This window comes from Erwinia sp. CGal63 (assembly GCF_037026505.1).
Taxonomy (GTDB): Bacteria; Pseudomonadota; Gammaproteobacteria; order Enterobacterales; family Enterobacteriaceae; genus Erwinia.
Map to the genome: position 1 here is coordinate 573397 of NZ_JAKUMN010000001.1, position 57671 is coordinate 631067.

Here is a 57671-nt window from a genome sequence, read left to right on the forward strand (position 1 = left end):
ACGCACCGCCTCGGTGAGAATGCCGCCCTGGCCGTAACCGACATAGCCCGGCGGCGAGCCCTTGAGCTGCGAGACGGTGTGCGGCTCCTGATATTCCGACAGGTTGATGGTAATCAGCGATTTCTCGCCGCCGTACAGCGCGTCGGCCAGCGCCAGCGCGGTTTCTGTCTTACCGGTGCCGCTGGGGCCGGTCAGCAGAAAGACGCCCTGCGGGCCATTCTCCGGCGTCAGGCCGGTTTTGGCGGCGCGCAGGCGTTGGGCAATGGCGCTGAGCGCCGCATCCTGACCGACCACCCGCTTGCCCAGTTCACTTTCCAGCGTCAGCAGCTCGGTCTGTTCGTCTTTCATTAATGAAGAGAGCGGCACGCCGGTCCAGTCGGCAATCACTTCCGCCACCGTGCGGGTATCCACGTCCGGCTGGATAAGCGCGCCATCCTGCTGCAGACAATCCAGCTGCCGCTGTAGGGCAGCGAGATCCGCGTGACGAGCGCTGTCCTGACGGCACGCCATCAGCTGCTCTACCAGCTGTCGTTCTTCTTCCAGCCGGGCTTGCTGCGTCTCCAGCTCCGCCTCAAGCCCGGTTCGCAGGGTTTCAATGGCGCCCAGTCGTTCATTTTGGGGTTTGCCGCCCAGCGCGATGTCTTCCAGCAGCGCCTGGGCTTCCATGTCGAGCGCCGCCAGCTGTGCTTTCAGGCGAGTGAGATTTTCCGGTACGGTATCAAGGCCCATGCGGATGCGGGCGCTCGCCGTATCCAGCAGGTCGACGGCCTTGTCGGGCAGCTGTCGACCGGTCAGATAGCGACGGGAAAGGGCGACGGCCGCTTTCACCGCGTTGTCGGTGATATGCACGCCATGGTGCTGCGCGTAGCGCGACTTCAGGCCTCTGAGCATCAGGCAGGCGGTTTCGTCGTCTGGTTCATCCACCAAAACCCGCTGAAAGCGCCGCTCCAGCGCCGCATCGCGCTCGAAATATTGCTTGTATTCGCTCCAGGTGGTGGCCGCGATGGTGCGCAGTTCGCCCCGCGCCAGCGCCGGCTTCAGCAGGTTGGCGGCATCCGCGCCGCCTGCCTGATTACCTGCGCCGATAATCGTATGCGCCTCGTCGATAAACAGCAGCACAGGAGAAGGGGATTGCTGCACGGCATCGATAACGTTCTTCAGGCGCTGTTCAAATTCGCCTTTCACGCCTGCGCCCGCCTGCAGCAGGCCCAGATCCAGCGTCCGCACGCTAACCGGCTTCAGGCTTTCCGGCACGTTGCCCTCGGCAATACGCAGCGCCAGGCCTTCCACCAGCGCGGTTTTGCCAACGCCCGGTTCGCCAATCAGAATCGGGTTGTTTTTGCGGCGGCGGGAGAGAATATCCACCATCTGGCGGATTTCGTTATCGCGGCCAAAAATCGGGTCGATGCTGCCTGCGCGCGCTTTCGCCGTGATATCAAGGGTGAACCTCTCCAGCGCGTTCTGCTGCGCCGGGGAGAGGTCGCCTTCGCGAACGTCGGCCTCGCCGGAACGCTCCGCAAGATTTACCTGATGCACCGGCTCCTCATTGAGCTGCGCATCGGGCCGCTCTTCGGAGTGTGCATCCAGCAAGGGGCGCAGGCGTGCCAGCTGGCTCTGGCCAAGCGTCAGCAGCGGCCACAGGCCATCGCAATGCAGCAGCTTTTGCTGCTCAACCAGCGCCGTCAGCAGATGTACGCTGCGGATCTGCTTTTCATCGGCCAGCGAAGCCTGCAGCCAGGCCTCCTGCATCAACGTCTGGAGATTCGCAGAGAGCTGAGGCCGCTGGCGGACGGAGCGGGGAAGGGTATCCAGCCAGGCCAACAGATCCTGCCAGAGGGTATCCATATCCCATTCGTAGCGGCGCGCCAGCACCGTTAAATCGCCTTCGCCCTGTTCCAGCAGCTTCAGCAGCCAGTGCTCAGGCATAATTTCCGCATGCGCCCGCGTCTGGCAAAGAACGGCGGCATTCTCAAGGGCGCGTGCGCAGTAGGGATTAAGACGACGTAATAAAACGGCCGGATTTTCCATGTCGGTGAACTCGTAGTCAGGGACCTTCAGGCACGCTACCGCCCATCGCTATTCCTGCAGCTAAGGAGCCAGAGCGCATCAGGTCAGATTTCCAGAATTGTGAGGTTTTACTCAGCGCCCGTCAGACCGACGCTCAGGAAAACTGCGGGCAGGAAAACCTGCCCGCATCAGGCTTACGCGGTGGCGCGTTCATTCCAGGAATCAGAATGAATGATGTTGCCGTCCTTGTAGGTCCAGGTGATTTTTTCGTAGCGCAGCTCGATCTCTTCGAGATGGTTGTGCTTCTCTTTGGCCGGATCTTTGATGTCGTGCATCAGCGGGGCCACTTTCACCACCTTCACGTTCTCCAGTTTGGTGTTGAAATACTCCACTTCCTGACCCGCGTCGTTGATTTTGTACCACTTGAACTCGGCGGATTTCAGGGTCTGACCTGTGGTCACGGCCTTGAACAGGTAAGGGCTGGAGGAGTCAATTTCTTTGGTGAATTTGAACGGCGTGTGGATACGAGTTCCGGTCAGTTTGCCGGTGTTGTTATCGGTCGGGATATACAGGTTATGTGCCTGCGCCACCACTTCGATGCTGCCCTCGCGGTCCTGCACGTCCACCGATCCTTTGATGTCCGCGCCGCCGTCGTCTTTCAGCCAAAGATAAACAGGAATTGCCATGTCAGTTCTCCATTTCAGTTGTTAACGCGCCACCATTATCCGGCGATGGCACGGGGGTTGCGTCCGGGCGACAGGCATCGGCCTGCGGCACCAGACTGATTTCGACACGCCGGTTGAGCGCGCGCCCCTCCGGCGTGTCGTTAGTGGCAACAGGGCGGCTTGCGCCATAGCCCTGCACCGCAAAACAGCTTTCCGGCACGTCGCCGGTATCCCGCATCCAGTCGCGTACTGCTTCCGCGCGCTGCTGCGACAGCATCTGATTACGCTGCGGATTGCCGGTATTGTCGGTATGGCCGCTGACCACAATCAGCCAGCCCGGTTTCGCTTTGATGCCCATCAGGGCGGTGATCAGCACTTTGGTGGAGCCGGCTTTGAGCTGCGCTTTCCCGGAGTCAAACAGCGCCAGGCTGTCAAGCCGTACCGACTTCGGCGCCTCAACCACCTGCGTAATTACCGGTGGAGGAGGCGGCGGCGGCGCCCAGTCGCTGAGCGCGGCTTCGACCGGCGGGATCAGCCGCAGTCCCTGGTACAGCCCCAGCCGGTAACGCAGCGGCGTTCCGCGACGCAGCCAGTCGTCCAGCAGATTGCTGTCGGCTCGCAGGCGTTGTTGCGCCTGCACTTTCGGCGCGGGCGGATGACCGTCCAGGCGGTGATAGAGCGCCAGATGATCGCCAACGCTGCGAACCAGCCGCTGGTTATTAAGAAAGGAAGCCAGCATCGCCAGCAGCAGAAACAGGCCGACGATAGTGCCCGCCTGCCACCAGTGCCGCTGAGCGCGGCTGAGTCCCCGACGACGCGGCAGGCTCTCCAGCAGGATATCCGGCAGCGGCAGCCTCTCCTGGATGTCATTCGACGGCGGCAGAGCGGTAAGCGCGGCGATATGCTGTTGCCAAAGGTTGTCGGCAGAAGCCATAACCGGCGTCAGACAAAAACCCAACGCGTTAGGGCGCATTGCCGGCAAGTCTCCCTCGCGAGTATTTAAGAACGCCCCTACGTTTTGGTCGAACCATCCCTGTAGCGCCTCCAGCCAGAAAGCTTCGCTGTGGCGCGAAAGCCGGACGCTGGCGGGGCTTTCCCGCAGCCATTGCGCTACGGGCGGCGTGTCCAGACCGGGCAGCCGTACCCGAACGCCCGTCAGCGCAGGCGTGATGGTAAACCAGCGTGCAGGCTCCGGGCCGTCAGGGGACTCCGCCTGCGTCGGGCCTGAAACCATCAGCGCAACCGCTAACGGAGGCTGGCCGTTCAGCCAATGGCGACACTGCATCACCGCGCGTTGCCAGCTACGTAAATGCTGCCCAAACGCCTCATTCGAGGTATGCCGCTCGGGCAGCAGAACCAGCATCACCGCTACCTGAGGCAGCAGAGCCGGGCGCAGGGTCGCCAGCTGTTCCGCCAGCATCGGCAGCTGCTCCGGGCTTTCCGCCTGCAGATACCAGCCCTGACGGGATTCGCAGAATGGCTGTCCGGGAAGAAAGCAGGATGCGGCGTCGCCAATCGCCAGCAGCACGCTTCCCTGAAAATCTTCCGGCGGAAGGTGGTCAGCGCTGAAACGGCTCAGCGCATCGCGGCGCGACAGCTGGTGACGCCGCTGACACCACGCTATTCCGCCAGCGGCGACAACGGCCAGCAGGCAGAGCACCCATTGGCTTGTGACCGATAGCGGCCAGAAGCCGAGGATCAGCCACAGCGCCAGCAGCAGGGCCAGTATCGTCAGCAGAAAACGGGAACTTTCGCGCATGTTCATCCCAGCCCCGTAATTTGCGCTACCATGCCAGCCAGCATCGATGAGAGTGCAAACCAGAGTCCCGCCAGTGCTGCAACGCCTGCGGCCCACCATAGCCAGTACATCCTTCGCAGAGTACGCCGTCCGCTAGCCTGAACGACAATCGGCGTGCTCTGATCGAGAGTAAACGGCGGCATACGCTCGCTAAGCGCGCGCACCACATCTTCGCGCCGCTCATCGTCCTGTGTGCGGTACTCGCCGGTGAAACCAAGCTGCAGGGTACGATACAGGCACATCAGCACCGCCCTGTCCGGCGCCGGAGATTTCAGCTGTTCGCGGATGCGCTGCCACAGCTCCTCGCCGGCGTTCAGCGTGCCGAAAAAATGCGCCTGCAGCGGGTCCTGCTGCCAGCTCCGCCAGCCATCATCCTCTATGCCGCGGTTCAGGACGCTTTCATCCGCCAGCGCGCAAAAGGCGTACAGCATGGCGTCGCTGCTCGCCTGACTGAAGCCCGCTTCCGCCAGCTGCACTTTCGCCTGCGCCACCAGCTGACGCGCCCGGCGGTAAAGCGCTTTGCCGTCCTGAATCTCCTGGCCGCTGCGCAGCTGGCTTACCATTAACCAGCCGGGGAAAAAGATCTGCTCTGCCTGAGCTATTCCGGAATCATTCATGTTCGCAGCACCGCAAAGAGTTCCAGTTTTACCTCGCCCAGCGAAGCTGGCGTGTAGAAAGTGCAGCTTCCCGCATCCAGCATCGAACGGGCGGCATCCGTGCTTAAATCCAGCGCGAAATATTGATTTTCCAGGCGCAGCGGAATCGCTGCCGGAACATGGGCGACCGGCCGGATGACTATCCCGCTCAGCGCCACATTGACCACTTCCGACACGTCATCCGGGCTGCCAGCCTTGCACAGCTGCGGAAATTTCGCCTGCAGCTCATGGGCCGGCATGGAAGAGCGTACCGAGAGCCAGAAATCGGCGCCTTCGCGCAGGCGGGCGTCGTGCAGCTTGCCTTTCCACATCACGCCATCCTGCTCCAGCTCGATGGCGACGACCCGTGACGGCAGGCTGGCCTCCAGCAGTTTGTCCAGCAGAGAGAGCAGCGGCGGAAAGACCTGCTCAGGTTCCGCATGGCGATAGGTCGGAATATCACTGGCTCCGTGTTCGAGGGAGAAGGTCAACAGGCTGCCGGCAAGCCTGACCAGCTCGCGGTAAATCAGTTCCGGATGACGGTTCGGAACCTCAAGCAGCTCGCTCAACACCGGCTCCGCGCTGTTCAGGGCGTTAAGCAGCCAGAACAGCGACACGTCGGCCACGGCGAAATCGGCAAGGCGCGCGTTGCTTTCCCGCCTCATCGCCATTAGCCGCTGGCGGCGGGCCTGCAGGCGATGCAGTAAATCCCGGAGGCTGGAAAGCAGCGCCGGGCAGGCGGAGAGGGCGAGCATGGGCGGGATAAAACTGGCGTCACGACGCCACTGTCCCTGCACATCGCGCACCAGACGAGCGACCGGGCAGGTCAGATAAGCCGTATTCTCCTGATGAGCCAGGCGTAGCGTTAAGCTGTGGCGCAACACCGCCAGCTCGCTGCGTTCGTGCCCGGCGAGCTCCTGCACGGTTACCCGTTCCGCTTTCCAGCGGCGGGGACGCTCGCTGTCGCTGCCGTCGTCAAGGTTGCCGCCGCTGGCGCTGAGCAGCGGCAGAGCCAGCACGATATCCACCGCTGTGCGATCGGCAACTGTCGACAGATCGCAGGCTGGCGGCAGATTGTCAGAGAGATCGGTGTCGATAAGCGTGCCATCGGCGAACCGGACTATCAGACGGCTGGCGTTGAGGCGGGAGAGCGCCAGCAGACTATCGTCAAACTCGGCGGCCACCACGCCCCAGGGATGCGCTAAACCCATACGGGCAAGGGTATCAACCGTATGAGCATCCCATCTGGCCTGTTGCTGAAACTGTTGTGGGGCCAAAAAGGCCCCGTCTTCCCATAACGGGCGAAAGATCTTCATCCCTGAGGCTCCGCGTTACGCTTTGGCTTTCGGCATCTGTGAAACCAGAGAGAGATTTACGTCCATCCCTTCCACCTGGAAATGAGGCACGGCGAACAGCTGCACGCGGAAAAAGCCCGGATTGTCCTCAATATCTTCCACCACCACTTTGGCGTCGCGCAGCGGATGGGATGCCTGCAGCGCATCACCCGGATCGGTCATTTCCGTCACCAGCCCTTTCACCCAGTTATTGAGCTCCAGCTCCAGCAGACGACGATCTTTGGTGGTGCCGATGTTTTCGCGCTGAATGATTTTCAGGTAGTGCGCAATGCGCGACAGCAGGAAGATATAGGGCAGTCGGGCGTTGATACGGCTGTTGGCGGTCGCGTCCGGGGTATCAAACACGGCAGGCTTCTGCGCGGAGTTAGCCGAAAAGAAGCAGGCGTAATCGCGGTTTTTATAATAAGAGAGCGGAATAAAGCCCAGGTTTGAGAACTCGAATTCACGGGTTTCAGGGATCATGACTTCCGACGGGATTTTCACCTGATTGCCGGTACCCAGATCGTAGAGATGAATAGGCAGATCTTTTACGGCGCCGCCAGCCTGCGGACCGCGGATCTGCACGCACCAGCCATTGTTGATAAAGCTGCGAACCATATTCGCGGCAAAAGCGAAAGAGGCGTTGGTCCACAGATATTTCTCGTGATCCGGGCCTTTAACTTCCTCGATATAGTTAAAGCTGCGCACCGGCACGGTATCCGGGCCGTATGGCAGCCGACCCAGCACGCGTGGCATCACCAGGCCGATATAGCGGGCGTCGTCGGTTTCACGGAAGGATTTCCATTTAATATATTCCGCGCGGTCAAAGTAGTTGCCGATATCGCGGATAGCGGCGACCTGCTCCATATTATCTTTCAGAAAGAATTTCGGGCCGGCGGAGCCGATAAAGGGCATATGGGCGGAGGCGGAAACTTTGGAGATATTGCGCAGCAGCGTGACATCCTGCGGGCTGGCGTCAAACTCATAGGCTGAAATCACCGCGCCAATAGGTTCTCCGCCCGGCGTGTCATATTCTGCGATATAGGTTTGCGTATAGAGCCCGCTCTGAATAATTTCCGGCGCGTCTTCAAAATCCTGACGCAAATCATCTTTCGACACGTCCAGGATTTCGGTTTTAACGTTTTGACGGTAATCGGTGTTGTCCACCAGGTGCTTCAGCCCACGCCACAGGCCTTCAGTACGCTGAAAGCTCGGATGATGCATTACCGCGTCCAGCTGGCGGCTAATCTGATAATCCAGCTCGGCGATATGATGATCGATTAGCGTTTTGTCGATTTTCTCTACTTTTTGCCCTGATTTAAGCAGGCAGTCGATAAAGACCTGTACGCCGGCCGTCACGCGTTCGTTTGTGCCGGCTTCGGCCATTACGGTTTCGTCTTGCCAGGTACTGACCTCACGCAAAGCGGCAACGGGTTCAAGGTTGATTTTACTGAACAGGGAAGCGTATACGCTCTCAGCAGTAGTTTGTTCCCGGACGAGGGTTTCGCCGGAAGGAGAAGTCGTGTTTTGTACAGACATCAGCATTATCTCGTGTTAATCCGTGAAAAAATCAGTCGTCTTTAGGCGCCAGAGCAGAAAGCTCAGCGCGTAGTTCATCGCTGAGCGCCGGATCGCGTAATATCGCTTCCAGTGATTTTCTGAAGGTGGCGTTGTCAAGGAGATTGGATTTGAGATCCCGCAGAAGATTACGCATGGCGAGCATAGCTTTTAACTGGGGAATTTGACGGGCGACCTGTTCCGGCTCAAAATCTTTCATATTCCGAAAAATAAGATTAACATCTTCTTCGGAGCCATCGCCGGCCAATGTATTTTCAACGGTTAACTTCACGGCTGGTGAATATTCGGAAAGAACGCTGTTAAAATTATTTTTATTAACGTCGATCTTTTCCCGTTCTGCTAAAGGACGCTGCTCTGCGCCATTGCTGAAATCACCTACCACCAGGAGTTTTAACGGTAATTCTACTTTCTTTTTGGCGCCGCCGGTGTGTAAATCAAGCCGAAGATTAACGCGCGCTTTCGGCACTTCATTCTGGAAGCTTTCGCTCATAATTCCCTCTTTATATCGGTGTTAATAGTTTTCCAAACTACTTTTACTGGCGGGCAATGATAATACTCACTTCAGAATGAAAGCAACAAAATGTATTAATCGACATGCAATAGGAATACTCTTTATTTACCTCCTCGATTAACTTTTGTTAATGCGCTGATCGCTGTAAAAGGCTTTATTGCCGGTCTGGCTGCGCCTCAGGTGGGTAATGGTAAAATATTTGTAATATTCGTTAAGTGTTGGCGAGATAAAATAATTAAATTCAATTGATTTAAATCAAATCAGAGTAGGTTTTAAATTTGTTAAAAGTGTTTGGTTTTTATAATTGCGCGGATGAAAAAGCGCAGGGGAGGGTTAAGGATTTAACCTGGAGAGCAAATATAGCCTGAGGTAAGCTTCCTCTTCACTTTCAACGTGGCGGCAGGAAATCGGCGGTATAGAGAAAAATTGCCTGATGATTAACCGCGTACTTTTATGAAACAGGGTAGTGAGAGGGGAACAGGCTTTCTCCTGGAATAGGGCGGTGAGGAGAGGATTGACTCGCTGCGCTCGCCCTGCGGGCAGTTCGTCCGCGAGCGTTCGGCCTGTCCAGGCGGCTAAAGCCGGTTGTCGAACCCTGGTCAAGGCTTCTCACCCTTCCTCGTGGGGAATATGCATAAAAAAAAGCCTGAACGTGAGTTCAGGCTTTCTCTTGAAATATGGCGGTGAGGAAGGGATTCGAACCCTTGATACGTTGCCGTATACACACTTTCCAGGCGTGCTCCTTCAGCCACTCGGACACCTCACCATATTGTTACGCAGGTTGCTGCGTGGCCGGTAATGTAGGGAAAAGCGGGCCGCCGGTCAACTCTCTTTCTGCACTTTTCCATCTGTTTACTCATTTTTGCAGCAGCCTGCTGGTAAATTCGGCAAAAACATCGCGCCATTAAGTAAAACTCATCGAGATCAGCGCAATCGCCCGGACATTGTGCATAATAATGCGCTTTATCGGGCTAAAAAATCATGAGGTCACAGTGACGAACCAGACCAATTACGGCGCGGCGTCAGAGCCGCAAGGCACGCGCGCGCTCTTCTTTATCCAGATTTTTGCCACGCTTGGCTTTGCCGTGCTCTATTCCACGCTGGTGCTTTACGCCACCAAAAGACTCGGCTTCAGCGAGGCGCAGGCCAACGCCATGATGGGTGTATTTGGCGCTTTCAACTATGGTCTGCACCTGTTCGGCGGCTATCTTGGCGGCCGCTACCTCAGTAACCGCAACCTCTTTGTGCTCGGCATGGTTCTGCAGGTGATCGGCTGTTGGATCCTCTCAGGGCAGAGCGCGGACGGCCTCTACTGGGGACTGGCGATGTTCCTGACCGGCAGCGGACTGAACGTCACCTGTATCAATATGATGCTGACCCAGCGCTTTACGCCGGAAGACAGCCGACGCGAAAGCGCCTTTCTCTGGAACTATGCCGGAATGAACCTGGGCTTTTTTATCGGTTTTACCGGCGCGGGCTATTTCCAGCTGCAGGAGCATTATCAGGCGCTGTTCCTGTTCGCCACGCTGGGTAACGCCGTCGCTATTGTGATTTCGCTGCTGCGCTGGAAAACGCTGGCGGATCTCGATACGCCGCTGCTGCACGTCAGTAAAAGCCTGTTCCGGTTACGGATGCTGGTAGGGCTACTGATTCTGGTGGCGCTGGTGCCGGTTATTCGCGTCATGCTGACCCACGCCGATTTTACCGGCGCTTTTGTACTGGTTCTCGGCGCGATTGTCTTTCTGCTGCTGGCTTTTACCACCCTGCGGCACCGGCCGCGAGACGAACAGCGCAGGATGGCCGCTTACCTGATCCTGGCACTGGGCGCGCTGGTGTTCTGGACGCTCTATCAGCTGGCGCCGATGGGACTGATGCTGTTTACCGAACACAATATTATGCTCAACGTCTGGGGCGTGCAGGTGGCGCCTCAGTGGGTGCAAAACATCAATACGCTGGTGATTGTTTTTGGCGGCCCGCTGCTGGCGATAGGTTTTCGTAATCTGCGTGAGCGCGGCTGGCGCGTCGACATCCCTTTGCAGTTCGCCTCCTCGCTGTTCTGTATCGGGCTGGGCATGTTGGTTTTGCCTGTAGGCATTATGCTGGCAGGCGGCGACGGCATGGTGGCGTTTAAATGGATTGTGATCAGCTATATCCTGCAGAGTCTCGCCGAGCTGCTGATCTCGCCGGTCGGCTACGCCATGATCGGCAAACTGGCGCCGCTACGCTATCAGGGCGTGATGATGGGCTGCTGGATGATGGTAACCGGCGTCGCTTCGGTGCTTTCCGGCTACGTTTCCGGCCTGATGCCGGAAAATAGCGGTAGCTCGCCCACGCTGACTAATCCGGGCTACAGCCATATTTTCCTGCTGCTGGGCTGCGGCAGCGCCGCCACCGGGCTGATCCTGCTGCTGCTGATGCCGCTGTTGCGCAGACTGATCCAAACGGCGCGCTAGTTTCTTATTGGGGTCGTAAAGACCCCACTATTTTTCGCTTGCCACAAGACGTGTTTTCCCCGAGCCTGAAAGAAAAACAGGAGAACTTGCGTGGATATCATCTTTTACCATCCCTCTTTTAATGCGGAAAAATGGATAACGGGATTGCAGCAGCGGCTGCCGCAGGCCCGCGTGCGCGCCTGGACGCCGGACGATCGGGCTCATGCGGACTACGCCCTGGTGCGCCAGCCGCCGGTAGCGATGCTGCAGGGACGCCGTGAGCTGAAGGGCGTTTTTGCGCTTGGCGCGGGCGTCGATGATATTCTCGGTCAGCTTCGCGAGCATCCGCAGATGCTGGCCGAAGGCGTTCCGCTGTTTCGGCTGGAGGATACCGGTATGGGCCGCCAGATGCAGGAGTATGCGGTGTGGCACGTATTGGGCTGGTTCCGCCGTTTTAATGACTACCGGCAGCAAAAAAGCCAGGCGCTCTGGCAGCCGCTGCGTAACCTCTCGCGTGAGGATTTCACCATCGGGATTTTAGGCGCGGGCGTGCTGGGTCGCAGCGTGGCCGAGAGCCTGCGTTTCTGGGGTTTTCCGGTGCGCTGCTGGAGCCGTTCGCCGAAAACGCTGCCTGATGTGGCCAGCTTCCACGGCCAGGCGCAGCTGGGAGCGTTTCTTTCCGGCACGAAGGTATTGATTAATCTGTTGCCGAATACGCCGCAGACCGTGGGCATTCTGAATCGCGCTTTGCTAAGCCAGCTGCAGCCGGAAGCCTGTTTGATTAACCTGGCGCGCGGCGCGCATCTGGTCGAAGAGGATCTGCTGGCCGCGCTGGCGGCGGGCGAAATCAAAGCGGCGGCGCTGGACGTTTTCGCCCGCGAGCCGCTGGCGCAGGATCATCCTTTCTGGACGCATCCGGACATTGCCATCACGCCGCATAATGCCGCTGTCACTTTGCCGGGCGAAGCTATGGATTACATCGCCGAGGCTATCCGTCAGCGCGAAGCGGGCGAGATGCCAGCAGGCCAGGTAGATCTGTCGCGAGGCTATTAACCCTTTCGGGCGGCGTCGCCCGATAACAAGGAGAAGAACGATGTACCCTGTGGATCTTCATATGCACACTGTCGCCAGCACGCACGCTTACAGCACGCTGCGCGACTACACTCAGCAGGCGCAGACCTGTGGCGTCAAACTGTTAGCCATTACCGATCATGGCCCTGATATGGCCGACGCGCCGCATCACTGGCACTTTATCAATATGCGCATCTGGCCGCGCATGGTGGATGGCGTAGGGATCCTGCGCGGCATTGAAGCCAATATCAAAAACCTGGCGGGCGAAATTGACTGTACGGGCCCGATGCTGGAGGTGATGGATATCGTGGTAGCGGGCTTCCACGAGCCGGTTTTCGCGCCGCGCGATAAGGCCACCAACACGCAGGCGATGATCGCCGCGATGGCCAGCGGCAACGTGCATATCATCAGCCATCCGGGCAACCCGAAATACCCGGTTGATATTCCCGCTATCGCAGCGGCCGCCGCGAAATATGAGGTGGCGCTGGAGCTGAACAACTCCTCATTTACCCACTCCCGTAAAGGCAGCGAACCCAACTGTCGCGCGATTGCGGCGGCGGTGCGCGACGCGGGCGGCTGGATCGCCTGCGGCTCCGATTCCCATACCGCTTTTACCCTGGGTAACTTTGAACACTGCCTGCGGATCCTCAAGGAAGTGGATTTTCCCGAAGAACGCGTATTAAATGTCACGCCGCGTCGCCTGCTCGATTTCCTGCAGCGCAGAACCGGCGTAGCCATTACCGAATTCGCTACGCTGTGACGTTGTCACGTCTACTATTACGGATCTATTTTTATGAATGAGTTTTCGATTATCTGCCGCGTTCTGGGCTCGCTGTTTAACCGTCAGCCGCAGGACCCGCTGCTGGTGCCGCTGTTTACCCTGTTGCGTGAGGGCAAACTGCAGCAGCAGTGGCCGCTGGAACAGGACGAGCTGCTGACGCGTCTGCAGCAGAACAGCGAGCCGCAGTCGCTGGCCGCCGACTATAACGCGCTGTTTGTCGGCAGCGACTGCAAGGTGCCGCCGGAAGGTTCGCAGTGGGAAAACGGCCCGCAGGAGAGCGAAGTTCGCGCCTTTTTGCAGAGTCGCGGCATGCCGCTTGGCGAAGCGCCAGCCGATCGTTTTGGCTCGCTGCTGCTGGCCGCTTCCTGGCTGGAAGATCAGTCGCAGGAGGATGAAATCCAGGCGCAAATTACGCTGTTTGATGACTATCTGCTGCCGTGGTGCGGCCAGTTTTTGGGTAAAGTGGAAGCCTGGGCCGATACGCCGTTTTACCGTACCCTGGCCGCGCTGAGCCGCGAAGCGATTCAGGCGATGCGCGACGAGCTGGCGGAAGAAGGGGAAGCCTGATACCGCTGCGCGCTACTGCCGCCACGCTGTCGCCGCTGAACCCAGCGGCACAGCGGAAGAGGACCAGACCAACGGCGTACCGGGCAGGCGTACCGGCGGCTTCAGGCGCAGGCCGATACCCCAGGCGGTGATCTCCGTTTCCACATTGGTGTCGTGCGGGTCTGCCGGCCCCAGCCCCGAACATGGCGTGGGTTGCGGCCAGGGCGAGTCGGTCAGCAGGCAGGCGGTACGAGCCAGCGAGAGCCTGGCGGTAAAGCCGGTGCCGTTTTGCAGCCTGAGCCGCATGCCTTCCAGCGCGGCGGCGGCCATCAGATAGCCGGTAGCATGATCGAGCGCCTGAACCGGCAACGGCACAGGTTCGTCGCTCCGCTTCCAGCTGCGTCCGGCGTCCGCGATGCCGCAGCCCATCTGCACCAGGCTGTCGAAGCCGCGTCGGTCGCGCCACGGCCCGCTCCAGCCCCAGGCGTTCAGGCTGACATCCACCAGGCCGGGAGAAAGTTTTTGCCGCGTTTCGCTGTCATAACCCAGCTTGCTTAGCGCGTCGGCGCGATAGCCGTGGATTAAAATATCCGCTTGGCTCAGCAGCCGCTCAAATATCTCTCTTCCCGCCGCCGTGGTTAAATCCACTTGCGCGCAGCGCTTGCCCAGCGTGACTTCCTCCTCCAGCGTCGGCTCCTGCCAGTGCGGCGGATCGAGGCGCAGCACCTCTGCGCCCAGACCGGCCAGAAAACGCGTGGCGACCGGGCCGGCGATAATACGAGTCAAATCCAGCACCTTTACGCCGTGCAGCGGACGCAGCGTCGGCAGCCTCCAGCCGGGCGCAGCGGCTTCCGGCTGCAGGCTTTGCGCTATCAAAGGCTCGCGCCGCACGCGCTCTCCCTGCGGATGCTGTTGCCAGGCCGCCACGCTGCGCATCTCTGCGGCGCAGCCCGCGGCGTCAACGATCGCCTGCTCAAGCGCGGTTTTTTGCCAGCGGCCGACGGTGTCTGCCAGCGCAGCGCGACTGGCGTGGGCGCCCAGCACTTTTTCCATGGCCGCGCGGTGGTGCGGCGCGTTGGTATGCAGGCGGATCCAGCCGTCTGCGGCGGCGTAATCTCCGGCGAAGGCGTCCCACAGCGCGGGCGCGCTGCGGTTAACCGGCAGGAAACTGTGCTGAAACCAGCGGGAAGCCAGACGCATATCAACGCATTGACGGCGGGAATTGCCGATCAGGGTAGCGGCTGCCTGCATCGCCAGCGCGATGCTGGTGGCGGCCAGCTCCGTAACCGGATAAGCGGAACTAAGGCGCTGCGAGCCGATAAAGTCGATGTCAGGGACAGGAACGCTGCTGTTGCGCAGTGCCTGCCAGAGCTGCTGCCAAAAAAGTGCGGTTAGCCTGGTCGTCATTGCTCTCTCCTTTGGATTAACCATAGCAATGAAGATCGGCTGTCGCTAGCGCAGCCGCTTCAGCTTCGGCAGCCTGGCGTGCATACGCAGATTGCGCAGATTAATCACCGCAATCGCCGTCCCGACAATCACCAGCAGCGAGCCGGCCACCTTAAAAACGTTCATGCTGTCGCCCAGCACCAGCACGCCCATTATTACCGACAGCACCGGCGTCAGCAGGGAATAGGGCATAATCAGGTTGACGTTATAGGTGCGCAGCAGACCGTACCATAAAGAGTAGGCGACGATGGAAGAGCAAATAGCGCTGTACAAAATGGCGAACCAGCCGCGCCACGAGGCGTGCGCCAGGCTGGCAAGCTGGCCGCTTTCCATCACAAAAGAGGAGAGCCCAACGACAGGGATCGCCAGAAAAGAGAGCCAGCCGGTCATGGTAAGCGGCTTGATCGCCGGAGACTTTTTCACGATCAGGTTGCTGACGGCCCAGCCTACGGCGCTGCACAGCAGCAGGCAAAGCACCCACCATGACGGAATGGTCGGGCTGCCCGCCAGCACCACCACGCCGCTTAGCGAAATAGCTATGCCCAGCATCTGCACCAGCGACAGTTTGTCACCCAGAAAAATCATCGCCAGGATCATCGCAAAGGGCGTGCCGAGCTGCACCACAATGGCGCCGGTGCCCGCGTCGGTAAATTTCAGGCCGAGAAACAGCAGCGAAAAGTGCATAAAGCCGAAAGTGAACGCCAGCGGCAGCAGATAGCGCAGCTGCGCGCGGGTAACGCGGGTAAACGGCACCAGAATTATTGCCACCACCACAAAGCGCATCATGGTCAGAAACAGCGGCGGCACTTCGCCCAGCCCCCATTTCACCGCCACATTATTAAAAGCCCAGGTCGTTACCACCAGCAAAATCAGGAAAAAATGACGTACGGCCACAACGTAATCCTTTAGTGTGTTTAATCACTCGCTTATCATGACATGAATTGCCGCGATTTTAAGCGCGGCGACGTTTTTTGTTGCGATTGCCGCATTAACCGGCGCCTTTATAAGGATAGTTCCGACAATGACCACGCTTCCTGTAGCCATTATTCAGTTTGAAACGCCGCCCGCGAACGTCATGTCGCAGGTAGGCGAGCAGCATCACTGGTTTATCGCCGCCACGGGATTGCAGCCGCATGAATACCTTGTGATACGTCCCGACCTGGGCGAAACGCTGCCCGATCCCGCTTCGCTCTCGGCCGCTATCCTCTCCGGCTCCTGGGCAATGGTCACCGATCACGCGGAGTGGAGCGAGCGTTCAGCGGCCTGGATACGCAGCGCCATGGATCACCAGCTGCCGCTGCTGGGCGTTTGCTATGGCCACCAGCTAATGGCTTATGCGTTGGGCGGCAAGGTCGGCGACAATCCGCGCGGCTGGGAAGGCGGCGCGCAGCAGATTACCCGTCGCGCGGAATGCGCTGGCGACATGCTGCCCTGTGCGCTGCCGGAAACTTTTACCGCGTGGCTCTCTCATCAGCAATCGGTGCTGCAGCCGCCGGCCGGTGCGCAGGTACTGGCTTCTTCCGCTATGGATCCGTGTCAGATTATTCGCTATAGCCCGCAGGCGTTCTCGGTGCAGTTTCATCCAGAATTCACCGCGACCATTATGGCCGCCGGTCAGCATAGCAGCCAGCGTCCCTTAGCGAGCGAAGTCTCTCCTGAACCTGTCTGGCCGCTGCGGCTGCTGCAGGCTTTTTGTCAGCAGCATCGCGACGCCGAACGTCAGGCCTGACGACAGTTTCGTCTTCTCCGCTTCACGCCGCGCCGCTTTCCTTTCGGCGCGGTCACACTTTCCATCCTGCCGGGCGGTGAATTTCTCCTGTTCTGTTAGTGTTAATTTCAAGTTGTTTAATTGTTAATTAACGGGGCAATGACCATGCGCTACACCTATCCGGGCAGTCAGGATTCTTTAATCGTACTGAAGTCGCACTACGGCAATTTTATCAACGGCGAGTTCGTGGCGCCGGTGAACGGCAACTATTTCACCAATACCTCGCCGGTTAACGGCTCCACTATTGGCGAATTTCCACGCTCTGATAAGGCTGATATTGAAAAGGCGCTGGACGCGGCGCACGCGGCGGCGGAAGCCTGGGGTAAAACCTCGGTGCAGTCGCGTTCGCTGGCGTTGCTGAAGATTGCCGATCGGCTGGAGGAGAAGCTGGAGTACCTGGCGGTCAACGAAAGCTGGGACAACGGCAAACCGGTTCGCGAGACGCTGGCCGCCGATCTGCCGCTGGCGGTCGACCATTTCCGCTATTTCGCCGGCTGCCTGCGCGCTCAGGAAGGGACGGCGGCAGAGATCGACGAGTTCACCGCCGCTTACCATTTCCACGAGCCGCTGGGCGTGGTCGGGCAGATTATCCCGTGGAACTTTCCGCTGCTGATGGCGGCCTGGAAGCTGGCGCCGGCGCTTGGCGCGGGCAACTGCGTGGTGCTGAAGCCCGCCGAGCAGACGCCGCTGTCGATTACGCTGTTTGTCGAGCTGATCGCCGATCTGCTGCCGAAAGGCGTGCTGAACGTGGTGCACGGTTTTGGCCGGGAAGCGGGCGAAGCGCTGGCGGGCAATCCGCGTATCGCCAAAATCGCCTTTACCGGCTCAACCGCGACCGGCGGCCATATTCTGGAGCTGGCAGCGAAGAATCTGATCCCTTCGACGGTGGAGCTGGGCGGCAAGTCGCCCAACATTTTCTTCGAAGACATCATGCAGGCCGAGCCTTCCTTTATTGAGAAGGCGGCGGAAGGCGTGGTGCTGGGCTTTCTGAACCAGGGCGAGGTCTGTACCTGTCCGTCGCGCGCGCTGGTGCAGGAATCCATCTACGAGCCCTTTATGGCGGCGGTGCTGAAAAGGATAAAAACTATCAAGCGTGGCGATCCGCTGGATACCGACACCATGATCGGCGCGCAGGCTTCGCAGCAGCAGTTCGATAAAATTCTCTCTTATCTGGATATCGCGCAGCAGGAAGGCGCCGAAGTGCTGACCGGCGGCGGCGTGGAGAAGCTCGGCGACGATCTCTCTGGCGGCTACTATATTCAGCCGACGCTGCTGAAAGGCAATAACAGTATGCGCGTGTTTCAGGAGGAAATTTTCGGGCCGGTGGTCGGCATTACCACCTTTAAAGATGAGGCGGAAGCGATCGCTATCGCCAACGACTCCATCTACGGGCTGGGCGCGGGCGTCTGGACGCGGGATATCAACCGTGCTTATCGGGTTGGCAGGGCGATCAAGGCGGGACGCGTCTGGACCAACTGCTACCACCTCTATCCGGCGCACGCCGCTTTTGGCGGCTACAAGAAGTCGGGGATTGGCCGTGAAACCCACAAAATGATGCTCGATCACTATCAGCAGACCAAAAACCTGCTGGTCAGCTATAGCACCGAGCCGCTGGGCTTTTTCTGAGAAGCGGCGTCACGTAGCGGCAGCACTAAACGCTACGTGACACTGTCACAGATTATTAACTCGCTTTACGCTGCTTTAGCAGGCTGGCTATCTCTTCTTTCGCTACGGCGTGTGAGAAGAGATAGCCCTGCAGCTGGTTGCAGCCCGCCTCCGCCAGCGCCGCCATCTGGCTGTTTGTCTCCACACCCTCTGCGGTCACGGTCAGTCCCATTGCCTGACCCAGCTTGACCACGGATTCGATAATCGCCGTCGAGTTCTCCGTCACGCCCAGCGACTGAGTGAAGGAGCGATCGATTTTGATCTTATCCACCGAGAAATGGCTAAGGTAGTTAAGGCTGGAGTAGCCGGTGCCGAAATCATCCAGCGCGATACGGAAACCCGCTTCCCGCAGCGTGCTCATAATTTCCTGCGCGCCTTTTTCATCCTCAATCAGCACGCCTTCGGTAATTTCCAGCTCAATGCGGGAAGGCGGCGTGTTTTCCTGGGCAACGATGCTCTTAAAGCGCTCCACAAAGCCCGCCGAGCGGAACTGCAGCGGGGACACGTTGATCGCCATCGCCAAATCGGGCCAGGCCTGCGAAACGCGGCAGGCTTCACGCAGCACCCACTCGCCGATCTGGATAATCAATCCCATCTCTTCCGCCAGCGGAATAAACTCGCCGGGAGAGATCACGCCGCGCGTGGGATGATGCCAGCGCATCAGCGCCTCCAGGCCAACCACGGACTGCCCGGAAATATCCATCAGCGGCTGATAGTAAACGGCAAGATCGCGCTTGTTTTGCAGCGCGACGCGCAGGTCGGCGGCAATCTGCTGGCGAGTTTTAACCTGTTCGTCCATGGAATCGTCAAATACCCTGAACTGACCGCGCCCCTGACTTTTGGCTTCATAGAGCGCGATATCCGCTTTGCGCATCATCTCCTGGCGATCGCCCGCGTCCCGAGGCGCCGTCGCCACGCCGATGCTGACGCCTATCCAGGTTTCGCTACCCAGCAGCGTAAAAGGCTGCGCCAGCGAGGTGATAATGCGCTCGCACAGCTGCTGGATAGCCTGTGGTGCAGTGACGCCTTCGACAATCACCACAAACTCATCGCCGCCCAGCCTGCCAACCGTATCTTTCTCTCTGACCAGTTCGCTGAGACGATGGCCTACGTCGATAATCAGCTCGTCGCCTGCATGATGACCGTAGGTATCATTGACCTGCTTGAAGCGATCGAGATCCAGCAGCAGCAGAGCGATGTTCTCTTCGCTGCGGTTCAGCTTGCCCAGCGCCTGGGTCAGCCGCTCCTCCACCAGCGCGCGATTGGGCAGGCCGGTCAAGACGTCGTGAAAGGCCAGATGCTGCGCCTGGGCTTCGCTGGCGCTGAGCTGCAGCAGCGACTGCGACAGCCTGAGCGACGACAGCCACAGACGGCGCATCATCATTGCGCAGATAAGCGTAATAATCAGCACCATCGCCAGGCCGACCGGGCCAATTACCTGAAACATCTGCGAGCCGGGCGCGGCAGGCCGCCAGCTGATATAGCCGAGTCCTTCGCCCGCACGGTTGCTCAGCAGATAGTTTGCGCCTTTTTTCACCGGCTTGCCGTCGGCGTAATGCAGGTCGCGCAGCAGGCTGCGCTGCGCAAGGGAGTTGAGATAGCTGTCGTCCAGGAATTTAACGCTGACCAGCCGGAAGCGGCCATCTCCGCCTTGACCATCGTCGATAACGCTGATTGCCAGCGCAACGGGACGGTTATCGAGAAGCGTAAAATCGACGGCGCCAATCCGCTCATCATCGCTGGCAAAAGGCGCTTTAAGCTGCGCCGACAGCTCGCTGACCCGGCGGCGCAGGCGCTCAAACCGCGCAGGCGGTGCATTTTTATCCCATTCCCAGCGGTAAACCGGCCGATCCTGCTCATCAACAATATAAATAAGCTGATGACCGAACATCGCCGATAGCCAGCTACCGACATTCTGGTTCAGCCAGAGCGTATCCTGCGGCGCGCTCGTCAGGTGTCGCCCAAGTGGCTGCCACAGCGCCAGGCTACGGTTCTGTTTGATCATTTCCGCCAGGCTCTGCGTCAGCGAGGTGGCAAGCATCTGCTGCTGCTGCGCCGCCGCATCGCGGTTAGTTTTCGCTGTCGCCCACCAGACGGTAAAAGTTGCTGCGCTAAAAATAATTAATAAAACCAGCACCAAAGGAATAAGCACTTCGCGGATAAAATGACTGCGAAAACTGTCTGATATTTTCATGTTTTTTATCAACCCACTTTGGATAACCGCAATACTCCTTCTCTTTGAGGCTAGCATAAATCCTGGCTGGAGTAGGGCGGCGCACCAGGGTTGCGGGTTGAGGCATTGCGGCGGCTCAGCCGATTAAATGTGATCCCGGTCACGACGTTAAAGCAGAAAGGGCCGAGGAGCGGTTGAGCGGCTGGATGCTGCAAGTTAAAAAGCCGCCGGGATAACGCGGCGGCGCAGGGTGGCTGCTTGCCGGGAGATCTTTGCTAACTCTTTAAAAATTATAAAGTTAATTTTAAAATCGGTCAGGACTAAAGCGTAACCCGCTTTTTTATGCCGCCGTTCAGGCAAAAAAAGAGTAATCCGATCTCCATAATTAAAAATTAGCGCCAGGCCGATTAAACACGGCAATTTAAAAATTACGCTTGCCGGCAATGATATTTTCCGCTTATCAGAAAAGCCAGAGGAAAAAATAAACCTGGCCACCAGGTTTATCTTTTAATTTTTGTGGCGAAGAGAACAATATAAAAGCTAAAAGGACAACGGAGATAATTAAACACCGGTTTAATGAAACGATTAATCAGCAATCACTGTTTAACGCCATCATGAGACGCACAGCAATGTCTGGCCCGAATAATAAAAAAAACGCCTGGCCGAATGCGCGTTTTTTCGCCTTTTCGACCGCTCTCTTCGCGACCGTTAATAACATCATCCGCCTGGCTGTCGCGTTGGTCTTCTGGCCGCTCTGTAAAGCTGCTGGCGTGGCGTCTACGGCGCCATACCGGGCGCGCTTATTACCATCCATAAGCGGCATTCTTTTATTGACGGATGCGTTCGCCGCTGCCGCTCAGCGGCAAGCACCAGTCACAACTAAAGGCGAATTTCGTCGTCAGGACCACCTTTTATAGCGCCGCAGCCCGCTATGCCGTCAGGCGAAAGGTCAGGCTCCAGCTTAAAATGGTTCAGGAACAGACAAAAAGCGAATAATGATTGTTCAGCTTTTTTTATCTCTGCTTTCCTTTGTTGCAATAGTCATCCTCTGTTAGCAAAGAGAGAGGTTTATCGGGCTAATTTATAACAACATGTTGCTGGCCGGTACTATTTAGCCTGACTTCCGGCCCGGGCGTTGCCGCTTTTAAGACTATTTCCCGGATGTAGTTCGGGCAATGATTTGTTAGTCTGCGTTATTGATAAATGTTAAGCCGAGCACGATAGAAGAGATTATGTCGATTAAGCGTAACGCGATTGCGAATTATGTCGGTCAGATTTATATCACGCTTGCCGGGATACTGGTCGTACCCTTATATATTCACCAACTGGGTATGGAGATTTACGGCCTGATCGGCTTTTTCTCTATCCTGTTAACCTGGCTGCAGCTGCTGGATGTGGGGATCTCCACCACGCTGCTGCGCGAAGCGGCCCGCTATCGCGCCGATCGCGAGCAAAACCCGTGGTTCCCGTCGCTGTTCGCGACGCTGGGGAAGTTCTTCCTTATCTCTTCCGCCGTGCTGGTGGTGATGGGCTGGTTCGCTTCTCCCTATGTCGCTTCGCACTGGCTACACGCTAAAACTATTCCGCATCAGGATCTGGTGATCGCCGTCGGCATCATGGTGCTGACCGCCGCCATTCGCTGGCGTATCGGGCCATACCGCAGCGTGATTGTAGGCTACGAGCATCAGGTCTGGCTCAACGCGCTGAACCTGGTGGTGATTACGCTGCGCACCTTTGGCGCGGTTTTCGTGATCCGCTTTGCCTCTAACCCGGTTATTTTCTTCTTCTGCTGGCAGCTGCTGATTTCGGTTGGCGAAGCTTTCTTCTGCATCCGCAAATCCTATCAGCTGGTACCGAAGCAGGATCGCCATACCAAAACGGACAATTTAAAAGGCGTACTCAAGCCTTTCCTGCGCTTTGCCGTTGGCGCGGCTTTTTCCAGCGCCATCTGGACTTTTATCTCGCAGATTGACCGCCTGGTGCTTTCCAAAACGCTGCCGCTGGCGACCTACGGCTCCTTTACCGTGGTGGCGACCGCCGCGACCGGTATTGTGATGCTCAGCAGCCCGATCATGCAGGCTATCGTGCCGCGTATGACCGGTATGCGTACCAAAAACGACGGCGGCGAGCAGGAAACGCTGAAGCTCTATCGCTGGACAACGCAGGCGGTGAGCATCTTTATGGCGCCGCTCAGCCTGACTATCGCTTTCTATCCGACCCAGCTGATTTGGGCCTGGACGCAGAACCCGCAGATCGGCGAGCAGATGTCGCTGGTGATGACGCTTTACGCGCTGGGCAGCGGTATCCAGGCGATTGTCGGCCTGCTCTATAATCTGCAATATGTGAACGGCAACCTGTCGCTGCATATGAAAGGCTTTACGCTGTTCGCCATTATCCTGATCCCGCTGAATATCTTCGCCGCTATCCACTATGGCGCGCTGGGTACCGGTATCGTCTGGGTGGCGCAGAATATCTTCTATCTGGTCGTCTGGTCGTGGATTGTGCACAGAAAGTTTGCGCCGACCATCCATATGCAGTGGCTGACGCGCGACGTGCTGCTGATTTGGGGCGTTTCCGCCTGCGTGGCGTTCCTGACGCTCTCCATTCCGTTCGAGTGGAACGACAACCGCTGGCTGAATCTGCTGTTCCTGGGCCTTATCGGTTTTGTTAACCTGGCTATCTGCTGTCTGCTGCACAGCAAAGTAGGCGACTACCTGAAAAACGTGACTTTCCGTCGGCTGAACCTTCGAGGTGAAAGATGAACAACCCAGGCGATCTGGCGCAGCCAACGCTGTCGGTGATTATGCCCGTTTATAATGGACGGGCCGATCTGGGCGAGGCTGTTGACTCGCTGCTGCAACAAACGGTGGTGCCGCAGCAGATTATTATTATCGACGACGGCTCCACTGACGGCACCGACCAGCTGATTGAAGAGTATTGCCAACGCGATGCGCGTATTCAGCTGGTGCGCAACGCTCACGGCGGCGTCAGCGCCGCCAGAAACAAAGGGCTGGAGCTGGCTACCGGCGATTTTATCTATTTTATGGACGCCGACGATCTCACCGGCCCGACGCTGTTCGAAGATTTTCTGCGTGAGAAGCAGGCCTGCCCGCAGCTGGAGCTGTTCTGTTTCGCCGCCAACATGTTTCTGGACGTGCCCGTGGCGGAGCGACAGCATAAAATCACTCACGCCCGCAATATCAAAGGCGTCTACAGCGGCGGCACCGCGTTTCTGCAGCAGCTGAACAGCAGCGGCTCCGCGCATCGCGTGCTCTGGTCAAGCGTGATTTCGCGCGACCTGATCAACCGCACCAACAGCCGTTTTCTGCCGATCCAGAACCATGAAGACGCGCCTTTTATGTTCAATCTCTATCTGCAGGCGCAAAAGGTTTACGTAACGTCGCAGGCTTACTACTTCAAGCGCTACACCACCACCTCGCTTTCCGTGCGTACGCGCGACTTCTCCTGGGTGAAAAACTATTTTATCGCTCGCGAGGGAACGGAGAAGGCGATCCGCGCTGCCAACCTGCCGGTTGAAAGCGCGCTGGTGGATGATTACTACTTTCCGGTAATGAGCGGCTGCCTGAAGATGCTGCGCGAGCACGATATGACCGTGCCGCAAGAGTATCAGCCCAGGGTTAACGCGCTGGTGCGCAAGCTGACGCGTAACAACATCAAGCTGATGGTGATCTGGTATCTCAACCCGCTCTACAGCAGCCTGATGTACTGCAAGAAAAAACTCTCCAGCGCGTTATAAGCTACTTCTCCTCTTTGCTGGCGGCGGCGATTCTGGCCTGCCGCCAGTTCAGCAGCGGCGTCACCGAAATCCCGTGGACAATCACGCTGGCGACAATCAGCGTAAAGGCGATATTCGCCATGCGCGTCATTTCATCGCCCGCCACGCCGTGCGTATAGGCCCAGGCGATATAGTTGATGCTGCCGATGCCGCGAATGCCCAGCCAGCCGATGATCATTTTCTGCTGCCACGGCACTTTGATGCCGGCAGTGCCCAGCCAGACCGCCGCCGGGCGGATAACCACAAACAGCACCAGCGCCATCAGCAGGCCGTCCGGATCCCAATGCTGAGCCAGCGTTACGCCCAGCACGATAATGATCCCGGCGGCAAACAGCCGCTCCACGGTATCCCCGAACGACAGCGCATCGCCTACGACCAGACCCACAGAGCGCGTCGGGTCCGGGTCCAGCGCTTCATGACGAATATGCGGATTGACCAGCACCTCGGCGGGCGGGCGATGATCGCTGTCGTCAAAAGCTTCGGCGGGCTGGCGGCGGATCACGCTAACCTCCGTGCGGCGCAGGCCGACGCCCGCGGCGAAAGCGGCCAGAAAGCCGGAGGCGTCCAGCGCCTGCGCAGCGGCGTAGCTCAGCGCAATCAGCGCCAGCGCCAGAAAGTCATTAGGCGCCACGTCCTTATAGGTGTAGCGCAAGTGCGTAACGAGGTGGCCTACCGTGCGTCCCAGCAGGAAACCGATGCCCAAGCCGCCAGTAATGCCCCACAGCACGTCCACCAATGCCCAGTGGGTAAACAGCTCCGTGGTCATCTGCTGCTGCGTGGTCAGCAGCGTAATCGCCAGCATCAGCAGCGGCAGGGCGGTGCCGTCGTTCATTCCCGCCTCGCTGGAGAGCGACACGCGTAGGTTATCGTCGTCGCGGGCGTCGTTTACTGAAATCAGGCTCGCCAGCACGGGATCGGTCGGCGCGACAATAGCGCTGAAGGCCACAGCGTAGGGCCAGGAGAGGCCGATCAGATAGTGCGCGACCAGCGACATGCCCGCTACGGTCAGCAGCATCCCGGGGAAAGCCAGCCGTAGCCCCAGCCGCCAGCCCTGGTGGCTGAGCGGCAGCCTGAGCTTCAGACCGGTAATAAACAGCGACGCCGCCATAGCGATTTCGGTCAGGTGCGCGGTCAGCACGGCATGAGCGGCGATATCAATATGCAGCAGATCCAGCACCCACGGGCCACAAATCACGCCGGCTATCAGATAAAGCGCGAAAGTGGTTACCGGGCCGCGATTAATCCAGCCCGATGCCAACGACATTAATAATAAAAGCCCGCCCGTTGCGGCCGTCCAGCCAAGAAAATCCATATTTACTCCTCCGCATCTACCCGGCTTAATTATGGACGCTAATAAAGATTTGGCAGGGATATCTCATTGAAAAAGAAAATTTTTAGCTGAAAAGAGCACAATAGTGTCGAAAAAGGCCCTTCGGCGCCAGGCCAGGCATTCTGTGCCGTAGCTTCTGTGACGCAGCGACAAACATTGTCAGAAAGCGCCTGCGGGTATAATGTTAACAAACTCACTTTTATCGCTGGCGGAACCGCTCCGCCGCTGATTATCTGCTAAACCGAGGTTGTTTTGTCCATTCTATCCCCAAACCTTCGCCCACGACGCCTGCGTCAGACCCCATCCTTCCGCTCGCTGTTTCAGGAAACGTCGCTCAGCCTTAACGATCTGGCGCTGCCGATCTTTGTGGAAGAGGGCCTGGACGACTACAAAGCTATTCAGGCGATGCCTGGCGTGATGCGCATCCCGGAAAAGCGCCTGGCCTATGAGATTGAGCGTATCGCCAAAGCGGGCATTCGCTCGGTAATGACCTTTGGCATCTCGCACCATACCGACGCCGACGGCAGCGATACCTGGCAGGAGAACGGGCTGGTTTCCCGCATGTCCCGTATCTGCAAAGAAACCGTGCCGGAAATGATCGTGATGTCCGACACCTGCTTCTGCGAATACACTTCGCACGGCCACTGCGGCGTGCTGCACGATCGCGGCGTGGACAACGACGCCACGCTGGTGAACCTGGGCAAACAGGCTGTCGCCGCGGCGCGCGCGGGCGCGGATTTTATCGCGCCTTCCGCCGCGATGGACGGTCAGGTGGCGGCTATTCGTCACGCGCTGGATGAAGCGGGCTTTACCGATACCGCCATTATGTCCTACTCCACCAAGTTCGCTTCTTCTTTCTATGGCCCGTTCCGCGAAGCGGCAGGCACCTCGCTGAAGGGCGATCGCAAAACCTACCAGATGAACCCGATGAACCGCCGCGAAGCGATTCGTGAATCGTTAATCGATCAGGCCGAAGGCGCGGACGCGCTGATGGTGAAGCCGGCGGGCGCCTATCTGGATATTATCCGCGACGTGCGCGAACGCACCGAGCTGCCGCTGGCGGCCTATCAGGTCAGCGGCGAGTACGCGATGCTGAAGTTCGCCGCGCAGGCGGGCGCCATCAACGAACGTGAAGTGGTGCTGGAAAGTCTGGGCGCCATCAAGCGCGCGGGCGCCGACCTGATCTTCAGCTACTTCGCGCTGGAGCTGGCGGAAAAAAATCTGCTGTAGCGCCTGAATCCCTGGCAGGCAACGTGCCTGTCAGGGCACTCCTTAAACCGGCCCGCGCTACCTGACCGCTTCCACAAAAGCGGAAAACGCCGAGGAAGTGTTGCGCCGGTTGGGATAACAGAGTTGAAAGCCTTCAAACGTCGGACACCAGTCCGCTGCTGTTTATGGGCCAGTTCAGCCTCCGCGCTGGCTGCAAGCCTTCACTTCGCTACCGGTAAATCGCTGTAGCGCGTGGTCCAGGCGGGAGAGAGCATCTCGCGCTTCATCGACCAGCTTTTTTCGATGCCCTGACCGGCGAACCAGATTTTTCCCTTGCCGGACTGGTTCAGCGCGTCGATGGCGTTCATCAGCGCCGCGCTGTTGGCTTTGGGCTGCGTTTCGGCAAAGAGATCGAGCTGGGCCACGCCTTCGCTGTAAAAGTCGCTCAGCATTACGCCCGCTTTCAGATAGCGCTCGCCTTCGCGCCAGATACGTCCCAACGCCTCGGTGGCCACGCGAATAATATCGCGGGTATCGTTAGAGGGCAGCAGCAGCCTGCCGGAAGCCTGATTGTTATAGCCGCTGCCGTCGTGCGGGCTGGTACGGATAAATACGCTGATAAAACGGCAGTACTGCTTTTCGCGGCGCAGCTTCTCCGCCGCGCGTTCGGCCCAGGCGCAGATCGCCTGATGCATATCGGCATAGTCGGTAACGCGATGGCCAAAAGAGCGACTGCAGACAATCTGCTGTTTAGTGGGCGCCAGCTCTTCTATCGCCAGGCAGGATTCGCCGCGCAGCTCGCGCACCGTGCGCTCCATCACCACGCTGAAATGCTTGCGGATAGTGGGAATAGAGCTGTCGGCCAGCTCCAGCGCGTTTTTAATGCCCATCAGCTGCAGACGTTTGCCAACGCGCCTGCCAATGCCCCAGACCTCTTCTACCGGCACCAGCGGCAGCAGCCTGCGCTGGCGCGCCGGATCGGAGAGATCGACCACGCCGCCGGTTTTGCTCCACTTTTTCGCCGCGTAGTTGGCGAGCTTGGCCAGGGTTTTGCTCGGCGCTATGCCGACGCCAACCGTCAGACCGGTGGCTTTCAGCACCTGCTGGCGAACGTCCCGGCCAAACTCTTCCAGCGCCATACAGCCGCTGACGCCGGTAAGATCCATAAAGGCCTCGTCGATAGAGTAGATCTCGGTGGCGGGCGCCAGCTCGGCCAGAATTGTCATCACCCGATGGCTGAGATCGGCATAGAGCGCGTAGTTGGAGCTGAATACCTGCACCTGCTGTCGCTGTAGCTCTTTTTTAATTTTAAAGTAGGGCTCGCCCATTTTAATGCCGAGCCGCTTCGCCTCCGCCGATCGGGAGATAATACAGCCGTCGTTATTGGACACCACGACCACCGGCTTGCCGCGCAGATCGGGCCGGAACACCGTTTCGCAGGAGGTGTAAAAGCTGTTGACGTCAACCAGCGCGAACATGGCGGGTCGATTTCAGAATAAAGGTGACGACGCCGAAAATCTCCAGCTCTTCCGCATCGTGAAAAACCAGCGGCGAGTAGTGGCGGTTGCGCGGCGCCAGCTGCAGGAAAGGGCGGGTGCGCAGCTCCTTGACGGTAAATTCACCGGCGACGGCCGCCACCACGATATCGCCATGCTGCGCCGTCAGCGAGCGATCCACCACCAGCAAATCGTCATGGCTGATGCCCGCCTCAATCATGGAATCGCCGCTCACGCGGATAAAATAGGTGGCGCTGGGATGGCGCAGCACCAGCTTATTCAGATCCAACCTGTCCTCAATATAGTCCTGGGCCGGACTGGGAAAGCCGCAGGGCACGCGCTCAATAAACAGCGGTAAAAAAAGATCTTCCATAAAGTCAGCAGGGGAAATCGGCTGCATAATGCTTATTCCAGTTTAACTGTGTTTATATACAGTATCGCTGAAACAGGGCATCAGGCAAGTTGTTGATCTGAAGTTTCCCGGAAATAACGGTAATTATCGGAATTTCTTCCGTTTTTTTCACAGGGTCGCGCCGGGTTAATAAAGCGCCTTATCCTGAAGCAATAATAATAAATAAGTGGCCGGTAAAGGATAAGCGTGACTTATTTCTTTTTCGCGCTAAGTGAAATTCGCTGCGCCACTATTGCGGCAAATCCGCTAACAACGCGCTTATTGATGGCTTTCCGGACGAAAAAATGGCATAAAATATCAACTTTATCACTGGCGCTTCGCCATGTTTCTTTTCCGGATAATCACGCACGCTTATGTTTTCTTTCGACTGGCACCGTTTTTTTCTCAACGATCTTTCCATCACTTTTTTAGGCGAAGTCGCGGTGCGGGTTATCTTCGCCTACGTCGTGGTGTTCCTGTTTCTGAAAGTCTCCGGCAGGCGCGGCATCCGCCAGCTGTCGCTGTTTGAGCTGGTGATTGTGCTGACGCTCGGCTCGGCTTCCGGCGACGTGACCTTCTATGACGATGTGCCTGTGCTGCCTGTAGCGATGGTTTTTGTGGTGCTGCTGGTGCTTTATCGCTTTACCACTTTTCTGACGGCACGCAGCGCGCGTATCTCCAGATGGATCGAAGGCGAGGTAATTACGCTGATTCAGGATGGTCTTTACAAGCTCGACAGCCTGGACGGACTGAATATCTCGGAAGATGAGTTCTTTATGGAGCTGCGGCAGGAAGGCGTCGAACATTTAGGGCAGATCCGTCTGGCGCTGATCGAGCTGGATGGCGATATCAGCGCCTACTACTTCGATGACGACAAGGTCAAACCCGGCCTTTCGGTGCTGCCGCCCGAACATCGCCAGGACTTTACGCACGTGCCCGCAGACGGTCTGTACGCCTGCAACCACTGCGGGCAGACGCTGTGGCTACAGGCGCAGCAGCAGCTCAGCTGTCCGCGCTGCCAGCGCAAACTCTGGTCGCTGGCGCTGTCCAACCGGCGTTCGCGTTAACCGGCGCTTCGGCTAACGGCTCTGCAGAAAATGATAAGCCGCGCCCAGCATACCGGATTCGTTGCCGAAGGTAGCGGTATCGACCGGGATGGTTTTACCAAACCAGGCCAGATGAAACTTGACCTCCTGCAGAAAGTTTTCCCGTTCGGTAATGCCGCCGCCGAGGAAAATAGATTCAGGATCGAAGGTGTTGGCCAAATTATAAATGCCGGCGCAAAGATCCTGATAAAAAGTGGTCACCAGCCGGGTCGCTATCGGCTCTTTATCATCCCAGGCGGCGAAAACGTCCTTACCGCTGATCTCCTCCACGTCGCGTCCGGTGTGCAGCGCATAGCTTTCCCGCAGCGCGGTCATGGTGCAGTTATCGCCCATCGTATAGCGGCTGACGCTGCCGCCGGCGGGACGCGCCACCAGCAGGCAGCCAAACTCGCCAGCGCGATCTTTTTTGCCGCGCACCAGCGCGCCATTGCAGAAAGCGGCGCCGCCTAAACCTGTGCCTATGGTTATCATCAAAAAGTCGGACATCTTCTGCGCCTTGCCCAGCCAGCGCTCCGCCAGCAGGGCGCAGTGCGCATCGTTTTCCACCGTCGTGGGTAGCGAGGTTTTCTCTTCCAACCATTTGCCCAGATGAAAGTTATCGAACGCCCTGACCGTGCCGCCCATCGACACGAAGCCGCTACGGGGATCGATATAGCCCGGCACGCTGACAGCAATGCCTTCGCAGCCCGGATTTTTTTGCAGCCAGCTCAGGATATCATTGAGAATAGCTTCGCGCGTGCCGGCGTTATCCGCCTTCTCGCTGACCACTATCTCGCCTTTATCCGTGACTACGCCCATTTTTAACGAGGTACCGCCAATATCAAAAACAGCCAGTTTCATTCCGATCTCCTTTTGTTTTTTTTTGAGTATAGCCGCAGCGTTTGCGAGCCCGCGCGCGAGAAGAAGAGAAGAAAGCAGTAGGTTGAGGTGAGATAAGCGCGACAGATCGCAGCGCGGCTTTGGAGGCGGCGAACCCGACCAGCAGGCTCGCCGCAAGACTATTTACTTGCCAGATCTTTGCGATCGTCCAGCGTCTGCTGGTATTCATTCAGAAAGGGTTGCTCCGCCGGATCCAGCCTGTCCATGCCGCTGGTGAAGCGATGCCAGTAGGGATAGCGCGGTGCCGGACGGGTCACCTTTTCAATGCGTTTAATCTGCTCGTCACTTAGCGTCAGCTCCGTCGCCGCCAGGTTGTCCTGCAAATGCTGCTCGGAGCGATTGCCGACGATCAGCGAGCTGATACCGGGCCGCGTCAGCAGCCAGGCGAGGCAGACCCGCGCGGTCGAGACGTTATGCTCTTCGCCAACCTCGGTCAGCACGTCAATAACCTTCCAGGCGTGCTCCATATCATGCACGTAGGGTTCCGGCCAGCCGTTGCCCTGACGGGAAGTCGACGGCGTCTTCACACCGCGTTGCACGGTGCCGGTCAGCAGCCCTTCGCCCATCGGCCCCCAGATCAGCGTACCGATATTCTGATCCAGCGCCATCGGCAGCAGCTCGAACTCCGCCTCGCGCGACTCCGGCGTATAGTAAATCTGCTGGCTTACGGGCTTATAGAGCTGGTTAACTTCGGCGCAGCCCAGCGTTTTCATCATTTGCCAGCCGGTATAGTTCGAGGTGCCGAAATAGCGGATTTTGCCGCTTTTTACCAGATCTTCCAGCGCGCGCAGCGTTTCCTCCACCGGCGTGACGCCATCCCAGTTATGGATTTGGTAAAGGTCGATATGATCGGTTTTCAGCCGCTTCAGGCTGTTCTCGCAGGATTTAATCAGATGAAAGCGCGTGGCCCCACTGTCGTTGGGATCGTCGCTCATCGGACTGCGGGCCTTGCTGGCGAGGATTACGCGCTGACGATTGCCGCCCAGCGCTTCGCCCAGCGTCTCTTCGGCGCCGCCTTTGGAATAGAGATCGGCGGTATCTATGGTATTGACGCCTCGTTCCAGCGCTATCTCAATAAAACGGCGCGCCTGGCGAACATCGACGTTGCCGGTTTTCTCAAACCCGGCCTGGCCGTTAAAGGTTAACGTACCGAGCGTCAGCTCAGAAACCATCAGGCCTGAATGGCCCAGTTTTCTGTACTTCATTGCTTTCTCCTCACTGTTAAAACCCGAGGGCAAGCATAGACCATACAGAATGTTTGCAGGCCTGACCGCGTTCAGCGTGGGCCCGCATCCCCAGGAATTGTCCTGTTAATCCTTTCCGGGCTCGCTTTTCCTTGCGGTCGGCAAAATTAAACTATGCTTGTTGTGTGGTTTTTACACCTGAATAGTGATGCTGTTTCCGACGCGAAAGCTAATCCTTTCTGCCGCCATAACTCAGGTATGAAAACCAGTCGATGGAGAAGGTCTGCCACAGAGCAGGCTACCGTTCGTTATTTTCCGACTGGAGTGAGAGTGAGCTATGTTCAGACATGTAAAAAAATTACAATATACCGTTCGTGTCGCTGAGCCGAATCCCGGCCTGGCGAATCTGTTGCTGGAGCAGTTTGGCGGGCCGCAGGGCGAGCTGGCCGCGGCCTGCCGCTACTTTACCCAGGGTCTGGCGGATGAGGATGAAGGCCGTCGCGATATGCTGATGGATATCGCTACCGAAGAGCTGAGCCACCTGGAAATCATCGGCTCGCTGGTGGGAATGCTGAATAAAGGCGCCAAAGGCAAGCTGGCCGAGGGCACGGAAGAAGAGGGCGAGCTCTATCGCTCTATCACCGGCAACGGCAACGACAGCCATCTGACCTCTGTTCTCTACGGCGGCGGCCCGGCGCTGACCAACTCTGGCGGCGTGCCGTGGACGGCAGCCTATATTGACACCATTGGCGAACCTACGGCCGATCTACGTTCCAATATCGCCGCCGAAGCGCGCGCCAAAATTCTCTACGAGCGCCTGATCAACGTCACTGACGATCCGGGCGTAAAAGATGCGCTGGGCTTTCTGATGACCCGCGAGGTCGCCCACCAGATCTCTTTTGAAAAAGCGCTCTACGCTATCCGCAATAACTTCCCGGCGGGCAAACTGCCGCCGATTGAGCAGTACGCCAACGTCTACTACAACATGTCTGAAGGCGGCGAAGTACGCGGTAGCTGGAACTCGGATGAGAACTTTACCTATGTGGCCGATCCCGCGCCTGCGGTAGACGGCGGCGACGGCTTCGCCAGCGTCTCTCTGCCTGCGGATCAGAAAGCCGATCTGGATAACCTGAAAGCGCGTACCGCTTCCGATACTTCGGTTAATCCGGTCACCGGCACCGATCTTGGCGCCGTGGCGCCGATAGAGAATGAAGCTGCGGGTAAATCCTCGGTTAATATTCCGAAAAAATAGGCCCGTTTGCGGGGAGAACGGCTGTTCTCCCCAATTTGTACAGCTGCGCTGTATAACTTCCCGTGATTGTTCTGAAAGCCGCCGTTCAGGCGATAACCCGCTAAGATTTTGGATAATAGTTAGAAACTGTTAGTCAGTTTGTGACCATTTACGCGTTGTTGTGTCTCAAAATAGCATTTTTTGCAAAAAAAATACGCCTCATACTCTTAAGATGTTGTACATCATTTGAAAAGCTGTACAGGGTAGCCCGTTGACCCTTCAGGCATCTTTCACCTGCTTAAGAGGATCCATTATGCGTCAGGACAGTATCAACCCACATTCAGCAGAAATGAGCCTGTATTTCAGCGCGCAGGAGGCTGTCCCTTCCCATCAGGAAACGCTGGGTGAGGTAGTAATGGAAATTCTGAAAGCCGGCATGACGGTTAATCGCCAGTCCATCTGCGCAAAGCTGTTGAGCCGTCTGGCTGACGCCCGCCAGCCTGAACTTGAAAAACATCATCATGAGCTGATCGCCATGCTGTTTGGCCGCGAAGGCTGAACCACGCTGTTATCGCTATGCCCGCAGTTCTTACGGCCAGGTTTTCCTTTTCGCGTCAGCTAAGGCATTCAGCTCTGGCTGACGCGTAAAACGTTCCACGCGGCCTTCGGGCCAGAGAAGTCTCCATGGACAATCACCATTCTGAAAAAATACGGGAAATTATGCTGGGAGAGGCGACCCTCGCCATCCTTGAACAGCAGCGCCCGCTAAACCCGACTTCCCTGATGAATGAACTGCGCGCGCTGGCGGCCCGGCAAACGGACGAGGCCCGCCGCAAAGCCTGCCTGGCCGCCATCCGGGAGATCCGCTGCGCGCAGATGAACGACGGCGACGGCATGTCGCGCCGCTCCGCCAACGACGATAACGTCATCCATTAGTTTTTTCCTGCCCGGCGTCACCTTCCTGCTTATTCCGCCCTAAAACTGTTGGCTTTTGACCGCCACTGTTAATGTAAATTAACGGTAAAAAAATAAATTAGCGGCCACAATAGCTGAAGGTTTTTTGTCGCGCGCCGATACCTGTGCTGAATGGAGGAAAAGGTAGGAGGGGCAGGAGAGGCGGAATGATTATAAGAATTCAGACACAAGAGTTGCGCACCGGCATGTATGTGCACAAGCTGGAGGTTTTCTGGCTGAAGCACCCTCTGTTGCACAACCATATGTTACTTACCACGCAGCAGCAAATAGACATTATCGCGGAAAGCGGCATTAAAGAAGTCTGGATCGACCTGGATAAAGGGCGCGGCCCGGATCGGCCGGATCCGCTGCATCAGCAGCAGGCCTTGCCGCAGGTTTCGGGCATCCATGAAGAGATTGCCCAGGCGCAGGCGATCTGCCTGAACGCCAAAGGCGAGGTGATGAACATGTTCAACGATGCGCGCCTCGGTAAAACCATTGATACCGGCAGCACGCTGCCGCTGGTCAATGAGATTGGCGGCTCCCTCAGCCGTCATCCGGCCGCGCTGCTGAGCGTGGTGCGGCTGAAAACACATGATGACTATACCTATCTGCACTCCGTAGCGGTTTGCGCGCTGATGGTGTCGCTCGCGCGCCAGCTAAATCTGGATGACGAACAAACGCGGCTGGCGGGAACGGCCGGACTGCTGCACGATGTCGGCAAGGCGGGGATCGCGCTGGAGATCCTCAACAAACCCGGCAAGCTGACCGATGAAGAGTTCGACGTGATGAAGCTGCATCCGGTGATGGGCGAAGATCTGCTGCGCCGCAGCGGCGGCGAAGCGGCGGTGCTGGATGTGGCGCTGCATCACCATGAGAAAATCAACGGCAGCGGCTATCCGCACGGCCTGAAAGGCAAAGATATTTCGCCGCTGGCGCGCATGGCGGCCATCTGCGACGTTTACGACGCCGTGACCTCTAACCGGCCTTATAAAGCGGGCTGGAATCCGGCCAGCGCCATGCACCAGATGGCCAGCTGGGAAGGGCATTTCGATCGCAAATTCTTTTACGCCTTCGTTAAAGCGGTTGGCATCTATCCGGTAGGCTCCATTGTCCGTCTGGCTTCCGGCCGCGTGGCGGTGGTGACTGAACCCGGTGAAAGTTCGCTGCTGCTGCCGAAAGTCTGCGTCTTCTATTCGCTCTCCGCCAACCATATGCTGCGGCCGGAAGTGATAAACCTGGCCGATCGCTACTGCTGGGACAGCATCGCCGGCCCGGAAGAGGCGGACACCTGGAGTCACTACAACCTCAATACGCTATGGATGTCGCCCGTTGCCTGACGGGCTGCGATATAAATTTAACATTTCAATACCAACTCTCCTGTTTATAGCAAAAAATTCACAATTTCATCCTGTTCCTGGATTTTTTACCGCGCTTATTTGCCATCTTAAGACGTCAGAAAAGCACCGGCCGCGCCGGGCTGCCTGGCAGAGCCGTTATCAGCGGCTATACTGAATGCTGATGTCGTTACGCATGCGGTAACGAGGTGAGACAAACTGCACGAGGCGTGCAGAGATTATGCAGAAGGAAACAGCACCAAATACCCTCTCAAACGCATCCTCTTTCTCACCCGCCGCATCCGCTGACAAAAAATTTTTCCTCGTGCGTTGTGGGCAAAACAGACCGCGCGTCTGTTTCCGCCAGCGTCAGCCAGCTTAATGCTGATGATCGTATCGCCGTGGCACACATGATCAGGAGGAATTTCTGTGAATACGCTGGAGTCCGTCCCGCCCTTAGTTTCCGGGGGACGTTACGCTTTTTTCTTTGATGTGGATGGCACGCTGGCCGCTATCCAGTCTCGTCCGGAAGAAGTTTTTATCCCCGATGCGGCCAAAGCCGCGCTTTCCCGTCTGGCCGAACTGAGCGATGGCGCGCTGGCGCTGGTATCGGGCCGTCCGGCTCATGAACTGGATGCGCTGGTCGCGCCATTGCGCTTTCCGCTGGCAGGCGTGCATGGCGCGGAACGTCGTGACGCCACAGGCAAGACCGAACGTTTAACCCTGCCGGATGACGTTTCGGCCTCGCTGGCCTCGCTGCTGAGCGAAGCCGTAGCGAAGATGCCGGACACGCAGCTGGAAACCAAAGGCATGGCCTTTGCGCTGCACTACCGTCGTGCGCCGCACTATCAGCAGGAGATTCTGGCGCTGGCGGAAGCCATGACCCAACGCTTTCCCATGCTGACGCTGCAGCCCGGCAAGTGCGTTGTGGAGCTGAAGCCAAAAGGCGTCAGCAAAGGAGCTGCGATTAGCGCTTTTATGCAGCAGGCTCCTTTCGCCGGCAGAACGCCGGTATTTTTAGGTGACGATTTGACCGATGAGGCAGGTTTTGCAGCGGTCAATGCCCTGGACGGCATCACTATCAAGATTGGTGAAGGCGAAACGCAGGCGGGCTATCGCCTGGCCGATGTGAACGCCGTTTACCACTGGCTTGAACAAACATTATTAAAATTAGATCAAGACGATAAGTCATTAAGGAGTCAAGGTTATGAGTCGCTTAGTAGTCGTATCTAACCGCATCGCCGTGCCTGACGGTTCCAAAACCAGCGCGGGCGGGCTTACCGTTGGCATTATGGACGCGCTGAAAACGACCGGTGGTATGTGGTTTGGCTGGAACGGGGAGATCAACGAAATTGGCGAAGAAGACAAGGAGATGGATCTGTTTGAAAAAGATAACGTCACCTACGCCTCCTTCGGTCTTAACCAGAATGATTATGACCTTTACTATCTGCAATTTTCCAACGCGGTAGTCTGGCCGGCCTTCCACTACCGGCTTGACCTGGTGAACTTCCAGCGCGAAGCCTGGGAAGGTTACTGCAACGTCAATACCATGCTGGCGAAGCGCCTGCTGCCGTTAATTCAGCCCGACGACATTCTGTGGATCCACGACTATCATCTGCTGCCGTTCGCCGCCGCGCTGCGCAAGCTGGGCGTGAAAAACCGCATTGGCTTCTTCCTGCATATTCCTTTCCCAACGCCGGAAATTTTCAACGCGCTGCCGCCGCATAACGAGCTGCTGGAGATGATGTGCGATTACGATCTGCTGGGCTTCCAGACGGAAAGCGATCGCACGGCCTTCCTGGAGTGCCTGTCGCTGCTGACTCAGGTACAGAGCAACGGCAAAACGCACGTCGCCTTTGGTAATCAGTTCGCTACCGAGGTCTATCCAATAGGTATTGAGCCGGACAGCATTAAAGAGATGGCCGAAGGGCCGCTGCCGCCGAAGATGGCCGCCATGAAGCGCGATCTGGGCGATGCCAAAAACATCATCGCCTGCGAACGCCTGGACTACTCCAAAGGCCTGCCGGAACGTTTCCTGGCCTATGAAGCGCTGCTGGAAAATTTCCCCGAGCATCGCGGCAAAATCCGCTACTCGCAGATTGCCCCAACCTCGCGCGGCGACGTGCAGGCTTACCAGGATATCCGCCACCAGCTGGAGACGGAAGCAGGGCGCATCAACGGAAAGTATGGCACGCTGGGCTGGACGCCGCTCTATTACCTCAACCAGCATTTCGATCGCCGTCTGCTGATGAAGATTTTCCGCCTGACCGATATTGGTCTGGTCACGCCGCTGCGTGACGGCATGAACCTGGTAGCGAAGGAGTACGTAGCCGCGCAGGACCCGGAAAATCCCGGCGTGCTGGTGCTGTCGCGCTTTGCCGGCGCCGCCAACGAGCTGACTTCGGCGCTGATCGTCAATCCTTACGATCGTGATGAAGTGGCTGCCGCTTTGAATCAGGCGCTGACCATGCCGCTAAACGAGCGTATCTCTCGCTACAACGATATGATGGCCGTGCTGCGTAAGAATGACATCACGCACTGGCGCCAGTCTTACCTGAAAGATCTCCAGGCATTGCCGGTACGCAGTGAAGCGCAGGGAGGGGCGAACAAAGTCGCCACCTTTCCACGACTAGCATAACTCATGCCAGGTAAAGCAGGGGCGGCCTCAGGCCGCCCCTTTTTTTTGCCTGAAATAGTCATACAGAGTCAAAAAGCACCTGAAAAAGGGCCAGGTAAAAGAAAAATCGTGCAAAAAACCCCTTTTTACTAAAGAAAAGTCACTGAATGCCGATACTTAGCCGAGAGGTTAAAATTTTTGCTCAATCATTTGCATTGCTAATGTAATCTTAAGTTACATCTGTTGGCACAGGCTAAACACAAGCCTGGCGCGGCTTACAGCACCTAAACACTTCCTGCCACAAACCTGCAATATCTTACGATAGCCCGATCGTTCCCCCAGCCGATAGTCACCTTTGGTGATTAAGATTTACACACGGTTAACACCCTTAAATCGATATATTATGCTTTATATTTGCCTTTTATGGGTATTAGGCGCTGCCTGTGCGTGAAAACACATTATTCCTCCTGACAATCGACCTAAAAGGAACCATTTTCATCGGTAAATGATCGCGTAACGTTAAAATTTAACAAAAAGAGCCAGATCTGCTTAGTTAGTGAACTAATCAACAACAATTCTGAAGAATATTTTAGTTAAAATACCCCCAAAAGTGTGATCTACGTCACACTTTATCTAAAATTTAAGCTGGCCTCCGTTGTATCCGGAAATTAGAGCAGATAAAGTTGCCTTGTTTTCGGAATAGTCCTAAGAGAAAGCGATTTTCCTCCAGGGAAAACGTCAGGGAAGCAGACGAAAACAAGGGAGCAGTAACCGGCAAAATGAGTTAATGACTACTTTCTGCAGGCCGCTTTCAGGGCCGCCTGGAGCTTCGCGAACGTTTGGCTTCTGCCACTTAATTTTTTGCCACAATAAGATTTACCAGCAGCAACAAAGGTAGCGGCGCAATCCGCCAACGTTTAAGTCGAGTCAGTCAGGACGGATAAAAATGGGTACATCAGAATTACTAAAACATATTTACGATATCAACTTGTCTTATTTATTACTTGCTCAACGCCTTATTAACCAGGAAAAAGCCTCCGCCATGTTTCGTCTGGGCATCGACGAGCAGATGGCTGACGCGCTCGCTCAGTTAACGCTGCCGGAAATGGTCAAGCTGGCTGAGACAAACCAACTGGTATGTCAGTTTCGCTTTACCGACCACAATACGATTAATCGCTTAACTCAGGAATCACGCGTGGACGATTTGCAGCAAATCCACACCGGTATTCTGTTATCCAGCCGTTTATTGCGTAACGCATCCGCAAAAAATGACGAACTGCCGAAAAAGAGGGCAAGTTAATGAGCGAAAAAAGTATTGTTCAGGAAGCGCGTGATATTCAGCTGGCGATTGAATTAATTTCTTTAGGCGCTCGTCTGCAAATGCTGGAAAGCGAAACGCAGCTTAGCCGTGGCCGCTTAATTAAATTATATAAGGAACTGCGCGGCAGCCCGCCGCCAAAAGGTATGCTGCCTTTTTCCACGGACTGGTTTATGACCTGGGAGCAGAATATTCACTCCTCAATGTTCTGCAACGCCTGGCAGTTTTTACTCAAAAGCGGTTTGAGCAGCGGTGTGGACGCGGTAATTAAAGCTTACCGTCTCTACCTGGAGCAATGCCCGCAACAGGACGAAGGCCCGCTGTTGGCGCTGACCCGCGCCTGGACCTTAGTCCGGTTTGTTGAGAGCGGAATGCTGGAGCTTTCCGACTGCAAATGCTGCGGCGGCAGCTTTATTAACCATGCGCACCAGCCGGTCGGCAGCTTTGTCTGCAGCCTGTGCCAGCCGCCTTCACGTGCGGTAAAAAGACGTAAACTTATCGCAGAACCTGCCGATAACATTTCACAACTGCTGGATGAACAGGTAAAACTTGCCGTTTAATGTTCGCCACGTGGAGTGAATCCAGCAGCGGTTAAATACCGCTGCTTTTTTTTTGCCCACGCGTCGGAAAAAACCTGACCTAATCCGGTTCATCTTCAACCCACACGTCGCCAGACGTAAGGATTTATTGTGTTAATTATTCTGGGGTATATCCTGGTTGTCGGGTCGGTGTTGGGCGGCTACGTAATGGTAGGCGGGCATCTCGGGGCACTTTACCAGCCTTCCGAACTGTTAATTATCGGCGGCGCCGGCATTGGCGCATTTATTGTCGGTAATAATGGCAAGGCTATTAAAGCGACGGTAAAAGCGCTGCCGCTGTTAATGAAAGGCTCGAAATACAATAAAGCCGTTTATATGGATCTGATGGCGCTGCTTTATCGCCTGATGGCCAAATCCCGCCAGCAGGGGATGCTGTCGCTGGAAAGCGATATTGAAAATCCGCAGGAAAGTGAAATTTTCGCTAATTACCCGCGCATCCTTGCCGATAAAAGATTGGTGGACTTTATCACTGACTATCTGCGACTGATGGTGAGCGGCAATATGAATGCGTTTGAAATCGAAGCCCTGATGGACGAAGAGATTGAAACTTTTGAACACGAGTGCGAAGTGCCGGCGACGGCAATCGGCACCGTAGGCGACTCTTTGCCCGCGTTCGGCATCGTGGCTGCGGTAATGGGCGTGGTACACACGCTGGCGTCCGCCGACCGTCCGCCAGCCGAGCTGGGCGAGCTGATCGCTCATGCGATGGTGGGAACCTTCCTGGGCATCCTGCTGGCCTACGGTTTTATCTCGCCGCTGGCTGGCGTACTGCGCCAGAAATGCGCCGAGAACACCAAAATGATGCAGTGTATCAAGGTCACGCTGCTTTCCAGCCTGAACGGGTACGCGCCGCAGATCGCCGTCGAGTTTGGCCGTAAAACGCTTTACTCCACCGAGCGGCCGTCCTTTACCGAGCTGGAAGAGCACGTCCGTAACGCCAAATCGCCAGCGAAAGGGCAGGACGCATGAAGAACGACAATCACCCCATTATCCTGGTTAAAAAGAAGAAGCATTCCGGGCATGCAGGCGGTCATGGCTCCTGGAAAATTGCCTATGCCGACTTTATGACCGCAATGATGGCTTTTTTTATGGTGATGTGGCTGATTGCGATCGCCAAGCCTCAGGAACTGGCGGGTATTGCCGATTACTTTAAGACGCCGCTGCGGGTGGCGATCACCGGCGGCACCAAAACCAGCGAGAGCACCAGCGTCATTCCCGGCGGCGGCATGGACCCTTCACAGCAGAAGGGCGAAGTGCACAAGGTTGTCGATATCGACGCGGAAAAGCGCAAGCTGGACGAGATCCGCTTAAACCGACTGCGCGAAAAGCTGGATCAGCTGATTGAAGCCGACCCGCGTCTGAAGGCGCTGCGTCCGCACCTGATCATCAATATGGTGGAAGAGGGGCTGCGCATTCAGATTATCGACAGTCAGAACCGGCCGATGTTTAAAACCGGCAGCGCAGAGGTCGAGTCTTATATGCGCGATATTCTGCGCGCCATCGCGCCGATCCTGAACGATATCCCGAACAGGATCAGCCTGGCGGGCCATACGGACGACATCCAGTACGCTAACGGCCTGCGCGGCTACAGCAACTGGGAGCTGTCGGCGGATCGCGCCAACGCCTCGCGCCGGGAGCTGATTATCGGCGGCCTGGCGAGCGACAAAATGCTGCGCGTGGTGGGCATGGCCGACACCATGAAGCTGAAAAACCGCGGAGGCGACGAAGCCGTCAACCGCCGCATCAGCCTGCTGGTGCTGAATCATGACACCGAAGCGCAGATTGAAAAAGAGAACTCGGAAACTGACGCGGTGCAGGTCAGTGACGTGGCGACCTTACCGAAAATAGTGGCGCCGTCTGTACCAGGCGACGCCGCGAAAAAACCAGACCCGGCCGAGCCGGTCAGCGGACAGGCAGCACCAACTTTAACACCAGCATCGCCTGCGCCAGCGGCCCAGACCGATCGCGACTCACAGCAGAGGTGATACCGTGAGCATGGATATCAGCGATTTTTATCAGACGTTTTTCGATGAGGCCGACGAACTGCTGGCCGACATGGAACAACACCTGTTGGGGTTAGACCCGCAGGAACCAGATGCGGAGCAGCTTAACGCTATCTTCCGCGCGGCCCACTCTATTAAAGGCGGCGCGGGGACTTTTGGTTTCACTGTGTTACAGGAAACCACCCATATTCTGGAAAATATTCTCGACGGCGCGCGTCGCGGCGAAATGCAGCTCAGCACGCCTATCATCAACCTGTTTTTGGAAACCAAAGATATTATGCAGGAACAGCTGGATGCCTATAAAACCGCGACGGAGCCCGACGCTGCGACCTTCGAATATATCTGTCAGGCGCTGCGTCAGCTGGCGCTGGAAGCCAAAGGCGAAAGCGCGCCCGTAGCCGCTGCGGCACCGGTCGCAGCAGCGCCGGCTGCCGCATCCGCCGGCGGTCTGCGCATGGCACTGGTGAACCTGAAGCCGAACGAAATCCCGCTGATGCTGGAAGAGCTGGGCAATCTGGGCACGGTTTCCAACGTGATCAAAGGCGAAACCTCGGTTGAAGTGACGCTGGATTCCTCGGTTGGCCAGGATGATATCGTCGCCGTGCTCTGCTTTGTGATTGATGAATCGCAGATCAAATTCCTTGACGCCGCTTCGGCTCCGGCCGCTGTGGAAGCGCCTGCTGCCGTCGCGGTAGCGGAAGTGGCCGCGCCAGTGCCGCAGCCTGTCGCCGCCGTCAGCGAGGCCGCACCGGCCAAACGCGAAGCGGCCAAAAAACCGGCCGCGGCGAAAGCCAGCGAATCCACCAGCATCCGTGTAGCGGTGGAAAAGGTCGATCAGCTGATTAACCTGGTGGGCGAACTGGTGATTACCCAGTCGATGCTGGCACAGCGCTCCAACGAGCTGGATCCGGTGACGCACGGCGACCTGCTGAACAGCATGGGTCAGCTGGAGCGCAACGCCCGCGATCTGCAGGAGTCGGTGATGTCCATCCGTATGATGCCGATGGAGTATGTCTTCAGCCGCTTCCCGCGTCTGGTACGCGATCTGGCCAGCAAGCTGGGCAAAGAAGTGGAACTGACCCTGCTGGGTAGCTCTACCGAACTGGACAAGAGCCTGATTGAACGCATTATCGATCCGCTGACGCACCTGGTGCGTAACAGCCTGGATCACGGTATCGAATCGCCGGAAAAACGCGTCGCGGCCGGAAAGTCGGGCATCGGCAACCTGACGCTCTCTGCGGAGCATCAGGGCGGCAATATCTGTATCGAAGTGATCGACGACGGCGCGGGCCTCAACCGCGAGCGTATTCTGGCGAAGGCGCTCTCTTCCGGGCTGCCGGTCAACGACGCCATGAGCGATGAAGAAGTCGGTATGCTGATTTTCGCGCCGGGCTTCTCTACCGCCGAGCAGGTTACCGATGTCTCAGGACGCGGCGTAGGCATGGACGTGGTGAAACGGAACATCCAGGAGATGGGCGGCCACGTGGAGATCGCCTCTAAGCAGGGCAAAGGCACCACAATCCGTATCCTGCTGCCGCTGACGCTGGCTATCCTGGACGGCATGTCCGTTCGCGTCGCCGACGAAGTCTTTATTCTGCCGCTGAACGCGGTAATGGAATCGCTGCAGCCGCTGGCTGACGATCTGCATCCGCTGGCCGGTGGCGAGCGCGTGCTGGAAGTCCGTGGCGAATACCTGCCGCTGGTCGAACTCTGGAACGTTTTCGACGTGCACGGCGCGAAAACCGAAGCGACGCAGGGCATCGTGGTGATCCTGCAGAGCGCGGGCAAACGCTATGCGCTGCTGGTGGATCAGCTGATCGGCCAGCACCAGGTAGTGGTGAAAAACCTTGAAAGTAACTATCGCAAAGTCCCGGGCATTTCGGCAGCGACCATCCTCGGCGATGGCAGCGTGGCGCTGATCGTCGATGTGTCGGCTCTGCAGTCTCTCAACCGTGAAAAGCGTGTGGCGGGAGCCGCAGCCTGAATTTAACCGATTAAGGGTAGAACTATGACCGGAATGGCAACTGTCACTAAACTTGCTGGCGAAACCGTAGGCCAGGAATTCCTGGTGTTTACACTGGGTCACGAAGAATACGGCATCGATATTTTAAAAGTGCAGGAAATCCGCGGCTACGATCAGGTAACGCGCATTGCTAACACGCCTGCTTTTATTAAAGGCGTAACCAACCTGCGCGGCGTTATCGTGCCCATCATCGACCTGCGCGTTAAGTTCGCGCAGCCGGATGTGGACTATAACGAAAACACCGTGGTTATCGTGCTGAATCTTGAGCAGCGCGTGGTCGGTATCGTGGTGGACGGCGTTTCCGACGTGCTGTCGCTGACCACCGATCAGATCCGTCCTTCCCCGGAATTCGCGGTGACCATGTCCACCGAATACCTGACCGGACTGGGCGCGCTGGGCGAACGTATGCTGATCCTGGTCGACATCGAAAAGCTGCTGAACAGCGATGAGATGGCGCTGGTGGACACGCTGCGCAGCGCTTAAATAACGCCTTAAATAAAGACCTGAAACGCCCTGTCGGTATTTCGCCGCCAGGGTGTTTTTTATGACTTAAATAAAAATTTGCGGCTGAATAATTAATTTACTTATTAAAGTATCACTTTAGTAAATCTGTTTCCGGCGCGCGTAAAGTTCCATCAAATTACGCCGATAAATTCGGTGTTGATCCACTTCTTCTACCAAGGGTACCCTATGTTTAAACGCATCAAGGTCGTCACCAGCCTGCTGTTAGTGCTGCTGGTATTCGGCTCTCTCCAGCTGCTGGCGGGCGGATTATTTATCAGCGCGCTGACCAGCGATAAAACTAACTTCTCTATCGCACAGAACTCCAGCCAGAACGTTTCGGCCTTTACCGACGCCTGGGTGGCCCTGAACCAGACCCGCATCACCATCAACCGCGGCATGCTGCGCCTGCAGAGCGAAACCGCCAACAGCATCAACAGCGCTTCGCTGACCGACATCAGCAACCAGGGTAAAAGCCTGCTGGCCAGCGCCGACAAGTCCTACGCGCGCTATCAGTCCATTCCCAACACCAAAGGGATGGATCCGGCCATTACTGACCAGCTGGAAAAAAATTACGAAAACTATTCTAAAGCGCTGGGCCAGATGCTGGCGCTGATGGAAAACCGTCAGCTGGCCGATATGTTTAAGCTGAATATCGAACAGAAACAGAACGATATGCAGGATGCCTATACGACCTGGCGCAACGCGCAGGACGTGCTGACCGCAAAAGGCGTGGTGGAAAACGAAAGCGCCTACAGCAAGATGCTATGGGTGATCGGTACGGTGATGGCGCTGGTTGTCGGTCTGATTGTGCTGTGCTGGTTTGGCCTGCGTAGCGTGCTGATCAGGCCGCTGCAGGAGAATATCGCGCATATCAGCCATATCGCAGGCGGTGACCTGACCCACAGCATTGAAGTGGAAGGCCGCAACGAAATGGCCCAGCTGGCCAATAGCCTGAAAGAGATGCAGCAGGCGCTGGTGCGCACGGTAAGCGACGTGCGTGACGGCTCCGACGCCATCTACACCGGCGCGAGCGAAATCGCCGCGGGTAACAACGATCTTTCTGCCCGTACCGAGCAGCAGGCTGCCTCGCTGGAAGAAACCGCGGCCAGCATGGAGCAGTTAACCGCGACCGTGAAGCAGAACGCCGAAAACGCCCGTCAGGCTTCGCAGCTGGCGCTGAGCGCGTCGGAAACCGCGCAGAAGGGCGGCAAAGTGGTGGATGGCGTGGTGAAAACCATGAGCGACATCGCGGGCAGCTCGAAGAAGATCGCTGATATTACCAGCGTGATTGACGGCATCGCCTTCCAGACCAACATCCTGGCGCTGAACGCCGCGGTGGAAGCGGCACGTGCCGGCGAGCAGGGCCGTGGCTTTGCCGTGGTAGCGGGCGAAGTGCGCAATCTGGCGCAGCGCAGCGCGCAGGCGGCGAAAGAGATTAAAAGCCTGATCGAGGATTCCGTAGCCCGTGTGGACAGCGGCTCCGTGCTGGTCGGCACCGCCGGTGACACCATGACCGATATCGTCAACGCCGTCACTCGCGTAACCGATATCATGGGCGAAATCGCTTCCGCCTCTGACGAGCAGAGCCGCGGCATCGATCAGGTCGGCACTGCCGTGACCGAAATGGATCGCGTGACGCAGCAGAACGCCTCGCTGGTGGAAGAGTCCGCGACCGCGGCTGCCGCACTGGAAGATCAGGCCAGCCGTCTGACTCAGGCCGTCGCCGTGTTCCGCGTGCGTAAAGATCAGGGCGTTCGCGCCGCTGCACCTGCGCCGCGCCTCCTGAAGCCAGCGCCGCGTAAAGCCGCCGCGCCAGCCGCCGACGAAGGCAACTGGGAAACGTTTTAAACGCCGGTAACGCTATATAGTCTGAAATAATAAAAATTGCGCCGCAAACGTTGCTGGTCAACGGAGTAGGGCGCAATTTTTTTCTCTGTCGCAAGCCCGGCGATTATTTCGTACGCCGAAAAGTTTTTTATTTAACCCCTCATATGCAGTTTATCTTCCAGCCGAAATAAAGGTTTTTGCACGTCGGCTATCCATCGCCCTATAAATTGCTTTATTAAGATCTCTTTCCCTCGCCAGTCAATAAAGTTCCCCCAACGCGTGCCGATAACTAAATCAAATAGCCCCCCAACTGAGGTAGTTATGTTCAAGAGTATAAAAGTGGTGACCGGCCTGGTGAGCGTGCTGGTAGTGTTTGCCGTGCTGCAGTTGGGCACGGGCGGTCTGTTCTTTAAAACCGTACAGAGCGATAAAAAGAATTTTGAGTTAAACCAGCAGATGCGCGAGCTGCAGCAAGCGATGGGCACCTCCTGGGTGTCGCTGGTACAGGCGCGCAACACGCTGAACCGCGCCGGCATCCGCTATCTGCTGGACGTAAATAAATCAGGCATCGGCACTTCCGCCAGCGATCTGATGACTCAGGCGAAGGCCGATCTGGCCACTGCCGACAAGGCGCTGGCGGTATTTAACGCCACGCTGAGCGAAGACGGTAAAAAGGCGGAAGACGTTCAGGCGCTGCAGGCGAGCTACAAACAGTTCCACGACGCGCTGGCGGAGCTGATTGTGATGATGGAAACCAACCGCTTCAACGACTTCGTCGCCCAGCCGACCCAGAGCTATCAGGAGCAGTTCCAGCAGGCTTATAACCACTGGCTGGACGTGATCAACAACCTGACCGCGCAGGGTATCAAGGCTAATAACGACGCTTACCATCAGTCTATCTGGCTGCTGCTGGGCGTGCTGCTGGTTTCCGCAGCGGTGATTGCGCTGGCCTGGAGCGGCATTCGCAAACTGCTGCTGCTGCCGCTGAACAGCAATATCGAGCATATCCGCCATATCGCCAGCGGCGACCTGACACAGACTATCGAAGTGGAAGGCCGCAGCGAGATGACGCAACTGGCGGAAAGCCTGCGTGATATGCAGCAGGCGCTGGTGCGCACGGTAAGCGACGTGCGTGATGGCTCTGACGCTATCTATACCGGCGCGACCGAAATCTCTGCCGGCAACAACGATCTCTCTTCACGTACCGAAGAGCAGGCTGCCTCGCTGGAAGAAACCGCGGCCAGCATGGAGCAGTTAACCGCGACCGTGAAGCAGAACGCCGAAAACGCCCGTCAGGCTTCGCAGCTGGCGCTGAACGCGTCGGAAACCGCGCAGAAGGGCGGCAAAGTAGTGGATGGCGTGGTGAAAACCATGAGCGACATCGCGGGCAGCTCGAAGAAGATCGCCGATATCACCAGCGTGATTGATGGCATCGCCTTCCAGACCAACATTCTGGCGCTGAACGCCGCGGTGGAAGCGGCGCGCGCAGGCGAGCAGGGCCGTGGCTTTGCGGTAGTAGCGGGCGAAGTGCGCAATCTGGCGCAGCGCAGCGCGCAGGCGGCGAAGGAAATTAAAAGTCTTATTGAAGATTCCGTCTCACGTGTCGATACCGGATCGCAGCTGGTGGAAAGTGCAGGCGAAACTATGGCGGACATCGTCAACGCCGTGACCCGCGTGACTGACATCATGGGCGAAATCGCCTCCGCTTCCGGCGAGCAGAGCCGCGGCATCGACCAGATCGGCATCGCCGTGACCGAGATGGATCGCGTGACGCAGCAGAACGCCTCGCTGGTGGAAGAGTCCGCCGCCGCCGCCGCCGCGCTGGAAGCTCAGGCCAGCCGCCTGAACCAGGCCGTCGCCGTGTTCCGTATCCGCAAGGAGAGCGCGATGAAGGCCGTCAGCAAGCCGCTGGCGCCGGTAAGCGCGCCGAAAAAAGCGCAGGCCGTAGCGGTTTCCAACGACAACTGGGAAACCTTCTGATCGTGACGTCTGGCGCCGTTATAAAAGGGCGGCGCCAGGCGCACAGGAAAAAATAGCGCATTAAAGCAATTTGGCCTCAGGAAGATCGAATTGCTGCCGATAAATAGTTAAGCAATCTGAATTTGTCGTCGGCCAGCCGGGCAAAGCAGAACAACAGAACGCCGCGCTGGTAGTGGAAGCGGCAGCAGCCCCAGGCACGCTCGGGTCGGTCAGTAAAGAAGGCAGTGCGCCTCAGCGACTGACCCACAGGGAACACACTGTTTTAACCCCTTAATCTGTACTTTGCAGGGTGGATCTGGATGAAAAAATCAACGTTAGTAGCGCCGCCCGAAAACGCCACGCTGCTGTCGCAAATGGTGCAGCGTCTGCCGTTATCTGATGCGCATTTCAAGCGTATCAGCCAGCTTATTTATCAGCGGGCGGGCATCGTTCTCGCCGACCACAAGCGCGAGATGGTCTACAACCGTCTGGTGCGCCGGTTACGGACGTTAGGCATCGACGATTTTGGTCGTTACCTGGCGCTGCTGGAGAGCGATTCCGGCAGTGCGGAATGGCAGGCTTTTATTAACTCGCTGACCACTAACCTGACGGCGTTTTTCCGCGAGGCGCATCACTTTCCGATTCTGGCCGATCACGCTAAACGGCGCGGCGGCAGCTTCAACGTCTGGTGCGCAGCGGCGTCGACGGGCGAGGAGCCTTACTCCATCGCCATGACGCTGGCGGAAACGCTGGGCGCAGGCCCGGGCAAGTTTCAGGTTCACGCCAGCGACATTGATACCCAGGTGCTGGAAAAGGCGCTCTCGGGCGTTTATCGCCAGGAAGAGCTGCGCACGCTGTCGCCTCAGCAGCTGCAACGCTTCTTCTTTCGCGGTACCGGCCCGCACGCCGGCATGGTGCGCGTACGGCCTGAACTGGCCAACACCATTACGTTCTCTCAGCTTAATCTGCTGGGCAACGAGTGGGCCGTTCCGGGGCCGTTTGACGCGATTTTTTGCCGTAACGTGATGATCTATTTCGACAAAGAAACCCAGGAGAAAATCCTGCGGCGTTTTGTCCCGATGCTGAAACCTGGCGGCATTCTCTTTGCCGGACACTCTGAAAACTTCAGCCAGATCAGCAAAGAATTTTACCTGCGAGGCCAGACGGTTTACGGGCTGACTAAGGAAAGATAATGGGCAAAATCAGAGTATTATGCGTTGATGACTCCTCGCTGATGCGTCAGCTGATGACGGAGATCATCAACAGCCACGCGGATATGGAGATGGTGGCTACGGCGCCCGATCCGCTGGTGGCACGAGATTTAATCAAAGAGTTCAATCCCGACGTGCTGACGCTGGATGTGGAAATGCCGCGCATGGACGGTCTGGATTTTCTGGAAAAGTTGATGCGCCTGCGGCCGATGCCGGTGGTGATGGTTTCTTCGCTGACCGGCAAAGGTTCTGAAGTGACGCTGCGCGCGCTGGAGTTAGGCGCGGTGGATTTTGTCACCAAGCCATCGCTGGGCATTCGCGAAGGGATGCTGGCCTATAGCCAGACCATCGCCGACAAGGTGCGCGCCGCCTCCAGGGCTAAGCTGCACGTGCGTCGCACGCAGGCAGCGCCGGTAATGCTGAAAGCCGGGCCGATGCTGAGTAGTGAAAAGCTAATCGCTATCGGCGCGTCGACGGGCGGTACGGAAGCGATCAGGCATGTGCTGCAGCCGCTGCCCGCCACCAGCCCGGCGCTGATGATTACGCAGCATATGCCGCCAGGCTTTACCCGCTCTTTTGCCGAACGTCTGAACAAGCTGTGTCAGATCACGGTGAAAGAGGCGGAAGATGGCGAGCGCGTACTGCCGGGCCATGCCTATATCGCGCCAGGCGCGATGCATATGGAGCTGGCGCGCAGCGGCGCAAACTATCAGGTGAAATTGCATGACGGCCCGCCGGTCAATCGTCACAAACCTTCGGTGGACGTGCTCTTTAACTCAGTCGCGCAGTATGCCGGTCGTAACGCCGTTGGCGTCATTCTGACCGGCATGGGCAACGATGGGGCCGCAGGCCTGCTGACCATGAATAAGGCCGGCGCCTGGACCATCGCCCAGAACGAGGCGAGCTGTGTCGTATTTGGTATGCCCCGCGAAGCTATCGCGCTCGGGGGAGCCAGTGAAGTGGTGGATCTCCACCAAATCAGCCAGCACATGCTGGCAAAAATTAGCGCCGGACAGGCATTACGTATCTAACGCAGCGCCCGTCCCGCGGGGCTACATAAACAGGAGTAATTATGGCTGACAAAAATATGCGGTTTCTGGTGGTCGACGATTTCAACACGATGCGTCGTATCGTCCGTAACCTGCTGAAAGAGCTCGGCTTCAATAACGTTGAAGAAGCAGAAGACGGCGTTGACGCGCTGGCTAAACTGCGTGCCGGCGGCTTCGACTTCGTGATTTCCGACTGGAACATGCCAAACATGGACGGTCTGCAGCTGCTGCAAACCATTCGTGCCGACGGCACGCTCGGCAAGCTGCCGGTGCTGATGGTAACGGCCGAAGCCAAAAAAGAGAACATTATTGCGGCTGCTCAGGCGGGTGCCAGCGGCTATGTCGTTAAACCTTTTACCGCAGCGACCCTTGAAGAGAAGTTAGGCAAGATCTTCGAAAAGCTGGGTATGTAAGGAGCCGAAATGAGCGAACTTCCGAAACCGAATGTCGACGCGGCTTCCGCCAACGACATTATTTCCCGAATTGGTTCGCTGACGCGGATGCTGCGCGACAGCCTGCGTGAGCTGGGACTGGATCAGGCCATTGCTGAAGCGGCGGAAGCCATTCCCGACGCCCGCGACCGCCTGGACTACGTAGTGCAAATGACCGCTCAGGCGGCTGAACGCGCGCTGAACTGCGTGGAAGCCGCGCAGCCGCGTCAGACGGAAATGGAGAAGGGAGCAGTAGCGCTGAAAGGGCGTTGGGATGAGTGGTTTGAGAATCCTATCGAACTGGCAGATGCCCGCTCGCTGGTTTCGGATACCCGCGGTTATCTGGAATCGGTGCCGCAGCATACTGGCTTCACCAACGCGCAGCTGATGGAAATCATGATGGCGCAGGATTTCCAGGACCTGACCGGTCAGGTTATCAAGCGCATGATGGATGTAATCCAGGAGATCGAGCGCCAGCTGTTGATGGTGCTGCTGGAAAACATGCCGGAACAGCCTGCGCGACCGAAGAAAGACGCGGACAGCCTGAAAAACGGCCCGCAGATCAACGGTGAAGCGCCCGGCGTCGTGGCTAACCAGGACCAGGTCGACGACCTGCTGGACAGCCTCGGGTTTTAAGTTCCTCTTCAGGGCCGAGTTTTCGGCCCTTTTTTGCCATCCCGCAAATAACCCCCTTTTTACGCGTTTACTCGCGGCATCATCCCTGCGCCTTTTTGGCATGCTAGCGCCATAGATTATCCATCCAGCATCTCCTTTTGAGGGTAGCCCGTGTCTGGTGACAGCGAAGAGGAAAAGACCGAATCCGCAACCCCCCACCGACTTGAAAAAGCACGAGAAGAAGGGCAGGTTCCGCGCTCGCGCGAGCTGACCTCGGTGCTGATGCTGGTGGCGGGCTTAGGCATATTGTGGATGGGCGGCGAAAGCATGGCCCGCAAAGTCGGTCAGCTGCTGGCGCAGGGACTGGTTTTCGACCATTCGGTGGTCAGCGACACCAGCCAGATGCTGCACCTGATCGGCCGGCTGTTCGTGCAGGCGGTCTACACGCTGCTGCCGATGATGGGCGGACTGGTGCTGGTGGCGATAGCCGCGCCGATGCTGCTGGGCGGCGTGCTGATCAGCGGCAAGGCGATTAAAGTCGATTTCGGCAAGATGAATCCGATTAAAGGCCTGGCGAAACTGGTTTCCGCGCAGACGGCCACCGAGCTGGCGAAATCGGTGCTGAAGGCGGTGCTGGTCGGCTGCGTCACCTGGCTCTACGTCAGGCATAACTGGCCGGACATGATGCGTCTGATCAGCGAATCACCTTATACCGCGCTGGCCAGCTCGCTGAATATGATCGCCATGTGCTGCGTACTGGTGGTGCTGGGCCTGTCGCCGATGGTGGGCTTCGATATTTTCTGGCAGCTCTACAGCTACTACAAAGGGCTGCGCATGACCCGTCAGGAGATCCGCGACGAGTACAAGCAGCAGGAAGGCGACCCGCATGTTAAGGGACGCATCCGGCAGCAGATGCGCGCAGCGGCGCGGCGGCGCATGATGGCCGACGTGCCGAAAGCGGATGTGATCGTCACCAACCCGACGCACTACTCCGTGGCGCTGAAGTATGACGAACGCAAAATGAGCGCGCCGAAAGTCGTGGCGAAAGGCGCGGGCGATGTGGCGCTGCGTATTCGCGAACTGGGTAAAGAACACCGGGTTCCGATTCTGGAAGCGCCGCCGCTGGCGCGTGCGCTCTATCGCCACAGTGAAATTGGTCAGCATATTCCCGGTACCTTATATGCGGCTGTTGCAGAAGTGCTGGCCTGGGTCTGGCAGCTCCGTCGCTGGAAGCTTGAAGGCGGCCTGGCCCCGAAAAAACCTGCTAATTTACCGGTGCCGGAAGCGCTGGACTTTGGCTCTGGAGAGAAAGACTGATGGCGAACCTGGCCACCCTGTTACGCTTACCCAATATGAAAGATACCCAATGGCAGATTATGGCCGGGCCGGTATTGATTATGATGATCCTGGCGATGATGGTGCTGCCGTTGCCGCCATTCATCCTCGATCTGCTGTTCACCTTTAATATCGCGCTGTCGATAATGGTGCTGCTGGTAGCGATGTTCACCCAGAAAACGCTGGAGTTCGCCGCGTTTCCGACCATTCTGCTTTTCTCTACCTTATTACGCCTGGCGCTGAACGTCGCCTCAACCCGTATCATCCTGATGGAAGGTCATACGGGCGCGGGCGCGGCGGGCCGCGTGGTGGAAGCGTTCGGCCACTTCCTGGTCGGCGGTAACTTCGCCATCGGTATTGTGGTGTTTATCATCCTGGTGATTATCAACTTTATGGTTATCACCAAAGGCGCAGGACGTATCGCTGAGGTTGGCGCGCGTTTCGTACTGGATGGTATGCCCGGCAAACAGATGGCGATCGACGCCGACCTGAACGCCGGACTGATTGGCGAAGATGAAGCGAAAAAGCGCCGTGCGGAAGTGACCCAGGAAGCGGACTTCTACGGCTCGATGGACGGTGCGAGTAAGTTCGTTCGCGGCGACGCCATCGCGGGCATTATGATCATGGTCATCAACGTTATCGGCGGTCTGCTGGTAGGCGTGGTGCAGCATGGTCTGGACGTGGGCCACGCGGCGGAAAGCTATACGCTGCTGACCATCGGTGACGGCCTGGTCGCGCAGATCCCGGCGCTGGTTATCTCTACCGCGGCAGGCGTTATCGTTACCCGCGTGGCGACCGATCAGGACGTCGGCGAACAGATGGTGACCCAGCTGTTCAAAAATCCGCGCGTGATGATGCTGAGCGCCGGTGTTCTCGGCCTGCTGGGCCTGATCCCCGGCATGCCGAACCTGGTGTTTCTGCTGTTTACCGCTGCGCTGCTCGGCCTAGCCTGGTATATGCGCGGTAAAGAGAACAAGCCGAAGGCCGCGCCGCAGAGCAATCTCATTAAAAGCAACGATACGCCGGTTAACATGGAGGCTTCCTGGACCGACGTGCAGCTGGAAGACACGCTGGGCATGGAAGTGGGCTACCGCCTGATCCCGATGGTGGACAATACCCAGGATGGCGAGCTGCTGGGCCGTATCCGCAGCATCCGTAAGAAATTCGCGCAGGAGATGGGCTTTCTGCCGCCTGTGGTGCATATCCGCGACAATATGGAGCTGCCGCCGGCGCGTTACCGTATTCTGATGAAGGGCGTGGAAATCGGCAGCGGCGACGCCTATCCGGGCCGCTGGATGGCGATCAACCCCGGCACCGCCGCAGGCACGCTGCCGGGCGAAGCGACGGTCGATCCGGCCTTCGGCCTGGCCGCCATCTGGATCGACAGCGCGCTGAAAGAGCAGGCGCAGATTCAGGGCTACACCGTGGTGGAGGCGAGTACCGTGGTCGCCACGCACCTGAACCACCTGATCGGCCAGCACGCCAGCGAGCTGTTTGGCCGCCAGGAAGCGCAGCAGCTGCTGGATCGCGTGACTCAGGAGATGCCGAAGCTGACGGAAGATTTAATTCCTGGCGTGGTTACGCTGACCACGTTGCACAAGGTGTTGCAGAATCTGCTGGCGGAGCGCGTGTCGATTCGCGATATGCGTACCATTATTGAAACGCTGGCGGAGCACGCCACCGTTCAGACCGACCCGCATGAGCTGACTTCAGTGGTGCGCGTGGCGCTGGGCCGCGCTATTACCCAGCAGTGGTATCCGGGCAATGGCGAAGTGCAGGTTATCGGCCTGGACACCACGCTGGAGCGACTGCTGCTGCAGGCGCTGCAGGGCGGCGGCGGCCTGGAGCCGGGTCTGGCGGATCGTCTGCTGGCGCAGGCGCAGAGCGCGCTACAGCATCAGGAATCCATCGGCGCGCCGCCGGTGCTGCTGGTGAATCATCCGTTACGCGCGCTGCTGGCCCGTTTCCTGCGCCGCAATCTGCCGCAGCTGATGGTGATTTCGAATCTGGAGCTGACCGACAACCGTCAAATTCGCATGACTTCAACGATTGGTGGTCACTGATGAAAAAAGCGCTGCTGTTACTCGCTGTTTTGCCGCAGCTGGCGCTGGCCGCTGGCGGCGCCTGGCACGCTTCGGCGCCGGGGCCGGGTTTGATTAATCGCGGTATGCAGCTTTCCTCGCCGGATTTAAAGGCGGCGGAACCGGTTAGCGGCGCCATCACGGAAATCAGCTGGCGCTACACGCTGACCGGCCCGACGCCTTCCGGTTTCGCCGCCTGGCTGTGCGCAGAAAGGCGCTGCGTGCAGCTTGACGGCGCCAGCGGCGCGACGCGCGGGCTGACTAATATCCAGGCTGGCGAAACGCTGCACTTTGTTTACGGTATTCAGGGAAGAGGGCGACTGCCACAGATGCTGCGGGTGCAGAGCAATGAAGTGATGGTGAATTACCGGTAATTTTCTCGCCGCGCTAAGCGTAGCGTTAATGCGAAAGCCGGCTAGTGTTGCAGCTGATAAAGCCGAGCCTGCCTAGCGGGAAAAGTCGATGTCATGTCCACGATCGGCCTTCTCGGCAGACGATCCAGAAACGATATTGATGACAAACCAGGACTTAAAATTGTCGCTTGCGAAGCGGTAGATGCAGAGCGGAACACAGACACGCCGTGAATACGTCCCTGTAAGCTCGTTTGACGCGTCCATGCGCCAAAACTGTCTGTTTATCCGCTCAGCCTCTGCTGCCGTGATGCTGCGGTGTTGCGGTGAAAAAAACCAGCCTGCTAAGGTTTGTCAGCTGTCGGATAAACTAGGCTTTCTCAACGAAAATGAGGGCCGAAGACTCGGCCCTAACTCGTCGTTACATCCTTTCTACGGTTTCAATACCCAGCGTATCCAGACCCTGCTTCAGCGTTTTCGCGGTCAGCAGCGCCAGCTTCAGGCGACTCTGCTTCGTCGCTTCATCTTCTGCCGACAGGATGGGGCAATGCTCGTAGAAGCCGGAGAAAAGACCGGCCAGATCGTACAGGTAAGCGCACATAACGTGCGGCGTACCGTCGCGCGCTACCTGAGTAACGGTTTCTTCAAACTGCAGCAGACGCACGGCCAGCGCGGCTTCACGAGCTTCGGTAATTACGGTTTTGCCGGTTACCGCCGCTTCTTCAATGCCGGCTTTACGGAACACGGAAAGCACGCGCGTGTAGGCGTATTGCATATAAGGCGCGGTATTGCCTTCAAAGGCCAGCATGTTGTCCCAGTCAAACACGTAGTCGGTGGTACGGCTCTTGGAGAGATCCGCATATTTCACCGCGCCGATCCCTACCGTATTGGCGAGCTTCGCCAGTTCGTCGGCAGGCATGTCCGGGTTTTTCTCGCTGACCAGCTTGGTGGCGCGCTCTACCGCCTCATCCAGCAGATCGGAGAGTTTGATGGTGCCGCCCGCACGGGTTTTAAAAGGTTTGCCATCTTTGCCCAGCATCATACCGAACGCGTGGTGCTCCAGAGGAACGGATGCCGGTACGTAGCCAGCCTTGCGCACGATAGTCCAGGCCTGCTGCAGATGCTGATGCTGACGTGAATCGATATAGTAGAGCACGCGATCGGCATGCAGCGTTTCATAACGATATTTGGCGCAGGCGATATCGGTGGTGGTGTAGAGATAGCCGCCATCCTTTTTCTGGACGATCACGCCCATCGGTTCGCCGTCTTTGTTTTTATACTCGTCCAGGAAAACCACGGTGGCGCCTTCGCTCTCCACCGCCAGGCCTTTCTCTTTCAGATCGGCCACAATCCCCGGCAGCATATCGTTATAGAGACTCTCGCCCATCACATCGTCACGGGTCAGCGTCACGTTCATGCGGTCATAAATTTTCTGGTTCTGCGACATGGTGATATCGACCAGACGCTTCCACATCTTACGGCAGTACTCATCGCCGCCCTGCAGTTTCACCACGTAGCCGCGCGCGCGTTCAGCGAAGGCCGGATCTTCATCATAAGTACGCTTGGCTTCGCGGTAGAACGCTTCCAGATCGGAAAGCGCGATCTCTTCATGCGCTTCGTTCTGCTGCTTCTCCAGAAAGGCGATCAGCATACCGAACTGGGTGCCCCAGTCGCCGACATGGTTAGCGCGAATGACGTTATGGCCCAGGAAGGAGAGGGTACGCACCGCCGCGTCGCCGATAATCGTCGAGCGAACGTGGCCCACGTGCATCTCTTTGGCGACGTTAGGCGCGGAATAGTCAATAACAATCGTCTGCGGTTCCACCGGCGCGACGCCAAGACGTGGCGCGTCGGTCACGCTGTCCACCTGCGCGGCAAGCCAGTCGGCGTCCAGGAACAGGTTGATAAAGCCAGGGCCGGCGACTTCCACCTTGCTGACGATCCCCTGCAGATCGAGATGTTTTAACACCTCTTCAGCCAGCTGTCGCGGCGCTTTACCCAGTGTTTTTGCTACGGCCATGATGCCGTTCGCCTGGTAATCGCCAAACTGTGCTTTGGCCGACTGACGCACCTGCGGCTCGCAGTTGGCCGGAGCCCCTGCCGCGATCATCGCCTGACTGACTTTATCTGTGAGAAGAGCCTGAATATTCACCGGATTACCTTATATGCAAAAACGCCTGCGCCAGAGGGCAGGCCGTCGTACTCAACGAAGCCGGACAGCAGAGCTGCTGTTCGCTGGCGCTAAAAAAGAAGGGAAAAAGTATACTGCATTTGGGAGGCAGTTATCCAGGCGTGTAAACGAGAGCGCAGGTGGGAAACAGGGTAGACTGTTTCCCGCGCGTGTTAGTCAGGTACGACGACGATGGTGAGGGCGATGAGGGCTGGCAATCGTCATTTTTTCGTTACGAAGCTTCCAGTGCCTCACC

The 57671-nt window shown here is 57.5% G+C and carries 49 protein-coding genes and 1 tRNA gene (1 of these 50 running past the window's edge); 31 read left to right on the forward strand and 19 right to left on the reverse strand.

Translation table 11 applies throughout. The annotated features are described in order from the left end of the window. From tssH to MKZ79_RS02445, 8 genes are all read right to left on the reverse strand, one after another. On the reverse strand, positions 1 to 2028 hold the 5' portion of the coding sequence (gene tssH, locus MKZ79_RS02410; protein WP_336139895.1) for a type VI secretion system ATPase TssH. 606 nt of this gene lie to the left of the window's left edge; the window shows 2028 of its 2634 coding nt (coding positions 1-2028); the start codon lies at positions 2026 to 2028; its stop codon lies off the left edge, out of view. 173 nt (positions 2029 to 2201) lie between these two features. Continuing rightward, on the reverse strand, positions 2202 to 2693 hold the full coding sequence (hcp, locus tag MKZ79_RS02415) for a type VI secretion system effector Hcp (RefSeq protein ID WP_336139897.1): 492 nt from the start codon (positions 2691 to 2693) through the stop codon (positions 2202 to 2204). A 1-nt stretch (position 2694) separates the two neighbouring features. Further along, complete coding sequence (locus MKZ79_RS02420; RefSeq protein ID WP_336139899.1) at positions 2695 to 4431, reverse strand: OmpA family protein; 1737 nt, start codon at positions 4429 to 4431, stop codon at positions 2695 to 2697. Between the two features lie 2 nt (positions 4432 to 4433). After that, positions 4434 to 5087: a type VI secretion system protein TssL, short form gene (gene tssL / locus MKZ79_RS02425; RefSeq protein ID WP_336139903.1), complete on the reverse strand. Its 654-nt coding sequence runs from the start codon at positions 5085 to 5087 to the stop codon at positions 4434 to 4436. Next, positions 5084 to 6421, reverse strand: coding sequence for a type VI secretion system baseplate subunit TssK (tssK, locus tag MKZ79_RS02430; protein ID WP_336139905.1), 1338 nt, complete (start codon positions 6419 to 6421; stop codon positions 5084 to 5086). Before tssK ends, tssL begins: the two co-directional genes overlap by 4 nt. 15 nt (positions 6422 to 6436) lie before the next feature. Beyond that, on the reverse strand, positions 6437 to 7984 hold the full coding sequence (tssC, locus tag MKZ79_RS02435) for a type VI secretion system contractile sheath large subunit (RefSeq protein WP_336139907.1): 1548 nt from the start codon (positions 7982 to 7984) through the stop codon (positions 6437 to 6439). A gap of 25 nt (positions 7985 to 8009) precedes the next feature. Next, positions 8010 to 8507: a type VI secretion system contractile sheath small subunit gene (gene tssB / locus MKZ79_RS02440; protein WP_336139909.1), complete on the reverse strand. Its 498-nt coding sequence runs from the start codon at positions 8505 to 8507 to the stop codon at positions 8010 to 8012. A gap of 699 nt (positions 8508 to 9206) precedes the next feature. Continuing rightward, positions 9207 to 9294, reverse strand: a tRNA-Ser gene (locus MKZ79_RS02445). A gap of 226 nt (positions 9295 to 9520) precedes the next feature. On the opposite strand from MKZ79_RS02445, the gene MKZ79_RS02450 reads away from it, so the two are divergent. The 4 genes from MKZ79_RS02450 to MKZ79_RS02465 all read left to right on the forward strand — a co-directional run bounded on the left by MKZ79_RS02450 (position 9521) and on the right by MKZ79_RS02465 (position 13379). Beyond that, positions 9521 to 10981: a peptide MFS transporter gene (locus MKZ79_RS02450; RefSeq protein ID WP_336139911.1), complete on the forward strand. Its 1461-nt coding sequence runs from the start codon at positions 9521 to 9523 to the stop codon at positions 10979 to 10981. Between the two features lie 90 nt (positions 10982 to 11071). Next, entirely contained in the window at positions 11072 to 12013 is a 942-nt protein-coding gene (ghrA, locus tag MKZ79_RS02455) for a glyoxylate/hydroxypyruvate reductase GhrA (protein WP_336139913.1), read from the forward strand. A gap of 40 nt (positions 12014 to 12053) precedes the next feature. Then, complete coding sequence (locus MKZ79_RS02460; protein ID WP_336139915.1) at positions 12054 to 12791, forward strand: phosphatase; 738 nt, start codon at positions 12054 to 12056, stop codon at positions 12789 to 12791. Between the two features lie 33 nt (positions 12792 to 12824). Continuing rightward, positions 12825 to 13379: a TorD/DmsD family molecular chaperone gene (locus MKZ79_RS02465; protein ID WP_336139917.1), complete on the forward strand. Its 555-nt coding sequence runs from the start codon at positions 12825 to 12827 to the stop codon at positions 13377 to 13379. Between the two features lie 12 nt (positions 13380 to 13391). Here the strand turns inward: MKZ79_RS02465 and MKZ79_RS02470 are convergent, their stop codons facing one another. Beyond that, complete coding sequence (locus tag MKZ79_RS02470) at positions 13392 to 14765, reverse strand: CoA transferase (protein ID WP_336139920.1); 1374 nt, start codon at positions 14763 to 14765, stop codon at positions 13392 to 13394. Positions 14766 to 14810: 45 nt separating this feature from the next. Further along, positions 14811 to 15698, reverse strand: a complete 888-nt coding sequence (locus MKZ79_RS02475) for a DMT family transporter (RefSeq protein ID WP_336139923.1) — start codon at positions 15696 to 15698, stop codon at positions 14811 to 14813. A 127-nt stretch (positions 15699 to 15825) separates the two neighbouring features. Here MKZ79_RS02475 and MKZ79_RS02480 point away from each other — a divergent pair, with 127 nt between their 5' ends. Both MKZ79_RS02480 and exaC read left to right on the forward strand, forming a co-directional pair. Then, a complete protein-coding gene (locus tag MKZ79_RS02480; RefSeq protein ID WP_336139925.1) occupies positions 15826 to 16533 on the forward strand; it encodes a glutamine amidotransferase in 708 nt (235 codons plus the stop codon). A gap of 144 nt (positions 16534 to 16677) precedes the next feature. Continuing rightward, positions 16678 to 18198 carry an acetaldehyde dehydrogenase ExaC gene (exaC, locus tag MKZ79_RS02485; protein WP_336139927.1) on the forward strand — a complete coding sequence of 507 codons (1521 nt, stop codon included), beginning with the start codon at positions 16678 to 16680 and terminating at the stop codon, positions 18196 to 18198. Positions 18199 to 18253: 55 nt separating this feature from the next. On the opposite strand, the gene MKZ79_RS02490 is transcribed toward exaC, so the two are convergent. The 3 genes from MKZ79_RS02490 to MKZ79_RS02500 form a co-directional block, all read right to left on the reverse strand. Continuing rightward, positions 18254 to 20431: a putative bifunctional diguanylate cyclase/phosphodiesterase gene (locus MKZ79_RS02490; protein ID WP_336139929.1), complete on the reverse strand. Its 2178-nt coding sequence runs from the start codon at positions 20429 to 20431 to the stop codon at positions 18254 to 18256. Between the two features lie 195 nt (positions 20432 to 20626). After that, entirely contained in the window at positions 20627 to 20905 is a 279-nt protein-coding gene (locus MKZ79_RS02495) for a hypothetical protein (protein ID WP_336139931.1), read from the reverse strand. A gap of 94 nt (positions 20906 to 20999) precedes the next feature. Continuing rightward, a complete protein-coding gene (locus MKZ79_RS02500; RefSeq protein ID WP_336139933.1) occupies positions 21000 to 21224 on the reverse strand; it encodes a hypothetical protein in 225 nt (74 codons plus the stop codon). Between the two features lie 418 nt (positions 21225 to 21642). Between MKZ79_RS02500 and MKZ79_RS02505 the strand changes: the two genes are divergently transcribed. Together MKZ79_RS02505 and MKZ79_RS02510 are read left to right on the forward strand one after the other, a co-directional pair. Continuing rightward, complete coding sequence (locus tag MKZ79_RS02505) at positions 21643 to 23172, forward strand: lipopolysaccharide biosynthesis protein (protein ID WP_336139935.1); 1530 nt, start codon at positions 21643 to 21645, stop codon at positions 23170 to 23172. Continuing rightward, a complete protein-coding gene (locus MKZ79_RS02510; RefSeq protein WP_336139937.1) occupies positions 23169 to 24167 on the forward strand; it encodes a glycosyltransferase in 999 nt (332 codons plus the stop codon). Before MKZ79_RS02505 ends, MKZ79_RS02510 begins: the two co-directional genes overlap by 4 nt. Position 24168: 1 nt before the next feature. Here MKZ79_RS02510 and MKZ79_RS02515 read toward each other — a convergent pair whose 3' ends face one another. Next, a complete protein-coding gene (locus MKZ79_RS02515; protein ID WP_336139941.1) occupies positions 24169 to 25518 on the reverse strand; it encodes a cation:proton antiporter in 1350 nt (449 codons plus the stop codon). A gap of 270 nt (positions 25519 to 25788) precedes the next feature. Between MKZ79_RS02515 and hemB the strand changes: the two genes are divergently transcribed. Then, complete coding sequence (gene hemB / locus MKZ79_RS02520) at positions 25789 to 26766, forward strand: porphobilinogen synthase (RefSeq protein ID WP_336139943.1); 978 nt, start codon at positions 25789 to 25791, stop codon at positions 26764 to 26766. A 200-nt stretch (positions 26767 to 26966) separates the two neighbouring features. Here the strand turns inward: hemB and umuC are convergent, their stop codons facing one another. Then, positions 26967 to 28223 carry a translesion error-prone DNA polymerase V subunit UmuC gene (gene umuC, locus MKZ79_RS02525; protein ID WP_336139945.1) on the reverse strand — a complete coding sequence of 419 codons (1257 nt, stop codon included), beginning with the start codon at positions 28221 to 28223 and terminating at the stop codon, positions 26967 to 26969. Then, on the reverse strand, positions 28207 to 28641 hold the full coding sequence (umuD, locus tag MKZ79_RS02530; protein ID WP_336139948.1) for a translesion error-prone DNA polymerase V autoproteolytic subunit: 435 nt from the start codon (positions 28639 to 28641) through the stop codon (positions 28207 to 28209). Before umuD ends, umuC begins: the two co-directional genes overlap by 17 nt. Positions 28642 to 29006: 365 nt before the next feature. Here umuD and MKZ79_RS02535 point away from each other — a divergent pair, with 365 nt between their 5' ends. Then, complete coding sequence (locus MKZ79_RS02535) at positions 29007 to 29699, forward strand: DUF421 domain-containing protein (protein WP_336139950.1); 693 nt, start codon at positions 29007 to 29009, stop codon at positions 29697 to 29699. A gap of 12 nt (positions 29700 to 29711) precedes the next feature. Here the strand turns inward: MKZ79_RS02535 and MKZ79_RS02540 are convergent, their stop codons facing one another. Then, a complete protein-coding gene (locus MKZ79_RS02540; protein ID WP_336139952.1) occupies positions 29712 to 30578 on the reverse strand; it encodes an ROK family protein in 867 nt (288 codons plus the stop codon). A gap of 158 nt (positions 30579 to 30736) precedes the next feature. Beyond that, on the reverse strand, positions 30737 to 31822 hold the full coding sequence (locus MKZ79_RS02545) for an aldo/keto reductase (RefSeq protein WP_336139953.1): 1086 nt from the start codon (positions 31820 to 31822) through the stop codon (positions 30737 to 30739). A 316-nt stretch (positions 31823 to 32138) separates the two neighbouring features. Between MKZ79_RS02545 and MKZ79_RS02550 the strand changes: the two genes are divergently transcribed. From MKZ79_RS02550 to flhE, 21 genes are all read left to right on the forward strand, one after another. After that, positions 32139 to 33053: a manganese catalase family protein gene (locus MKZ79_RS02550; protein WP_336139958.1), complete on the forward strand. Its 915-nt coding sequence runs from the start codon at positions 32139 to 32141 to the stop codon at positions 33051 to 33053. Between the two features lie 292 nt (positions 33054 to 33345). Next, on the forward strand, positions 33346 to 33591 hold the full coding sequence (ycgZ, locus tag MKZ79_RS02555; RefSeq protein WP_336139962.1) for a regulatory protein YcgZ: 246 nt from the start codon (positions 33346 to 33348) through the stop codon (positions 33589 to 33591). Between the two features lie 125 nt (positions 33592 to 33716). Continuing rightward, entirely contained in the window at positions 33717 to 33968 is a 252-nt protein-coding gene (locus MKZ79_RS02560; protein ID WP_336139964.1) for a hypothetical protein, read from the forward strand. A 185-nt stretch (positions 33969 to 34153) separates the two neighbouring features. Continuing rightward, on the forward strand, positions 34154 to 35326 hold the full coding sequence (locus MKZ79_RS02565) for an HD-GYP domain-containing protein (RefSeq protein WP_336139966.1): 1173 nt from the start codon (positions 34154 to 34156) through the stop codon (positions 35324 to 35326). Positions 35327 to 35752: 426 nt separating this feature from the next. Beyond that, positions 35753 to 36556, forward strand: a complete 804-nt coding sequence (gene otsB, locus MKZ79_RS02570; protein ID WP_336139967.1) for a trehalose-phosphatase — start codon at positions 35753 to 35755, stop codon at positions 36554 to 36556. Further along, the gene (otsA, locus tag MKZ79_RS02575; protein WP_336139969.1) at positions 36531 to 37961 is read left to right on the forward strand and encodes an alpha,alpha-trehalose-phosphate synthase; all 1431 of its coding nucleotides are present in this window, start codon (positions 36531 to 36533) and stop codon (positions 37959 to 37961) included. Before otsB ends, otsA begins: the two co-directional genes overlap by 26 nt. Before the next feature lie 925 nt (positions 37962 to 38886). Then, positions 38887 to 39240 carry a flagellar transcriptional regulator FlhD gene (gene flhD / locus MKZ79_RS02580; RefSeq protein ID WP_336139971.1) on the forward strand — a complete coding sequence of 118 codons (354 nt, stop codon included), beginning with the start codon at positions 38887 to 38889 and terminating at the stop codon, positions 39238 to 39240. Beyond that, the gene (flhC, locus tag MKZ79_RS02585) at positions 39240 to 39818 is read left to right on the forward strand and encodes a flagellar transcriptional regulator FlhC (RefSeq protein WP_336139973.1); all 579 of its coding nucleotides are present in this window, start codon (positions 39240 to 39242) and stop codon (positions 39816 to 39818) included. Before flhD ends, flhC begins: the two co-directional genes overlap by 1 nt. Positions 39819 to 39947: 129 nt before the next feature. Further along, a complete protein-coding gene (motA, locus tag MKZ79_RS02590; protein WP_336139978.1) occupies positions 39948 to 40826 on the forward strand; it encodes a flagellar motor stator protein MotA in 879 nt (292 codons plus the stop codon). Next, a complete protein-coding gene (gene motB / locus MKZ79_RS02595; RefSeq protein WP_336139980.1) occupies positions 40823 to 41842 on the forward strand; it encodes a flagellar motor protein MotB in 1020 nt (339 codons plus the stop codon). Before motA ends, motB begins: the two co-directional genes overlap by 4 nt. Before the next feature lie 10 nt (positions 41843 to 41852). Then, on the forward strand, positions 41853 to 43844 hold the full coding sequence (cheA, locus tag MKZ79_RS02600) for a chemotaxis protein CheA (protein WP_336141331.1): 1992 nt from the start codon (positions 41853 to 41855) through the stop codon (positions 43842 to 43844). A 24-nt stretch (positions 43845 to 43868) separates the two neighbouring features. Further along, the gene (cheW, locus tag MKZ79_RS02605) at positions 43869 to 44366 is read left to right on the forward strand and encodes a chemotaxis protein CheW (RefSeq protein WP_336139982.1); all 498 of its coding nucleotides are present in this window, start codon (positions 43869 to 43871) and stop codon (positions 44364 to 44366) included. Positions 44367 to 44573: 207 nt separating this feature from the next. Further along, a complete protein-coding gene (locus tag MKZ79_RS02610; RefSeq protein ID WP_336139984.1) occupies positions 44574 to 46235 on the forward strand; it encodes a methyl-accepting chemotaxis protein in 1662 nt (553 codons plus the stop codon). 300 nt (positions 46236 to 46535) lie between these two features. After that, positions 46536 to 48194, forward strand: a complete 1659-nt coding sequence (locus MKZ79_RS02615) for a methyl-accepting chemotaxis protein (protein WP_336139986.1) — start codon at positions 46536 to 46538, stop codon at positions 48192 to 48194. Between the two features lie 299 nt (positions 48195 to 48493). Beyond that, the gene (gene cheR / locus MKZ79_RS02620; protein ID WP_336139988.1) at positions 48494 to 49366 is read left to right on the forward strand and encodes a protein-glutamate O-methyltransferase CheR; all 873 of its coding nucleotides are present in this window, start codon (positions 48494 to 48496) and stop codon (positions 49364 to 49366) included. Beyond that, entirely contained in the window at positions 49366 to 50415 is a 1050-nt protein-coding gene (locus MKZ79_RS02625; protein ID WP_336139990.1) for a protein-glutamate methylesterase/protein-glutamine glutaminase, read from the forward strand. Before cheR ends, MKZ79_RS02625 begins: the two co-directional genes overlap by 1 nt. Before the next feature lie 41 nt (positions 50416 to 50456). After that, positions 50457 to 50846: a chemotaxis response regulator CheY gene (gene cheY / locus MKZ79_RS02630; protein WP_034935773.1), complete on the forward strand. Its 390-nt coding sequence runs from the start codon at positions 50457 to 50459 to the stop codon at positions 50844 to 50846. Positions 50847 to 50855: 9 nt separating this feature from the next. Then, a complete protein-coding gene (gene cheZ / locus MKZ79_RS02635) occupies positions 50856 to 51500 on the forward strand; it encodes a protein phosphatase CheZ (RefSeq protein ID WP_336139993.1) in 645 nt (214 codons plus the stop codon). A 150-nt stretch (positions 51501 to 51650) separates the two neighbouring features. Beyond that, positions 51651 to 52796 carry a flagellar biosynthesis protein FlhB gene (gene flhB, locus MKZ79_RS02640; protein WP_336139995.1) on the forward strand — a complete coding sequence of 382 codons (1146 nt, stop codon included), beginning with the start codon at positions 51651 to 51653 and terminating at the stop codon, positions 52794 to 52796. Continuing rightward, a complete protein-coding gene (gene flhA / locus MKZ79_RS02645) occupies positions 52796 to 54877 on the forward strand; it encodes a flagellar biosynthesis protein FlhA (RefSeq protein WP_336139996.1) in 2082 nt (693 codons plus the stop codon). Before flhB ends, flhA begins: the two co-directional genes overlap by 1 nt. Beyond that, the gene (gene flhE / locus MKZ79_RS02650; RefSeq protein ID WP_336139997.1) at positions 54877 to 55269 is read left to right on the forward strand and encodes a flagellar protein FlhE; all 393 of its coding nucleotides are present in this window, start codon (positions 54877 to 54879) and stop codon (positions 55267 to 55269) included. Before flhA ends, flhE begins: the two co-directional genes overlap by 1 nt. Positions 55270 to 55666: 397 nt before the next feature. Here flhE and argS read toward each other — a convergent pair whose 3' ends face one another. Then, the gene (gene argS / locus MKZ79_RS02655; RefSeq protein WP_336139998.1) at positions 55667 to 57397 is read right to left on the reverse strand and encodes an arginine--tRNA ligase; all 1731 of its coding nucleotides are present in this window, start codon (positions 57395 to 57397) and stop codon (positions 55667 to 55669) included. Positions 57398 to 57671: the final 274 nt, after the last annotated feature.

Excerpts from the sequence above, each read along its gene's own strand:
- hcp (WP_336139897.1), bottom strand. The coding sequence starts at position 2,693 with ATGGCAATTCCTGTTTATCTTTGGCTGAAAGACGACGGCGGCGCGGAC.
- MKZ79_RS02420 (WP_336139899.1), bottom strand. The coding sequence starts at position 4,431 with ATGCGCGAAAGTTCCCGTTTTCTGCTGACGATACTGGCCCTGCTGCTG.
- tssL (WP_336139903.1), bottom strand. The coding sequence starts at position 5,087 with ATGAATGATTCCGGAATAGCTCAGGCAGAGCAGATCTTTTTCCCCGGC.
- tssK (WP_336139905.1), bottom strand. The coding sequence starts at position 6,421 with ATGAAGATCTTTCGCCCGTTATGGGAAGACGGGGCCTTTTTGGCCCCA.
- tssC (WP_336139907.1), bottom strand. The coding sequence starts at position 7,984 with ATGCTGATGTCTGTACAAAACACGACTTCTCCTTCCGGCGAAACCCTC.
- tssB (WP_336139909.1), bottom strand. The coding sequence starts at position 8,507 with ATGAGCGAAAGCTTCCAGAATGAAGTGCCGAAAGCGCGCGTTAATCTT.
- MKZ79_RS02460 (WP_336139915.1), top strand. The coding sequence starts at position 12,054 with ATGTACCCTGTGGATCTTCATATGCACACTGTCGCCAGCACGCACGCT.
- MKZ79_RS02465 (WP_336139917.1), top strand. The coding sequence starts at position 12,825 with ATGAATGAGTTTTCGATTATCTGCCGCGTTCTGGGCTCGCTGTTTAAC.
- MKZ79_RS02470 (WP_336139920.1), bottom strand. The coding sequence starts at position 14,765 with ATGACGACCAGGCTAACCGCACTTTTTTGGCAGCAGCTCTGGCAGGCA.
- MKZ79_RS02480 (WP_336139925.1), top strand. The coding sequence starts at position 15,826 with ATGACCACGCTTCCTGTAGCCATTATTCAGTTTGAAACGCCGCCCGCG.
- exaC (WP_336139927.1), top strand. The coding sequence starts at position 16,678 with ATGCGCTACACCTATCCGGGCAGTCAGGATTCTTTAATCGTACTGAAG.
- MKZ79_RS02490 (WP_336139929.1), bottom strand. The coding sequence starts at position 20,431 with ATGAAAATATCAGACAGTTTTCGCAGTCATTTTATCCGCGAAGTGCTT.
- MKZ79_RS02500 (WP_336139933.1), bottom strand. The coding sequence starts at position 21,224 with ATGGATGGTAATAAGCGCGCCCGGTATGGCGCCGTAGACGCCACGCCA.
- MKZ79_RS02505 (WP_336139935.1), top strand. The coding sequence starts at position 21,643 with ATGTCGATTAAGCGTAACGCGATTGCGAATTATGTCGGTCAGATTTAT.
- MKZ79_RS02510 (WP_336139937.1), top strand. The coding sequence starts at position 23,169 with ATGAACAACCCAGGCGATCTGGCGCAGCCAACGCTGTCGGTGATTATG.
- MKZ79_RS02515 (WP_336139941.1), bottom strand. The coding sequence starts at position 25,518 with ATGGATTTTCTTGGCTGGACGGCCGCAACGGGCGGGCTTTTATTATTA.
- umuC (WP_336139945.1), bottom strand. The coding sequence starts at position 28,223 with ATGTTCGCGCTGGTTGACGTCAACAGCTTTTACACCTCCTGCGAAACG.
- umuD (WP_336139948.1), bottom strand. The coding sequence starts at position 28,641 with ATGCAGCCGATTTCCCCTGCTGACTTTATGGAAGATCTTTTTTTACCG.
- MKZ79_RS02535 (WP_336139950.1), top strand. The coding sequence starts at position 29,007 with ATGTTTTCTTTCGACTGGCACCGTTTTTTTCTCAACGATCTTTCCATC.
- MKZ79_RS02540 (WP_336139952.1), bottom strand. The coding sequence starts at position 30,578 with ATGAAACTGGCTGTTTTTGATATTGGCGGTACCTCGTTAAAAATGGGC.
- MKZ79_RS02545 (WP_336139953.1), bottom strand. The coding sequence starts at position 31,822 with ATGAAGTACAGAAAACTGGGCCATTCAGGCCTGATGGTTTCTGAGCTG.
- MKZ79_RS02550 (WP_336139958.1), top strand. The coding sequence starts at position 32,139 with ATGTTCAGACATGTAAAAAAATTACAATATACCGTTCGTGTCGCTGAG.
- ycgZ (WP_336139962.1), top strand. The coding sequence starts at position 33,346 with ATGCGTCAGGACAGTATCAACCCACATTCAGCAGAAATGAGCCTGTAT.
- MKZ79_RS02560 (WP_336139964.1), top strand. The coding sequence starts at position 33,717 with ATGGACAATCACCATTCTGAAAAAATACGGGAAATTATGCTGGGAGAG.
- MKZ79_RS02565 (WP_336139966.1), top strand. The coding sequence starts at position 34,154 with ATGATTATAAGAATTCAGACACAAGAGTTGCGCACCGGCATGTATGTG.
- otsA (WP_336139969.1), top strand. The coding sequence starts at position 36,531 with ATGAGTCGCTTAGTAGTCGTATCTAACCGCATCGCCGTGCCTGACGGT.
- flhD (WP_336139971.1), top strand. The coding sequence starts at position 38,887 with ATGGGTACATCAGAATTACTAAAACATATTTACGATATCAACTTGTCT.
- flhC (WP_336139973.1), top strand. The coding sequence starts at position 39,240 with ATGAGCGAAAAAAGTATTGTTCAGGAAGCGCGTGATATTCAGCTGGCG.
- motB (WP_336139980.1), top strand. The coding sequence starts at position 40,823 with ATGAAGAACGACAATCACCCCATTATCCTGGTTAAAAAGAAGAAGCAT.
- cheA (WP_336141331.1), top strand. The coding sequence starts at position 41,853 with ATGGATATCAGCGATTTTTATCAGACGTTTTTCGATGAGGCCGACGAA.
- cheW (WP_336139982.1), top strand. The coding sequence starts at position 43,869 with ATGACCGGAATGGCAACTGTCACTAAACTTGCTGGCGAAACCGTAGGC.
- MKZ79_RS02610 (WP_336139984.1), top strand. The coding sequence starts at position 44,574 with ATGTTTAAACGCATCAAGGTCGTCACCAGCCTGCTGTTAGTGCTGCTG.
- MKZ79_RS02615 (WP_336139986.1), top strand. The coding sequence starts at position 46,536 with ATGTTCAAGAGTATAAAAGTGGTGACCGGCCTGGTGAGCGTGCTGGTA.
- cheR (WP_336139988.1), top strand. The coding sequence starts at position 48,494 with ATGAAAAAATCAACGTTAGTAGCGCCGCCCGAAAACGCCACGCTGCTG.
- MKZ79_RS02625 (WP_336139990.1), top strand. The coding sequence starts at position 49,366 with ATGGGCAAAATCAGAGTATTATGCGTTGATGACTCCTCGCTGATGCGT.
- cheY (WP_034935773.1), top strand. The coding sequence starts at position 50,457 with ATGGCTGACAAAAATATGCGGTTTCTGGTGGTCGACGATTTCAACACG.
- cheZ (WP_336139993.1), top strand. The coding sequence starts at position 50,856 with ATGAGCGAACTTCCGAAACCGAATGTCGACGCGGCTTCCGCCAACGAC.
- flhA (WP_336139996.1), top strand. The coding sequence starts at position 52,796 with ATGGCGAACCTGGCCACCCTGTTACGCTTACCCAATATGAAAGATACC.
- flhE (WP_336139997.1), top strand. The coding sequence starts at position 54,877 with ATGAAAAAAGCGCTGCTGTTACTCGCTGTTTTGCCGCAGCTGGCGCTG.